The sequence below is a fragment of the Polaribacter litorisediminis genome (genome assembly GCF_019968605.1).
Taxonomy (GTDB): Bacteria; Bacteroidota; Bacteroidia; order Flavobacteriales; family Flavobacteriaceae; genus Polaribacter; species Polaribacter litorisediminis.
Map to the genome: position 1 here is coordinate 833,357 of NZ_CP082966.1, position 57,671 is coordinate 891,027.

Genomic DNA, 57,671 nt, shown 5'->3' on the forward strand with positions numbered 1-57,671 from the left:
AACGAATAACAAAGTTGGAGCTTATGTAGCCTATGCAGCTGGAGAAATTATTTTGGTTATTGTAGGAATTCTTATTGCTTTAGCAATTAACGAACACTCAAATAATGAAAAGAAATTAGAATTAAGGAATTCTTATATTAATCAATTAAATAATGAGGCAGATCGAAATCTTAAAAAGCTTAGTGTACTGAATAATGAGGCAAACCAAATGCTAAAAGATTTAAATACAATATTTAAATTACTATTAGATAAAGATTATGATAATCCTAAATTAGCAACAAAATCTTTTTTTCTAATTGTTTCAAAGAAATTTTTTCCAGTAACAATAACTTACGAAAATTTAAAATTTTCTGGTGATGTAAAACTTTTTGATGATTTAAATTTAAGGAATACAATTTCTGAAACTTACGAAACTTTTATTCCTATAGAAAAACTCGAAGCTTCAGAACAACAAGCAATAGAGGCCTATTATGAGAACTTTTTAATGCCTAAAGTTCAATTTAGAAACATGGGTATTACTTCAGAAAGTTATGGAAAAGATATTTATTTCGAAAATATGGTTTTAACCAGAATGACCACTATTGCTCAAAATAAAGAGGCATATACCAATGCTATCGAATCATTAAAGAAACTGAAAAATACGTTTGCTGAATTACAAAATATAAATTAAAACATGCTTGATTCTAGATTGGTTTATTGTTTAAATTTTGATTTGTATTTTACAAAAAAATAAAACAATCTAAAAATCAATCCTATTATGAAACAAAATAAAACAAAAAAGATGCTTAAAGTATTACTTATTCTTGCCAGTTTATTTTCATTGACTTTTGTTCCATGGACTTTAGTTAAAGCTTGGGGGAAACCATTACCAGATACAATTCAAGAACAATTAGACGAAGCTCTTAATTATGATTTTGAAGGAATGATTGTTTATATTGATAAAGCAGATCAAGAACCTCAAAGTTTTGCTTCAGGTTGGCATAATCGAGAATCTAAAATTCCTGCAAAAAGGGATGCTTTATATAAAATTGCTAGTATTAGTAAATTGTATGATGCAGTTGCTGTTACTAAATTAGTAAGTCAAGGTCGTCTTTCTCTTGATAAAACTTTAGCAGACTACTTACCAGAACTTAAAGGTCAAATAGAAAATGCAGATAAAATTACATTAAGACTAATGATTCAGCATAAAAGTGGTATTCCTAATTTTACAGATACTCCAAGATTTTGGGAAAATCCAGTAAGAACTTATGAAGAAAATCTTGCTTTAATTACAGGTAAATCTGCAAATTTTGAACCTGGTGAAGATTATGAATATTGCAATACAAATTATTTGTTGATTAATAAAATAATGGATAACGAATTAGGTTTTAACAATTTTCAATTCATAAAAAAAGAAGTTTTAAACCCATTGGGTTTAACAAACACATATAGTTCGCTTAAAGAAGTAAATATTGATAATGTAATGAGTGGCTATCACATTGGCTATCCTTATGATGTAAAAGAAAACGATTATGGAATGCACGCATCTGCAGAAGACGTTGGTGTTTTTCTTAGAGCATTAAACAATGGGGCTTTATTTAATGAAGGTGAGCAAGAAATATATTCCTCTATTTATGAATATGAACATTCTGGTTGGGTTCCTGGTTATCAAAGTTTTGCAAAATATTACAAAGATATTGATGCTGTAATTGTAACATTCTATAACACAACCGATCCTAAACTGTATAATTGGAATCTATCAGAAATTATAAATAAAAGAATTTATAAAATAGTAAAAAAACAAAAATAGCATGAAAACACAAATTCAAGAAAGATCCATAGAAAGAAATAAAACTTGGAAAACAATCTTTCTATTTCTTGCAATCGTTATTCTTCTTACTTCACCTTTTCATTATGCCATAGTTAATTTATATCCATCACGAATATATGTTGGAGCTATCATGTGGTGTCCTGCAATTGCTGCATTTATTACCCTAAAAATAAAAGGTCGTAATATTTCATCGCTACATTGGAATTGGGGAAATTGGAAATATATCCGATGGTCTTATATTGTTCCTGCCTTATATGGTATAATCACTTATGTGCTTATTTGGATTTTCGGTTTTGGAAATTTAGCCAATAGCGAAGCCATTACTGAATGGGGAAAAGAACTTGGCTTATTTGGCATAGGCACTTTAAACCCAACATCAATAACGATCATAGCTATTATGTTGTTAGCAACTATAGAGGTTATTAGAGCCTCTGCAACAACATTAGGGGAAGAAATTGGATGGCGAGGATTTTTTATCTATGAATTAAGAAAGGTTCTTTCATTTACTGGTGTATCAATTTTTAGCGGATTGATATGGTCTTTTTGGCATTGGCCATTGCTAGTTTACTATAGTAACAATGTCCTATTAGAATTTACAACGTTCACTATCGTAATTGTTTCTATGTCATTTATCATGACTTATTACACGTTTAAGTCTAAAAGTCTATGGCCAGCAGTAATTTTTCATGCAGTCAGTAATGTATACATTCAAAAAATAATGCCACCTCTAACTATAAAAGTTGAAGGAACAGAGCAATGGCTTGGCGAAAACGGAATTATGTTTGCAATTGTTACCTGCATTTTTGGAATTTACTTTTGGAAAAAAGGATTGAAGGAACAATTATAAATCAACTTACCTCTTAGGTTTTACGGCTTGGTAATTTTAATTTTCCAAAGTATTAACCTGTAAAAAAAACAAATATCACATTAAAAATACAAACAAATGAATCACTCTGAAAACACATCAAACAATGCACCCAAGGTTGTTAAACGTAAATCTCACCCATTTTGGCAATTTTTTTGGCTCACTTTTCTTGTTGTTTCGCTTTGGTATGCTTGGTATTCATTCTATGCGTCATCCAACGATATAACTTGGACAAATGACATTGAGTCCGCACAAAAGCTTGCTGTCAATTCAGACAAAAATATCATGATATTCTTTACAGGGACATGGTGCTCTCCTTGTAAAATAATGAAACGTCAAGTTTTTGCTGATGATGAAGTTAAGAAAGCTATGGATGAGAAAATTATATCTCTAGAAATTAATATTGATGATCCGAATTCTCAAGCGCTAGTAAAGCAATATAATATCGGTGCAACACCAACAACCATTTTTATTTATCCTTCAGGAAAAGTGATTGATTATGCTGTTGGAAAAGTGGATAAATCAAAATTCCTTGAAATGATTAAAAGTTTGAAATAATTTTTTAATTAATAAATGTATAAATAATAAAAAAAAATGGATCAAGTTTCCTAAACCTTAGAATGTAGAAATTCAATAATTAAAAAGACCATGAACTCTATAAAGCATTTTTTTTAATAAAGATCATATAGTTCTTTATCGGTTATTATTTCCTCAAAACACAAAATTCTTCAAAGCTAAGTTACATAATGCGCAGTTATAGTCCTCTTTCGTAAACTACAGGGTCTATAACGCCATTATGTAAAATAGCAGCTTTCCAACGCTCAAATAGTTATTATCAATATCATTTTAGCAGTTTAATAATTAGTGTTCTTGTTCAAAGAATATTAAATGTAAAGCCTTACTTTCATAGCTCAAATTCGTAAGTAAAATCTATTACTTATCTCATTCAAGCTGCACAAAACCATCGCTAAGTCCAAGTATTCCTTATCTCAAGTCTTTGTTTGTTTCATTTCACTAACCAATAGATTTTAGTCCACTTTCCCCACCACCCTTTCAAAGGTGTAGGTTCCAGCAATTAGTAATGTTTGCCATGTGTCTGCGGTAGTTTCACTCCATTCTATCAATTCACCTCAATGCTTCCTTTCATCCAGCAACTTCGGTTTCCTTTCTCTCATTCCATTCAACCACCTCAACACTGCGCATAAAAAAAGAACGTTTTGAAAAAAAAACGTTCTTTCTTTATTTTTCCAATACGACAACATCACTAATTACCTCTACCTACGCGCTTTTCCCCTGAAAGTTAGTTTGAATTATTCAATGCGTTGGTATCTAATTTCTAAAACAGTTTTGTAAGCTGTTTTCATTTCATTCGATAAAAAAGAAGTATTGATCAGTTGTATTGCTTTCAGTTTATTTTTTAATATACGTTTAAAAACGCCTTTAATTTGTTTGTCTGTTAAATCCAAGTCAATGCCTAATTGTTCAAAATGTTCTTTTTTTAGATTACTTTTTTTTCCTGCTAAGGTCAAAGCAAGTTCTTCTGTGTCCTCTGGCAATACAATAGTCACATTCAATAAATCATAGGCTGGGGCCAATGTCCAACCAGAAATTCCTTCAATCATAGAAAAATTCTTCAAATGCATATCATTATTACCTGTTAAAAAACTAAACAAGGCCAATTCAAAAAAGAAAATTTTATCCAATTGTGTATTACTCGAATACTGCCCAATGGCTTTACCTATTTTTTCCATAGAACTTTTATACTTGTCAAAAGCTTCTGTAATTTGAAAAAAATCAATCATATGTATTTTATCTCCTTCAAGGGTTCTATCAATACGTTTGGTGATATACGATAACTCTCCTGATGTCAATCGTATCAAACTAGAAGGCACTACGTTAATACCAAATGCTTCTGCAATACGCATGGTCAAATGCTCGTTTTCTGGCATTTCTTTAAATTCTAAGGAAGGTGGTTTAAAGATGTAATTACCTCCCAAAGCTCCAACTACAGTAAGTCTTGGTGTTTCTTTTGTAGTATTGTTGGTATCCAAAGACATCGATAGTTTCGGTTGCACTCCTGGTACAGCAATACTTCTAGAGATTACATCTTTAGCCAAAGCATCCATTTCTGTAATACCATATGGGAGTTCTGGTGGGGTAGTAGTCCCAAAGAATTCCAAAGCACATCTTTCATGAAAATCAATTTCATTTACTAAGGCTTCATAACAATACAAACAATGTTTTTTAGTTTTCATGAGGCTCTTTTATAGGTTCAACACTTACAGCGCCTATACAGTTTTGGCAACAAGCCAACAGTAAGCCCATTCTGTCATTTTGTTTAATCTTCCAGTTTTTAGTAGCTACGTTTAATAACCATCCTTCTGGGATCAATCCTTCAAAAAAAGCGAACAAGCGATTATTGATATAAGGTGCTGTTCTCACTGGCATACTAAAAGTAATAAATGCTTCTGGATGCTTTTCAACATAGACTGCACCATAAGCAAAAACATAATCTCCTTCGTCGGTTTCTGTAATCGTACCTGCCAAAATTTCTTTGTAATATACCTTACCTTGTCTCATCGTCTATATTTTTTCTTTCTACGGGTGCTAGTTCATGGCCAAACATAGCCAAAACCAAATTCACTTTTTCTAAGTTCAAATTGGTTTTACCTTGTTCTATTTTACGCACTACTGTTAAAGCAACTCCTGCGCGTTCTGCAAACTCTTCTTGGGTTAGGTTTACTTCTTTTCTGCGTTTTTTTACAAATTCTGACAATAACTTCATTATATGCTTTTAGATATAAATAATAGCAAATATACTAATTTATATGTTTTTAGATATAAATTAATAAAATAATATTATTTTATATGCTTTTAAATATAATGTAGGCTTAGAAAATCACCAATTTTATACGAACAAGAGTAATTTTTAATGAAAATTACCCTCGTTTTTAATATAAAGGTAAATACGACCCGTAAAGTATTCCTTTCAATTATAGGATAAAATAAAAAAAGATAGCAAATATAAGTGCCTTGCTCCATCCAACGCTAAAAGGCTATAAAGGTCAAGCCCTACGGGTTTTAAATAAAACTTTTTTTAATAGCCTTTTTCTTTTTAAATAAACATTTTTATAAAAAAAACTTTTATTCAAAAACCTTGACAGCCTTTCCAAAGGCACTTTTCATAGGCATATCTCTTTTTAGTTCCAAAAAAATTATGTGCGAAGCGTAGCGAAGCATAATTTTAAATTGGATACCTATGTCAACTTTTCAAATCAAGACCCACCAACCAGGGCGCATCTATCACAAACCTCATTTTTTTATATTGAACAAAGGACTAAATTCTGGAAAGCCATTTACGGCTCCAGTAAGAAATTCTTTTGTTGTATCTACAGAAAGCGTAGAACAAAAAGAGGCTCTATTTCATCTATCGTATATGCTTTTAGAGGCTAAATGCTATCGTTTCTATCTAAAAGGGTCTGTAATCCCTTTTATTTATATTGCAGATGTTAAAAATTTATTGATCAAAAATAGCAAGTATTTTGGTCAAAAAGATTTTGAAACCAAGCTAAAAGCACTTAAAAAAGTAGAAGAATTAGAGGTCGTTTTTCAAAACAAACTAAAAGCTATTCAAGAGCTCAAATCTGTTCTTCTAAGATATTGTAAATTAGAACATTAAGCACAAAAAAAGTCCGATCAGAAGATCGGACTTTTCAATCCAGTAAAGGTTACCAAATCAAAACTGGACTTATTTTTTACGCTTAGTAATTTTTTTTAAGGAATAGGAAACCATAAAACTAACAGTAGCTCCAATCACTGCTAAAATAATAGTTTTTAAAATATCTTGTGTAAATATTCCTGGACTAATACTTAACAGGGTACCAGATGCAGTTCCAACTTTTAAGTGAAGGTCTGTTCTCATGGTCCTTGATCCTTTTTAGTATTATTTTTTGATTCTATTTCTTCGGCAACTGTAACTTGACTCACAGCAGAAATGACACCTCCAGCAACCGCAACATATCCTGCAACAGTGATTACTGCAGCTGGCAATGTAATGGGGGCAGCCAAAAGACTTCCACTAACTGCTAATAAAGACAAACCAATGGTTCTTAAAACTCTAAAAAATTTAGGTGTGGGTGCTTTTGCACGTTCTTGAATGTTCATAATAAAATAGTTTAAATGAATAATTGACTTTTAAAATAGGATAGGGAAGAGGTAATTCGCAATTGCACGGGTGTATTTTTAGCAAGTACTGGTAATACCAAACTCGTTAATTTATGGAATGCTTTTCTTGACAAATTTCCTTTTCCAATCCCTGTATGATAAGATACAGGTGCAATACAGCCTTCTAATTCTTTGATGGCATCATTTGCTGGATGCAATAAAATCAAACTTCTACCAGGTACATCTTGTAAATGTATATGATGTTGAAATTTTTGACTGTAACGTTTCTGTAAATTGTACAATCCTTCAGGAACACAAGAAATATTTTGTTCATTTTGGATCCATGGTAGCTCAATCGTATAACAAATCAACTGCCCATTCCAAAGAAGTATTCCTTGTGTCCCTTCAGGAAAATAAGTTCTGTGTAAGACCAAAATCATTACACACCTCCATCAACTTTTACCAAAGAAAGCGCATTGTAAGCTCCATTTTTCAAAGGATACATTTGCCCATTTACTTCTTGATAAAATTCAATACCCAATGCTAAAAACAACGGATGTGTACTATTTGCAGTCACAGCATTACTTAAGTTGATGACAGCTGTAGCAGTAGCATCCCAAGGTAAAATGCCAGTTTCTGAAGTTGCCACCACAGAAGTTTCATTTTCAAAATCAATTTCTGCCCCTCCAGAAATGACTTTAAAATGAGTGGTTCCACCTGGAGCAGCAATCATATTACTTGGAATAAAAGTAGGGATATCAATATCCAAAGTTCCTGCGACACGATCTATAGTAGAGGTGAAGGCAGCAAACAAACTAGAACCTAGTTTCCCATTAATATTGAATTCAAATCCAGTCAATAATTCTGCTTCGCCATCAATAACATTTCTCAATCCACGAATACTTACAGTATCTGCTTGTATTACTTTCACCATAGATTGATGTAATCTACTTACCACTCTATTGTCAGATGCATTTAATAGAAGCAAACGCAATGCAACTCGCAACACTTTACCAGCTTTTCCTGCTCTTCCAAATTCAGAACCATTTTCTCGGGTTCTTTGAAACGCAGGATCATTTGCAATTCTTTGAGCGTCTACGCCTCCTTTTTCTCTGGCCAAATGACCATCTTTTGTTTTGTAAAAAGTAATATCTCCAATAGTACCTTTTAGTTTAATAATTCCTTTTTGTCTTGCCATAATTTCTAATTTTTAATGATTATACACTCAAATATTAGAGGTTTTGATCAATAAAAAAAGAAGGGGTTGTTCTAGATGTCACTCAATGGTACAAATGGCAAACAGCGTCATTAATAGTGGGAATAAGTTGGCTAAAAATCAGTATATTGATGGTGTAAGACAACACCATAGTAAAAGTATAGATAGTATATGAAAAAAGAGATGCAAAGAGTATGCATCTATCCAAAAGACGTTCAGATCATTACTGGTAAAAGTTATCGTCAAAGCGTTAGATTGGTGCATAAAATTAAAATAGAGCTCAATAAAACTACCAAAGAGTTCCTAACTATTGATGAGTTTTGTGAGTACACAGGCATAAAATATGAACAAGTTTCCCACTTGATTTTAGGCTAAAACACTAAAGAGGTAAACTTCACACAATTCATTTCAAAACTCAAACTAACATTTTTAAATACCAGTTCATTTATTAGTATAGTTTCTATAAAAATTACTTTGAAATAGTTTCAATTTTTGTTATCTTTATATTATACAATTTAGTGTTTTTTAGTAGGTAAAAATAGGGGTCTAAATCGGTGTCACTTTTCAAATAAAATTTGTAAATAACTGATTATCATATATAATATAAAGAGGTTCAACACCCTCTTTCTCCGCAAAACCCTTGTTAATCAAATGATTTTCAAGGGTTTATTTTTTGAGTTGACAGTGGAGTTGACAGTTGTGGGTTTTAAAATTCTCTTCATTTTTTTATTTTTCTTATAAATAATTTACTATTTCTTCTGTGATTTGAATGTATAAACTAATTAATTGTAATTTATTTTTCTAATTTTGGTTGATAAAAAGTAAAATTATAGAAAACTCTTTCGAAATTATAAATCAAAAATTAGAACGTATTGAGGCTTTATATGAAAATCTAAATTGAATTATTGGTAATAAAAATAGCATTGCGACATATCCAAAAATTATGGATGTAAAGGAATTGGTAGATTATTTAAAAGTATCTAAATCTTATATTTGTAAAATGACAAGTTCAAACAAGATTCCATACTCCCTTAAATCCGCAGACAGATTAGACCAACCTTAGTCAAATCCAGTAAGGGAGATATATCCCTTACTGTTTTGACATTAAAAAAATATCACGTATTTTTAAGATTCCTACATTTTAAAAAAATGTGAATATTGGTATGAAGGTAATAAAAAGCAACAAAACAATCACTCCTTTTGCAGGAATATCTTTTGTAAACGAATCTTTTAAAACATCTGGGATTGCCAATCTTATTGATTCAACCTTGGGTAAACGTGTAAAAACCGTTGGTTATCAGTATAGTGACATTTTCAAAAGTTTAACCAGCGTGTTTATGAGTGGCGGTGATGTTATAGAGGATTTAAATACAAGTTTTGGAAAACACCTAAAGGACATTCCTCACAACAATGTTCCTAGCCCTACAACTGTAATCCGCGGTATAACTAAATTGACCGTAGCAAATACGAAATTCACTTCAAAGAATGGCGTTACTTATAATTTCAATATCAATACTCAAATGAATCGGTTAAACCTGAAGAGTTTGCTGTTAACCCAACAGCTAAAAGCAGGAAAATCATACGATTTTGATTACGATAACCAAATTATTAAAAACTCAAATTACGATGCAAAAACAACCTATAAAAAGTGTAAAGGCTATCTGCCAGGTGTGGCAACCATAGGAGATAAAATTGTTTATATTGAAAATCGTGATGGTAATGCCAATGTAAAATTCGAACAAGCTCAGACTTTAGAACGTGCATACCAATTACTAGAATCTGAATCAATAAAGATACATCGTTCTCGCATGGATGCAGGCTCCTATTCCAAAGAAATAATTGATATTGTGGATAAAAACAGCCAGTTGTTTTACATAAGAGCAAATAAAAGCACCACTGTATTTGAGCAGATCATGGAGGTTGAAAATTGGCAAGAGATAGAGCTGAACTATAAAAAATACGAAGTAGCCTCGATACCATTCAAGCAATTTCATCAAGAACGTAATTATCGTCTAGTAATTATGAGAGAAAAATCAAACTCGACACAAATAGATTTGTTTACAAAAGACCATATGAAATACAGGACTATCTTAACAAATGACTGGGATTCTAGCGAGAAAGAGGTGATTGAATACTACAATCAACGAGGCAAAGTCGAAAAGGTGTTTGATGTAATGAATAATGATTTTGGATGGAAACGTTTACCCTTTTCCTTTTTGGATCAGAACGGTACTTTCATGATAATTACGGCAATGATTAAAAATTTCTATACGTATTTCATAAATATTGTGTCAGAGAAATTTGAGGATTTAAAGCCCACCTCTCGATTAAAACGTTTTGTTTTTAAATTTATAGCTGTAGCAGGTCAGTGGATTTATGAAGCAAGACAATACAAGCTTAGATTGTTCTCTGATAAACCCTATTTTGATTTAAAAATTTGATTTAAAAATGTAACCAACTGACTTTAAAGGGATAACTACATTTATTCCACAAACTTAAGTGACTTATAATCAGTGATTTAACTTAAACGCATTTTAGCCGTTTAGAAATATGTAATTTAACAGAAATAGCATGTTAAATAGTAATCTAGTTTTGATAAATCACCCCCTTCAATTATGCTATTTTTATGGAAAACACGGTAAAATTTAAATTTAAAAGAATAATAACTATAAAAAAAGTTCAATAATTAATCGTTTAATCTTGTTGTGGATTTGAGGACTCTAAAAAATCGTCACATCAAAGGTAGACACTCCAAGATGTGTACATGTATGATAGTTAGCAAAAACGCCTATTATCATTGGCTTAAAAACAAAGATTCAGGTCTTGCTGAAACTCCCAAGGAGTATCTAAAAAAACGGATTAAAGCTATTTTTGAAGGTAGTAGAGAAATATATGAAAGCCATCGCATTCAAAAAAAGCTAGAACGAGAAGGGCTTGCATATTGTAGATCTTATATAGGATTACTTATGAAAGAAATGGGATTAAAAAGTGTTTTAAAACGCAAATTTGTGGCAACAACAGCTTCAAACCACGCTTTTCTAATAGCAGAAAACGTCTTAAACAGAGACTTTGAAAGTTTACAAATTGGAGAGAAATGGATTTCAGATATTACTTATATTAGAGTGAATGACAACTGGAACTACCTAACCACTATCATAGATTTAGCAGATAGAAAAGTGGTAAGTTGGACTTTAAGCGAAGATAAGACAGCTCAGAGCACCATTGTTAATGCATGGTATTTAGCTAGAAATAAAAGACAGATTAAGGCAGGCTTCATTTTTCATTCAGATAGAGGCGTACAATATGCCTCTAATAAGATTACAAATCTATTTTCTTTCAATAATAAAATAACACAATCTATGAGTAGAAAGGATTTGAGATTAAGAATAAAAACGTAGTTTTTGATAAAAAAGGAACGTTGTGGCTGAAAGCTTTTTTAAGACCATTAAACACGAATGGCTGTACAGGTTCAAATTTACTTCTTACAATCAATTATATAAATCTATTGAAGACTATATTGATTGGTATAATACTGAAAGATTACACTCTTCTTTAGGGTATTTAACCCCTTTAGAAATGGAATTAAAATTAAAAGGAATTTTTAACAAAGCGGCCTAAGAAAATTATTCACAAAATTACTAGGAAGTCCAGAAAAGTACAAATTATCAAAACTTGCACTCATTCTGCTATTTTTTATACACGTTATTACCATTTCGTTTTTTTGTAGAGTTCGTTTTAAAAATCTATACTTACAGTTGCTTTAGACTATTCTTGTATTCACTTAATCTTCTATCAACATTTTTAGTTCCTAAATCAACTGCTTTTTGATAGTATTTCTTAGCGTTCTTTTTGTCATCCATTTGTTTATAAACATTTCCTAAGATATTATATGGTCTTGCTGCTTCAGGAAATTTATCGATATAATAACTCATTAGCATCATTGCCATTTTAGTATTGTTGTTTTTTAAATAAAACGTAGCAAACATACTTGCGTGATTATAATGTGTAATACTTAGCATATCTTTTGGTAAAAAATCTTTAATATAACGATTGAAAGCATCATAGTTTTCATCTGTCATAGCCGTGAAAACTATGCTTTTGCATGAGTATAGATAATCCGTTGTATTTCTTTCCTCTGAAAAATGATATTTAACTTTTCTTTTCTCATAATACGACTCTAAATACTGATTTTCTCCATTTGAAATATATTCTTCAGTTGTACTAAAACGCAATACAGGATAATATTCAAAATTGGATTCAATTCCTTTATGAATGGTTTTAAAGGCTGTTGTAGGATGAGTCTCTTCACTAAGTTTTTTGTAAGTCCATTGGAAGTTTTCTAGATGATTTTCATTTAGTAATTTGACTAAGTTATCTACTCCATATTGAGCAGGGTAGTCAGATTTTCCTGTAGTGAAAAATAGAGATGCATTTAATTTGTTATTTGATTTCAGTAAAGACTCTAATGCTTCATAACGATACTGATAGCTCTCGTTAAATGTTTTATCTAATGGAACTGGACTTGCAGCTAAATATCCAGTAAATAAATGGGGTGTTGCACCCAAAACATCAATTACAAATCCTCCAGAAGCTTCCCAGCCAAATAGTAAACGCTCATCAGCTGTCCTAAATTTTTTATTTATAGAAGGTATTAGTTCTTTTTCTAAAAACTGATTGAACTTTTTAGATTCTCTAGTGTACCATCCACGTTGATTTACAGCGTTTTCAATACCAACAATTATTAAATTTGGTGTCATTTTAAAACGAGAAAAATGTGTTTGAGAGGTAACTCCTTGAGAGAAAAACCATTTCCCATCTAATACATAAACTACCGGATACTTTTCTTTAGAATTAGTATAATCTTCGGGTAGACTAATTACTAATTTCACACTATCTTTTAATTGCTCAGATTCAACATATTGGTGAATATAATTAAAGTTCGAATTATTAGTTGTTTGACAATTCGCTTGAATATTTAGAAAAATCGATAATAATATTAATAAGCAAAATCTCTTCATGGTAATTTCTTGTTTTTTGAGTGAGTTCAATAATGAAGGCTAACGGTTTCGTATAACCGTCAGTTACGGGTTAACATGCATTAATTTTCGGTTTAGCACAAACTTTAGCAATTCCGAGTGGATTGGGACGTAGTCGAATCCACCGTAATTGCGGTTATACATTGTAGTAAAACGTTTTTAAATCACCAACCAAAAGCTGTAATTTGATTCTGTTCATTGAATTTTAGGTCAAAGCATGGAGTTAATTCTTCAATTACACCTTGTTTTGATTCTAATAGTATATCATAAGTATCGTCTTCATATTCTAATGTGTATACTAACTTGTAATCTGTAAATTCCTTTTGCATTGCATTAAAATAATCTCTAAAACGCGTGTGTTTACTAATATCAGGAATGTGAGTTTTCATAAAGATTTCTATGGTTTGCATAGTGTCTGTTTTCAATAAGACAGATAAAAATTTGTTAATAACAGCCATATTTTTATTAGGTTCTTCACCTGCACCATATTTAGTGCTGTTCATTTTAGGAACGATAGGTTCATAGTTTTCATCAAAGATTAATTTTTCTATTTCTCTACCAATCCTACGTGTATCATACCTAACAAGACTGGTCATGTAAATGATAACAGTATTTTTTTCCTCAGGGAGTCTGATGAAGTTGGAGTAATTAACCCCATTATAACCACTATGGGCAATTCTTTTTGTATTTCTATCGCTATTAAAAATAAACCACCCATATCCATAATACTCACCTTTATTTATCAATGAATGCGGTTCCGTCAAAAGTGTAGTCGATTCTTCGTTAATAAACTTATGCTCTTTTAAAGCAGTATACCATTTGTACATATCTAATGGAGTAGATAGAATTCCACCATTTCCTTTTTGATGATATGATATTTTATTTGAGTTTATTTTCCATTTCTCTAAATGTGTCCCTCTATCTTCTTCGCATTTGTAAGCACGTGAAATATTGTTTTTGTTCCAATTGGGCAGTATGTATCCTGTGTTTTCCATTCCTGCTTTTTTAAAGAAAACTTCATTTAAGTAAACCTCATAATCTTGTTGGGTTATTCGTTCAATGATTATCGTTAATAAAGTGTATCCAACATTTGAGTAGTTATATGAACTACCTGGAGTAAAATCTAAAGTTGAATGAAAAACTTTTGTTAAAAACTCTTCTTTTCCAATAGGGGTAAAATCACCACCGCCAGGAAGGTTTCCCAAAATTCCTGAAGCATGAGTAAGTAATTGGTGAATGGTAATTTTTTTCTTATCAACAGGAACATTATCAAAGAAACTTGGCAAAGAATCTTTTACAGACAATTTACCTTCTTCTTGTAACTTCAAAATTGCAGTAGCAGTAAACTGTTTTGTAATTGAGCCTATTGTGAAAACGGTTTCTTCGTTAGTTGGAGTTTTCTTTTTTCGGTCACTTATTCCTAGCCCTCCTGAGTAAAGTATTTCCTCTTCTTGAGCAACTAATATACTACCAGAAACTCCATTTTCTTCACATTCTCTTAGATAAGATTTAATTCTGTTTTTTAGAATATTTTCATCCTGATTGGTCTCTTTGCAAGAAGTGAATAAGCTAATAATTACAATTACAGGAAATAGTATTTTTTTCATTTTTCGATTTTGTTTTAAGATGGATGAAAACAATAGGACGAACATATCTGTAGTATATTACAGCATATATCAAGTGTTTTACAACGGTCTCGGCTATGAGTAGTTGCGTGGGTTAGCACTTAACTTTGCAATTACACACCAAACTGAAAATCCGCGAGGATTTTCAGAAGTAAGTAAGAACAAGCAATTACTTATAGCCATTGTGTGTGCAGTTAATTTTGCAAACTCTTTTTAAACTTTTTTATTTGATTTTCAGCATTTGAATTGGATGGATTTAATTTCAATGCAATTTCATAATTTTTTATTGCTTCAGAGTTCATTCCTAATAAAGCATAAGTTTCTGCTAAACTATCGAATGTGTTTCCACTTTCAGGGAAAAAATCAACATTCAATTTGAATATTTCTAGTGCTTTTTCAATTTTATTTATTGCAATCAATTTATAGCCCCAATTGTTTAAGTTAGCTTCGCTAAATTTTATTTCTTCCTTATTTTGTAGTTTTTCTGCAATCGAAATTGCTTTTTCGTATCCTTTCAATTCTAATTCCTTGCACAATATTTTAATTGAGGCAGGTAAACCAAAGCCATTTTCCACTTTCATCTCTGGAATATAAAAACCAGCTATTTCATCAATAAATTTTGAAGGAAGACCTCCCATTAAGTTAGTCAAGACAACAATTGATAAACTATCATTCGGGTAAACAAAAAATGCTGCTCGATTTCCTCCAGCAGGGGCAGCAGCCGGGTGTTCTGAACGATTAGCCACCGGCCACCCTAAAGCATAACCGTTTAATAAATCATTAAACCCTTGGGTTTTACCATTAGTTAGAGTTGCCGGAGTCCAAAGTACTTCAAGACTTAATTGTTGACTCAAGAGCCCGCCCGCTTGTAAAGCAATAACCCAATTGGCTATTTCTGTTGCTGTTGAACCCATTCCTGCAGTTGCTTGAAGTATTGTAGGGAAAATTGCCGGTTTAATATTTGAAATATTTGGACCATAATAATAAGTGTACCGTCTAGCCGAATGAGGAATTACATTATTGAGATTTGAAAAACCAGCTTCTTCCGTCCTTTTCATACCTACTTTTCGAAATTGATTTTCTATAATATAATCAGTAAAGGGCTCACCACTTACTTTATCTATAATCATTCCAATAAGTGCATAACCAAGTTGATTGTATTCAAATTTAGTGTTTGGCTCGAATGACATAGGAAGTGTTTTAGCCAATTCCCATGATGCTTCTATCCCTTGCTCAGAAATTAAACCTCCAACATCATCGCTCAAAATATGAGGCAGCCCAGAAGTATGAGTGAATAGTTGTTTTAATGTAAGGGATTTCCATGTATTGGGTAAATCAGATATATACGTACTGATTTCAGCATTTAAGTCAATTTTACCTTGTTCAACGAGTTGCATTACTGACACTCCAACAAAGGCTTTTGTAATTGAATTAATCGAAAATACTGTTTCATTATCTACAGCTATGGAGTCTTCTATATTAGCAAGCCCATAACTTTTTACTTTAACTAATTCATTGTTTTTTACAATGGCCAGCTGTAAGCCAGGTATTTTTCTCAAAGTCATTTGAGATTCTATAAAACTATCAATACTGTCATTCTGTGCGAAAGCATAGTTGATGCTAAGTAATATGATAATTATACTTATTTTGTTTTTCATAGTATTTTGGTTACGGTCTCGTATATGAAAAGTAGCGCTGAAAATAAGCTGTTACTTTTTGGATTAAACACAAAACCAGTATTAACTATAGCCATTGTTGTGTGCTTTTATTGAATTATTTTTTCAATTTTATCAATCATTTCATCAGCAGTTGTATTGTTTGGATTTAACTCCAAAGATATCTTGTAGTTTTTTAGAGCTAATTCATATTCCTTATTTATAAAATAAGCTTCTCCAAGACTATCGTAAGGATTCGGGAATTTTGGAAATTCGGAAACCAATAATGTAAATATTTTTATTGCTTCTTCTACTTTGTTTTTTGATAATAATTCATATCCAAGATTGTTCAATGCATTTTGATTTTCAAAATCATATGCATCTATATTATCTTTCTTTAGTTGATGATATAAAGCAATCCCTTCATCTACATTTTGCATTGTTTTAGCTCTAATTTCCTCTTCTATTGATTTTTTTCCATTCGGTTTTAAATCATTCGAAAGTCTCCTAGCGGCGCGATGAAGTAAGTCGCCTGTAACCTGTGTACTGGCGTTTGTGATGATAGATACAGCCATATTGTATGCGGGATAAACATAAAATACATTTTGCATACCCATTCCTCCTCCATGGTGGCTATAATGGATAGTTCCATCGTCATTATTTCCTATATTCCAATAATACCCTAATGAAAAATTTGAATGAACAGTAAAATTAAGCCTGTGTGATTCTACTGCAGCTGCGTTGGTTGTATCTAAGTGTAATTCCATATATTTAACAAGGTCAGCAGTTGTAGATTTTAGACCCCCGTCAGCTCCCCACGTTGAAACAGGCGAGTAAGGCATCCTATTTCCCTTCCCATCATAGCCGTTGGCTAATCGAATTTGTTCATCTTCAGATAGCCTCATCTTTGTACTGGTCATCCCATTTTTTTCGAATATGAACTCATTAAGTAATTCGTCGAATGATTTTTGATACACATTTTCAAGAACATGAGCCATTAAGTTAGGCGCTAAGTTGTTGTACTCGTAAATAACACCTGGAATGGTATCAAGCACAGCATTTTTCAATTGATCGAAAAACTTTTCCTTATTATAATTCTTCATAGCCTTCTCAACTTCTTGACCAAATTTAAGCCAATTGTTGCCTCCTTTTTTGAATGCATCTTCAAAACCTGGTATGTTAGCGGGCAAACGACTTGTATGCGTTACTAAGTCTTTAATCGTGATGACTTTATTTTTATACTGAAAATTTGGATAGTCATCCTTCAAATATTTTCGGATATCGTCATCTAAATTTAACTTTCCGTCCACTACAGCTTGTGCGACCAAGGTTCCTGTTATGGTTTTAGTTACCGATGCAATTTCATATATCGTTTCATCATTCGGAGTATTTCCTTTTCCGGAATCCAATTCGCCATAATGAGAAGTATATGCTATACCATCCTTTAAAATACCTATGGATACAGAAGTAATGGTTGAGTCACTTAACATAGATTGAGCGGTTTCATCCATAGAAGTTTGTACATCTATTGTTCTCATTTCAGACTTATTTTCTACGTTCTTTCCACAGGACATAAAAGTCAACGCAATTAGAAGCGATGGAATCAGTTGTTTTATTTTTTTTGATTTATTTTTTTTTGTTATTAATTGCAAATAATGTGACTTATTTTTAGACATTTAGATTATTTTGTTTTAATATTAATATTTTAAGTTTGTTATTAGACGATAGAGATCAAGAGAGGTTACAATGTTTTTTAAAATTAATGCCAACGTTGATGCGTATGGATAGTTGCGCGGTTAAGCGTTAAAGTTAGCAAACAAATCACAGATAGAAAATTCCAGCGGTATTTTCGTAAGTCGGCAGTGACCTAGCAATTAATTATACATGGTGTTAGCCTTTCGTTATTTTTTATTTAGAGCTTCAATCCTTTCTTTATAGTAATCTTTACCACTTAATTCAAAGGCCTTGTTTAAGTATTTTAAGGCATTCTTTTTGTCGTTTTGAGATTCATAATACTCAGCCATCGAATCATAGGCATTTGCACTTTTTGGATTTTTTTTGATGTTCATTTCAAAAAACATGAACGCCTTCTTAGGTTGTCCCATTTGCATATTCATGTAACCATAGCCATTTAACATTTCGTCTATCATTGGTGCAGTGGGTACACCAAAATGTTCGGTATAGATTTGTTCCTGTTCCTTCAATAGCGAAACCAATTCTTCTATAGGGGTTTCTGGATTATTATATTTTTGAGGAGATTTAAACTGATACCATTCAAAAAGAAAAATCAATCCATCTCTTATTGTTGGTAGCGGAACAGTACCATGTAAATCTTCATTATAAACCTTGTAACTATTCAGCCCAAACAGTAATAAAAGGATTTTTCAGAAAAGCATTTCGAATATTTTCAAGCACATTTTCCTTATTTTTCTTGAGTGTGGTTATGTATCCTCTAATGCAGGCAAAGTAACTTGCATGCGTTTGAGCTCTAAAACAACCAGACACTTTTTGCTTGACTTTAATCATCCTGAGATCTCTTTCGGCTTGATTATTATCAAAAGGAATTTCAGCTTTCTCGATAAATTTAAGAATTAGATATTTGTGTTTTTCTAAAGCAAAAGCTAATCGCTCTTGATCAGTTTTTGTATACTTTTTATCGTATTTTTTTATCACAGGTCTAATGATGTTGACATACTTTTTAAATATTTTGGAATAATAGGATGCTTTTAGATTTGGATTTTTCTCTTTCATTTTTTTAGCATCAAGAAGTAATTCTTTAATTTGTTTTGCCCAAGTGGCATTAAAGGCTTCTTCTACATAAATAAGATCTCTTAAAATATGGGCATTGCAAAGACTGTGTTCACAGCCATACCCAAAATAGCTACTAAATCGATCATGAATTAGGGTGCCTTTATAAAGTGCCAATAACCCAATTTCATCCATCGCCTGTCTGCCTCTGTTTAAATGATGTGCAAAATAACTGATACTTTTATTACTGATTACATGCATCCAAGATATTTTTCCGTTTAGACGAATACCTGTTTCATCGGCATTTAATATGGGGCTCTGTAATAATTGCTTTTTTATCTCTTGCTCATATCCCTCTAACCGAGTAACACAGACCTCTTGAAAATTAGACAAACTACCTGTAGACATGCTGTGACCTGTTAAATCTGCAATGAATTCTTTACAGCGTGCATACGGTAACATTTGATAATTTTGGAGATAGACACAGAGCGATTTTAGGTTGTTTCCATATTGAGTTTTTTGGGTAACTCCTTCTGGAAACTTTGCTGTATTTTGAGTACCACAAACCCTACAGGTTTTCTGTATTGCTCTATGTTCTGTGACTTGTATTTTTATAGGCGGCAAATCAAAAATTTGTCGGGCATCATAAATCTCGCTGCTCTTTGGTAAGTTATTTCCGCAGCAATTGCATTGGCTAATATCGTGAATTACGGTAGTATCTGGTGTAGCAACCATTTCTAATTTACTTCCCTGATGTCCTTTTTGACCGCCTTGAAGCTTATTGGATTTGGCTCGCAAACTTTTTGTTTTCCGATACGGATCTTGCGAAGGAGCAACACTACTATTACCACTATTTTTAGGGTTTTCGTATTTTGAGAGTTTGTTTTCTAATTCTACAATACGCAAACGTAGTGCAATATTCTCTTTTTTTAGAATCTCAAAATCTCTTAATAGTTGTTTTATAATCTCTTTATCGGTCAAAAATAGTTGTTTTATCTAAGGTCGGCAACTAAATAATAATGACCAAAAGTTAGCCAAAAATACAATCATTGACTTATCAACCAATGTGAATAAAACAGTGCTTTTTTACTAAACCTTAAGAATCTATTGAAAATCTAACTAAAATTGTTAATAATTAACAAACTTCCGCTGAATAGTTACAGAAATTGAGAAAAACGATTATAACCTCAATATTTCTAGATATGTAAGCACAGCAAAACCAGAACCTATAATAAATCTAAAGGAAGTAAATAATAAAATAGCAGAAGTAGAAACCAAATCAGCAGAAGCATTGGCAGAGCATAATGGCTATTTAAAAGAGTTAGGTTTAGATACGATATAAAGTAAATAAGGTATGCATTTATATTGTTTAGAATCGAAAGGTTTTTAAAGTGTTACCCTTTTATTGTTATAGAAATATAAAGTTGAATTAATGCCAAATAAAGATACAAAACCAAGAAAAAGAATAGCGCTTCGCGATAAAAATATTCGTGTTTCAAGAACAGGCGGTATAGCAGCAACAAAAACAGTTTCTAAAGATGGGTATAGTGCTACCATAAATACGAATCACGGTTTAAGGCTTCATAAGAGACTTTTTAAAGGTGCTAGAATGGGGTTTCAAAATGGTAATTTTCAATTTATTGGCAGATATAATAGTGGTCCTTTAAATTTTAATATTTCTAAAACAGGAGTTAGCACTTCTGTTAAAAATAAAAGAGGTGCTTATAATGTATTAAAACCCAATTATTCTAGTTTTAAATTGGCAGGTGTTCAGGTTCGTGGCAAAAACGCAGCGATGCTTCAAATCATTTATATTATTTTTACGATAACTATTAATATCGTTAAATTTATTTGGCACGCTACTATTTCAATACTATGGTTTGTGTTTTTAATCGTAAAGTGGTTTGTAGATTTTATGGTAGGTTTCTACAAAGGTTTTAAGAACAAAGACCTCCAATAAAAGTTGACAGACCTACAATTAAAAAGTAGCTATTAGTAGTTAAAAAAATAGACTAAATAGTATATGCCTTATGTGGTTTCAACAAAAAAAGAAATTAGTATCGTTGCTATTTTAGCCTCCAATAAGTTCGGAGTATTATTTTAGATAGTAATAGGCAAAATTCCGCAAGGAAATTTAGGAGGGTTATCAGGGAAAGTAGGTAAAGCAATTGGGTTAGTTGGAAAGGTATACAAACACGCTGTAAACCTATTGTTGTAGTGTGGTATAATATTTGGTTTATAGTTAATATATAATATTTTTGTACGCTACAGTGCCCACCCAATCTTTGCATTGGCGCTGCACTTTAAAATACTGAAAAAAAAAACCAGACTTGCTCTGGGTTTTTTTATTTTAGTAAAAGTAAATTAAGTTTTTAAGGTCAGTAGTTAGGAACATATAATTTTACTTTGATCTATTTTTTCAGCTTTCACCATTCTTATTATCAAATTATTAAAAATGTTCTTTTTGCTTTTTGAGCGATTTCTAAAATTATAGTTCTATAAAATAAGTGCTTTTTACAAAGCTGAGTTGGTTATTGAGATTCAATCCTCAATGCATTAATGAATAGATTTTTAAATGCTATTTTTTCTTACAAATAAAGAGTCCGATAAAGGTTAAGAATCCATTTAAAACGAGTACAAAAAAGCCAAAATCAAAATTATAAATTATAAAACTATAATAGCTGATTAAAAAAGTTAAGATAGGAGCTAGGATGCAAATTAGCGGAACAAGTTTATCTTTAACTTTTAATTTTGTAAACAACCCGAAGCCATATAAACCTAACAAAGGACCATAAGTGTAACCAGCAGCTTTAAAAATATTAGCAATGACACTTTCATCTGCAATAAAATATTTGAAGATTAAAATGGTCCCTATTAAGACCAAGGAAAATACTACATGAATTTGCTTTCTAATTTTTTCTTGATTTAGAACGTCTTTCTTTTTGTCTATTTCTAAAATATCAATACTAAAAGAGGTTGTTAAAGAGGTTAATGCAGAATCCGCACTCGAATAGGCAGCAGCAATTAAACCTAATAAAAAGAAAATGGCCGCTGTTAAGCCTAAAGTTCCCTTGCCAGCAATTTCTGGAAAGAGTTGATCCTTGTGTGCGTCAATTCCGTTTTTTTGAGCATAATCGGTTAATAAAACTCCTAAAGCCAAAAAGAAAAAATTTACAATAACCAAAACAATGGTAAACCAAAACATATTTTTTTGAGCGTCTTTTAAATTTTTACAGGTTAGGTTTTTTTGCATCATATCTTGGTCTAAACCCGTCATTACAATGGCTATAAAAGCACCTGCTAAAAAGCGTTTCCAAAAATAATTTCCTGTTTTCACATCCTCAAAAAAGAAGGTTTTAGAAAGTTTGCTGTCTGCAACATAAGAAAATATATTACTGATTTCCATCTCAGAAGAAATGGTGTAAATACAAACACCAACAGCAATCAGCATAAATAAGGTCTGCAAAGTATCTGTCCAAACAATCGTTTTTATACCACCTTTAAAAGTGTACAGCCAAATTAATAAAATAGTAATCGTTACGGTTGCCCAAAACGGAATTCCATAAGCATCAAATAATAATAATTGCAATACATTAGCCACTAAAAAGAGTCTAAAAGCGGCGCCAATAGTTCTTGATAATAAAAAGAAACTTGCTCCAGTTTTATAAGAATAGTTACCAAAACGGTCTTGTAAATAGGTGTATATAGAGGTTAAATTTAACCGATAATAAAGCGGTAATAACACCAAACCAATAACAGCATAGCCAACAATATAGCCAAAGACCATTTGCATATAACTCATACTTTGCGCTTCTACCCAACCAGGAACCGATATAAACGTAACGCCAGAGAGCGAGGCGCCAATCATACCAAATGCCACTAAATACCAGGGAGAAGAGTTATTTGCTTTAAAAAAAGTATTGTTATCAGCAGATTTTCCGGTGAGATAAGAAATAAACATTAACACTGAAAAATAACTGATAATTAATAATAAAATATGGATGGGTTGCATGAATTCTTTAAAGATTTTAAGCTACGAATATAGAATTTTTTAGGAGAATAAAATTGTAAATCACTTGTCAAAAATTGTACTTTTGTGCCCATGGATTTTTCATCAAAAATATTAGAAAACGCAGTAAATGAAATGTCACGATTACCCGGAATTGGTAAACGAACAGCGTTGCGTTTGGTGTTACATTTGTTAAAGCAACCAAAAGAGAATACAACGTTTTTATCTGAAGCGCTATTACACTTAAGAAATGATATAAAAACCTGTGAAAAATGTCATAATATTTCTGATACCATTTTGTGTGATATTTGCCAAAATCCTAGAAGAAATTCGGAAATTGTTTGTGTTGTAGAAGATATTAGAGATGTAATGGCCATTGAGAGTACTTCTCAATATAAAGGTCTGTATCATGTTTTGGGTGGTAAAATTTCTCCTATTGAAGGCATTGGACCTCAAAACCTGCAAATAGAATCTTTAATAAACAAAATTGAAAAAGGCGAAACAAAAGAACTTATTTTTGCGTTAAGTTCAACCATGGAAGGTGATACTACCAATTTTTATATTTACAAGCAAATAGAAAAATTTGAGATTACAACCTCTACCATTGCACGAGGAATTTCTGTAGGTGATGAATTAGAATATGCAGATGAAATTACTTTGGGTAGAAGTATTGTAAATCGAATTCCTTTTTCTCAATCTTTAAAAGCCTAAAAAAAAGCTCACTTAAAAAGTGAGCTTTTTGAAATTTTAATTTTTTTGATATGTTTCAACTTCATTAGTATCTATAGTAACACTAAACACTGTGTTGTTTTGTGAAAAAGTAATTCCATAAGTTTCGGTATTACCACCACCAAAATTAAAAGTGTAATTAGAGTTGCCATTGCTTACCCAAGTAAAAGTTCCAGATTCGCTTTCGCAAACATTGTCTTCTTCATAAAACCCTAAAACAGAAGCATTGCTGTTTTCTAAAAAAGTAAGTGTGTTTTTTCTTGTGCATTCAGTTGACGTTTCTACACCTGCTTCTTTGCTGGAAGTTAATTGCCAAGTTCCAATAAGACTATCTTTAGCAAGAGTAGTGTCATCATCATCACTTGATGAACAAGAAGATAGACCAATAATAATGGTAAGTAAATAGATAATTTTTTTCATTAAATTTATTTAAGGGTTAGTTCGCAAGATAGTTTTAAAAAAAAAATAGTGAACTATAATTATCTATTATTATTATTATTATTATTATTATTATTTAGTGTTGTCCGATTAAAATTAGCTAAAGTGTTTTAAAGTATTGATCGTATTGATTTTCAAGAGCCTTTAAAGTAGTATACCTTGCTTTTAAAACCGCTTTAGAATTTATGATGTATCGAAAAATTTAAAATCGTAATAATATTGTTTTTCAGTTAGTTAAAATCAAGTCTTTGTTCTTGATTCTAACAGCGAAAGCGGTCTTTTTATCTTTTATCGGACAACAATGATTATTATTATTATTATTATTATTATTATTGAAATTAGTGTAATTTATATATTTAAACTTTAAAATCATAATTAAAGCCCATTTAAAAAGCAGGCTTTCATCAATAACGAAAAATTATTTTTTGAGTTTTGAATATTTGGTTAAAATTTTAAACTTTAATAGTCAAAATTGGTTTTAACGCTTTTTTTTTTGATAAAGATTTAGTTACGCTTGAAGGAAATAAATATGATAATCCAGTCCTCTAATTGCAGGAGGAATTGCAGTTGGTGATGATTTAAAATATGCAGATGAAATTACTTTGGGTAGAAGTATTGTAAATAGAATTCCTTTTGAGCAGAGTATAAGAGGTTAAATAATTTTCACAAAAGTAAATATAATCACCTGGCCATTGGTGTCAGCTTCCGTAAGGGTAAATTTAGTATTGTTTTCAGAAAAAATAAATAGTAAATCTCTAACTGTACCCTTGGTGCTTTCCTCCCTATTATTGAGAATTTCCAGAGAAAAACCAATTACTCACTATTTGCGGACTAGCTTTGCAAGTAACGCCTATGTATTATAAAAAGTCTGTGTTAAAAACCCGGTTAGCTTTAAAGGAAAAAACAGTTTGTTTTGGCCAGTCGGTAGCTGTTTCTTGTCCTAAATCATCATACGTATTATAGGCGGATAAAAAAATAATGGTGAAAAGTAGTGTATATATTTTTTAAATAAAATGATGTTTTAAAACTCCAAGCATCCTAAATTTCAAATCTTAAACTTTTATCGTTAAAATAGGTTTTAAAGCGTGACTAGATAAGTTTTTTGTAACGCTTGCAGAAAATAAATGCGACAATCCACTTCTATTGTTTGTTCCTATGGCAATTAAATCTGCATTAATTTCTTCAGCGAAATGTAAAATACCTTTTTCAACAGATAAATCATTGTAAATATTAATTGAATGTTTTGGCAAGTCAAAGTCTGCAATGTAATTTTTTACTTTCTTTGTAGCTTCATGAGTGCTCTCAAAATTTAAAGTCGTGTTTATTTTTAATAAATGAATATTACTTTTAAAATGATTTGCAAAATCTAAGAACTTTTTAAAAACTTCTTTATCCTCCGTAATTTTAAAGTTAGAAGCAAAAACTAATTCTTTCATTTTTAATTTGTCGTTGTCCTTTTTAACAACAAGCACAGGTGTTTTAGAAGATCTAACAACTTTTTCTGTATTTGAGCCAATAAATATTTCTTCGAAAGTAGAGTGCCCTTTAGACCCCATCACAATCATATCTGCACCCATTTTATCAGCATACTTCAAGATGCCTTCATAAGGGTTTTGTAATTTTATTGCATAGTAAACTTCAAGGTTTTCATAAAAAAAGGTTTCTTTAAATTCTTGCATGCGCTGTCTTATTTTTCTTAAAAACAGCATACTTTCTGGAATGCTATAATTACCCACTTCGGCTCTGCCGGTAATTCCTGATGGTAATTCTATCAAGTGTATTAAGTAAATGGCGCTATCATATTTTTGAGCAATATCGTTTGCCATTTTAGCTGCAAATTCAGATTTTTCTGAAAAATCAACGGGGACTAAAATTTTTTTCATCTGCTTCGAATATTAAGCTTTATAAGGAATACAAATATAAGGAAATAATTGAATATATTTAAATTTGCTAAGTAATAAACATTTAGTATATTTGCACAGAATTTAAGAGTAAATTGATAATTGAGGGGACTTAAAGTCCCCTCTTTTTATACTCAAAAGCAATTTTTTTTGAGAATTTTGTAAGATTTTAAAATGGATCAAATTAAAGTAAAACAGTTAGTGAACGAGGCTTTAGCAGAAAATGAATCATTATTTTTAATTGATTTAGTGATCTCTGAAAACAACAAAGTTCAGATTACTGTAGATGGTGATCATGGAGTTCCCTTGAGTGAATGTATTCGGATAAGTAAAGCTGTTGATGCTAATCTTGATAGGGAGGAAGAAGATTTTTCACTAGAAGTTTCTACGCCAGATATTTCGCATCCTTTAAAATTGAAGAGACAGTATGTTAAAAATATCAACAGAATTCTAAAGGTTAAAATAGCGGAAGAGGAATTAGAAGGTACTTTAGTAGAGGCAGCTGAGGAAGAAATTGTATTAAGTTGGAAAGCTCGAGAACCAAAACCCATAGGCAAAGGGAAAGTTACTGTAGAGAAGACAGCGACAATATCATACAAAGATATTAAAGAAGCCAAAGTGAAGATTGTATTTTAAGTAAAAGATGTAATGGAAAATATAGCGTTAATTGATTCGTTTTCAGAATTTAAAGATAATAAAAGTATAGACAGAGTTACACTAATGTCTATTTTAGAGGAGGTTTTTAGAGCTACTTTAAAACGTAAATTTGGCTCTGATGATAATTTTGATATTATTATCAATCCAGATAAAGGAGATTTAGAGATTTGGAGAAATAGAGTGGTGGTGGCAGATGGTTTTTCTGAAGATGATAATGAAGAGATTGAGTTATCCGAAGCAAGATTAATTGAACCAGATTTTGAAATAGGTGAAGATGTATCTGAAGAAGTAAAATTAGTAGATCTAGGAAGAAGAGCTATTTTGGCATTGCGTCAAAACTTAATTTCTAAAATTTATGAGCACGATAGTACAAATATCTTTAAACATTTTAAAGATTTAGAAGGCGAATTATATACAGCAGAAGTGCACCATATACGTCATAATGCTATTATTTTATTAGATGATGATGGTAATGAAATTGTATTACCAAAGAGCGAACAAATTAGATCTGATTTCTTTAGAAAAGGAGATTCTGTAAGAGGTGTTATTAAAACTGTTGAGTTACGAGGAAATAAACCAGCAATTATTTTATCTAGAACTTCACCAACATTTTTAAATAAATTATTTGAACAAGAAATTCCAGAGGTTTTTGATGGTTTAATTACAGTAGAAGGGGTTGCAAGAATTCCTGGTGAAAAAGCTAAAGTAGCGGTAGATTCTTATGATGATAGAATAGATCCTGTTGGAGCTTGTGTTGGTGTTAAAGGTTCAAGAATTCATGGAATTGTTCGTGAATTAGGAAATGAGAATATAGACGTCATCAATTATACCAAAAACGAACAACTGTTTATAGCAAGAGCATTGAGCCCAGCTAAGGTAACCTCCATGGAAATAAAATTGTACGACGAAGAAAAAAATGGTAAAAAAGGACGTGTAAGCGTGTTATTAAAACCAGAAGAAGTTTCGAAAGCAATTGGTAGAGGTGGGGTTAACATCCGTTTGGCAAGTGAGTTAACGGGTTATGAAATAGACGTTCAAAGAGAAGGTTTAGAAGAAGAAGATGTAGAGTTAACCGAATTTATTGACGAAATTGAAGACTGGGTAATTGCAGAATTCAAAAAAATTGGTTTAGATACCGCCAGAAGTGTTCTAGAAACAAGTGTTGCAGAATTGGTAAAAAGAACTGATTTAGAAGAAGAAACAATTGTAGATGTTCAAAGAATTCTGAAAGAAGAATTTGAATAGTAATAATGCACAAAAGTGAAGTAAAAAGTATATTTTTACAATTATAAAGTTAAAAAGAATTTATGTCTGTAGGCAAAACAATGAGGCTTAATAAAGTATTAAGAGAGTTAAACATTTCTCTAGATAGAGCAGTAGAATATTTAGCAAAGAAAGGTCATGAAATAGAGGCAAGACCAACCACTAAAATTTCTGGTGATATCTATCAAGTTTTACAAGATGGCTTTGAAACAGATGCAAACAAGAAAGCTGCATCTAAAGAAGTTGGCGAAGAGAAACGAAAAGAGAAAGAAGCGATTCGTTTAGAAATTGAAGCTAAATTAGAGAAGAAAAGAGCGGAAGAAGAAGGTAAGAAAGAAGAAGTTCTTAAGGCTAAGGCAGATAAGTTAGAGTTTAAAACTGTTGGCAAAATAGATATTGACAACATTGGTAAAAAACCTGTTGATGTTGTAAAGGAAGTTAAAGAAGAACCAAAGCAAGAAGTTCAAGAGGTTTCAAAAGGATCTAAAGAAGTTGTTGTCGATGTACCTAAAGTTGAGGAAACTATAAAGGTTGAAGAGGCAAAAACGGAAGAAACTCCTAAAGTTGTAGAAACTAAAGTTTCCGAAACTAAGGTTGCCCAAGCAACTGCTCCAGTAGTGGAGGCTCCAAAAGTTAAAAAGACATTTTCAGAAATTGAAAAAGTAGCTTCTAGAGCAGTTTCCAAATCAGACTCTAAAAAGGATGATAAAAAAGTAGAAGCGAAATCAGAAGAGGTTACTGCAGAAAATGCAGAAGCGATTAAAACGCAATACAAAAAGCTAGAGGGCCCTAATTTTACTGGTAAAAAAATTGATTTAAAACAATTTGAAAGACCTAAAAAGAAAAAACCAGAAGTTAAAAAGACTACAAGCTCAGATGCTAAAAAGAAACGCAAGCGTATTAGTAAGCCTGGAGCAACTGGCGGAGTAGGAAGACCAACAGGAAATAGAGCTGCAGGAACAAGAAGCCCTGGAACAAGAACTCCAGGAACAAGAAGTCCTGGTTTTAGAGGAGCAAGAGGAAATACTAGAACTTCTCCAGTAAAAAAAGAAGAACCAACAGAAGCAGAAATCCAAAAACAAGTAAGAGAAACTCTTGAAAAACTTCAAGGAAAATCTTCTAGAGGAAAAGGTGCAAAATATCGTAGAAATAAAAGAGATGCTCGTAAGGAGCAAACAGAAGCAGAACAAGAAGCACAAGCATTAGATAGCAAAATTTTAAAGGTAACTGAATTTGTTACTGTAAGTGAAGTTGCTACGATGATGGATGTTCCTGTAACAAATATTATTTCGGCATGTATGTCATTAGGAATGATGGTTACCATGAATCAGCGTTTAGATGCTGAAACATTAGTTATTGTTGCCGAAGAATTTAATCATAAGGTAGAGTTTGTAGGTGCTGAGGTAGAAGAATCTATTGAAGAAGTTGAAGACAAACCAGAAGATTTAATTGTACGAGCGCCAATTATTACAGTAATGGGGCACGTAGATCATGGAAAAACTTCTCTTTTAGATTATATTAGAAAAGCAAATGTTATTGAAGGTGAAAGTGGAGGTATTACGCAACATATTGGAGCATATTCAGTAAAAGTTGGCGATCAAAAAATAGCATTTTTAGATACACCAGGTCACGAGGCTTTTACAGCGATGAGAGCTCGTGGGGCACAAGTAACAGATTTGGTAATTATTGTAGTTGCAGCAGATGATGATGTAATGCCACAAACAAAAGAGGCAATTTCTCATGCGCAGGCTGCGGGAGTTCCGATCATATTTGCAATTAATAAGATCGATAAACCAAATGCCAATCCAGATAATGTAAAAACACAATTATCTCAAATGAATTTGTTGATTGAAGAATGGGGTGGAAATATTCAATCTCAAGATATTTCGGCAAAAACAGGAGAAGGTGTTCCTGAGTTGCTAGAAAAAGTACTGTTAGAAGCAGAAGTTTTAGAATTAAAAGCAAACCCTAACAAAAATGCAGTGGGTGCTGTTGTAGAAGCTTTACTGGATAAAGGAAGAGGATATGTTTCTACAATATTAGTACAAGCAGGAACTTTAAAAATTGGAGATTACTTGTTAGCAGGTAAACACAGTGGTAAAGTAAGAGCGATGTTTGATGATCAAGGACATAACTTAAAAGAAGCCGGACCATCAACTCCGGTATCTATTTTAGGTTTAGATGGTGCTCCGCAAGCAGGAGACAAGTTTAATGTTTTTGATGATGAAAGAGAAGCAAAACAAATTGCATCTAAACGTTCTCAATTACAACGTGAGCAATCTGTAAGAACTCAAAAAACATTAACACTTGCAGAAATCGGAAGACGTATTGCACTTGGAGATTTCAAAGAGTTAAATATTATTTTAAAAGGAGATGTAGATGGTTCTGTAGAGGCATTAACAAATTCTTTCCAGAAATTATCAACAGAAGAAATTCAAGTAAATATTTTACATAAAGGTGTTGGAGCTATTACAGAAAGTGATGTCTTACTAGCAACAGCTTCAGATGCAATTATTGTTGGGTTTAATGTTCGTCCGCAAGGAAATGCTAGAACAATAGCAGACAAAGAAGAAGTTGATATTAGAACATATTCTATTATTTATGATGCAATTAATGACTTGAAAGACGCCATGGAAGGAATGCTATCTCCTGAAATGAAAGAAGAAGTTACCGGTAATGTAGAGATTAGAGAAGTGTATAAAATTTCTAAAGTTGGTAACATTGCAGGTTGTATGGTCATGTCTGGTAAAATATTTAGAGATTCTAAAATTAGAATTATTAGAGACGGAATTGTAGTTCATGACGGAGTTTTAACCTCATTAAAACGATTTAAAGATGATGTTAAAGAAGTTGCAAAAGGATATGATTGTGGACTTCAACTTAAGAATTACAATGACATTGAAGAAGGTGATGTTATTGAGGCGTATAAAGAAGTGGCAGTTAAAAAGAGGTTAAAGTAAAATTTAATTTTAGAAGCATAAAAAACTCCAAAACAATATATTGTTTTGGAGTTTTTATGTTTAGAAGTTAGCGCTATTTCAATGTAATTCCAAATTTGTTACTATAACATAACTTTCTCCTCTACTTTCAGTACTGTAAATTACAAAAGATCTCAAACGGTTTTAATTTTAAGAATTCAATTTAATCAATTAATTTTTTATTGCGGAAAGTATTGACAATCCGCCAAAATATCCTCCTGTTTTATGTTTAGAATTACCTTTCATACAGATTATAAATCTCTTTTCAATAACAATCTGTAAGACAGGTAGATAAATATAAAAGTCCAAAAACAAACTATTAAAATTGTTGTAAAATCGACAGCATAACTTTTTGTAAATATTTCACCCATTGTGTTGGCTGCAGATCTAACTGCACCTAGTCTAGAAATTGGTTCTTTAATTAAATTAGCCATCGCTTCTAAAGGTAAAAATTGCATGATGGAATCAACAGTTTCGCTTGTTTTTTCTGAATTTTGAAAATTCCAATATAAGAAACCTTTAAAGATACTTTCTAAAATCAACCAGACCAACATAGCACCGATTGCAAAAGCAGAACGCTTTACAAGAATTCCTAAAAATAAGCCAAAAGAAAAGAAACCAACTAATTTTATGAAGAATGCTAATAAATATTCTAAATCAGAAACTATGATTGCAAATTCATTATAATCAGAATAGACCAAACCTAAAACCAAAGAAACTATAAATACAAAAATGGTTGAAATAAAGGCAAAAGCGATTACTGTATAAAACTTAGAGAGTATAAATTCTTTTTTACTTAAACCATCAATTAAATTTTGTTTTAAAGTTTTGTAACTATATTCGTTAGACATCATAGAAACAATAACGAGCAATAAAAAGAATTTTAAAATGGAAGCTACATAGGTGTTAAAATGCCATATATAAGGAAAATTAAAGATTCCTGCATCTGCTAAATGTAGTTTAAAATCGCCAAATTCGAATTTTATAGAGGCTATTAGGGCGATGGAAGTGAGCAGGCCAAAATAGATAATAGTGAGTACTTTACTCGCTTTATTATATTTTAATTTATGAAATTCTATAGTAAGTAGTCTTAACATAACTTGCGGGTTTCGTTGATTATTTATTGTTGGTTAAATCTAAAAATTGTTGTTCTAAGCTAGGTTTACGTTTTATTAAATGTGATAAAACAATGCCATTTTCAAACAAATAAGTATTTATTTCTGTGGATGAAATTTCACGATTTAAAGTTGTAATAATAGTTTCATGATCTTTTGTGATTTTACCAATTGCAGGATGGTTTTCAAGAAGGGTAATCAACTCTTTTTCTTGTTTCTCTACTTTTAATTCTAATAAACCGTTAGAAGCCGTCATTTCATCTACGCGACCAGCATATAATTTAATTCCTTTTCTGATGACTACAACATGAGAGCACACTTTTTCAACTTCATCTAAAAGGTGAGAAGCTAATAAGATTGTTGTACCACTTTTAGCAATTTTTATAATGATTTGTCTTATTTCATGAATTCCTTGCGGATCTAAACCATTGGTGGGTTCATCTAAAATTAAAATTTCAGGGTCATTTAATAGTGCAGATGCAATAGCCAAACGTTGTTTCATTCCTAAAGAAAAAGTGCTGAACTTGCTATCTTTTCTATCAAATAGATTTACAGTTGCTAGTTTTTCATCAATTTTTTCTGTGGATATTTCCTTTATTTTACAAATTAAAGCTAAATTTTGCGAAGCAGTCATGTAAGGATAAAAGTTGGGGCGCTCTATAATAGCACCAACTTTCTTTAAAGCTTCATGTGTAGATAGGTTGCCATTAAACCAATAGAACTCACCTGAAGTTCTATTTACAACATTTAAAATAATACCTAAAGTAGTCGATTTTCCAGAGCCATTTGGACCTAAAATTCCATAAACATTTCCTTTTTGAATATCAAAAGAAAGATTATTTACAGCATGGACAGCTCCGTATTTTTTATCGAGATTTTTAAGAGATAAGATAGTTTCCAAAGAAATTGATTTAGTCGGTTATAATAAATAAGACGTCTAAAATACAATTTTGTTACTTAAAATTTTTCATTTAATAGAGAAGCAGTGAAATAAAACAAGTTTAAGCAATTCAATTAATATTCATTGTAATTAAAATCATCAAAATGACCAAATTCGTCATCAATATCACCTTCATCACCGAAATCATCATTTAACTCGTCGGCAACGAATTCTTTTTCAGGTGCTTCGGCAGGAATATCTCCAACAACTAAAATGGTTTGTGGTAAATCGTCTCTTTTTTCTGGTAATATTTCTATCACATCTACATAAAAAGTCCACATTTTTAAAAAATCATATACGTAAATAAGTTTATTGTTTATTTCAGGTAGTGTATCTGCTAGCATGCAAGACTGCATAGAAATGTCCTCACCAGCTTCAGCCATGTTAAACAAAGGTATTTCTTCACCTTGATTCCATTCATCATCTGTTCTATAAAAAGAAGCCATTTCTTGCCCTTCAAAACCAAATGAAGATGCAATTGCCACATGTAAACTTTCTAAATTAATATGATCATCAACTAAAACAGTTCTAATTACATCTTCTTTAGAATCTAAAATAACGCGTATTTTGTACATAAAATCATTAGATTTAAGATGACAAAAATACAATAAATTATGCGTATTTTTACCCTTTAAACGTTACTTTGATGGATAAACAAAAAACCCTAATTGCCTTAAATAGTTTAAATAAAAATACACTCATGGAAACTTTAGAGATAGAGTTTGTTGATGTAGGTGAAAATTTTGTAACTGCAAAAATGCCAGTAAACTCAAAGGTTTATCAACCTTACGGAATTTTACATGGAGGCGCAACGGCTGCTTTAGCAGAAACTGTTGGTAGCTGTGCATCTGCTCTTTTTGTAGATACAAAAACAAAAATTATTAAAGGAATTGAGTTGAGCATTAATCATTTAAAAAGTAAAAAAGAGGGGATTGTTTTCGGAATTGCGAAACCAATTCATAAAGGAAGAACAACACATTTATGGGAAATTAGAATTGTGGATGAAGATGATCAACTAATTTCCATTTGTAAATTGACGAATATCGTTTTAGACAAAAAATAGATTGAAAATTTTTAATAAAATAACAACACATTATCATAAAGAATTACCTTTTGTAGTGTATCGAAAACCGAATAAAAACACGATTAATGGTTTTTTTATGCAGGATGATGAACTTTTTTTTATTGATGATTTCTCTGAATCAGGGTTTGTTTTTGCGCCGTTTGATGCCAATGAAAAAGCAATTTTATTTCCTTTAAAAAAGGCAGCATTTATAGCGGAACCAATTGCTCTACAATCCATTATTTCTAATAAAAAGAAATTTTTAGTGGATGAAGTTTCAAAAGATTATCATATTCAATTAGTGAAAAAAGTAATCGATGAGATCAATACAACCGATTTAAAAAAGGTAGTGATTTCTAGAAAAGAAGAAATTCATATTTCTGATTTTAATATTTTGGAAGTGTATCAAAAATTATTAGAAAATTATAAAAATGCTTTTGTATATGCCTGGTTTCATCCAAAAGTTGGTCTATGGTTGGGCGCAACACCAGAAACACTTTTACATATAGAGAATTCCGTTTTTAAAACAATGTCTTTGGCAGGAACACAAGTGTATCAGGGAGACTCTGAATTAAAATCTTCACAAATAAAAAATGTGGTTTGGAAAAATAAGGAGCTAGATGAACAGCAGTTGGTTACCGATTTTATAAAAGAGCAGGTAAAAGATATTTCTACAAATTTAAAAATAGACAAAACGAAAACCGTACAAGCCGGTAATTTGTTGCACTTAAAAACATTAGTCAGGGGGAGTTTAGATAAAAAATCAACCTTAAAAGAATTAATTAGGGCTCTGCATCCAACACCAGCAGTTTGTGGTTTGCCAAGAAATAACGCTAAAAAATTCATTTTAGAAAACGAAAATTACAATCGCAGTTTTTATACAGGCTTTTTGGGGGAAGTACAGATGTATCATCAAAATATACAGCTTAAAAACTCTTCGCTATTTGTGAATTTACGCTGTATGGAAATTCAAAATAATAGAGCTTTTGTGTATGTTGGTGGCGGAATTACAAAAGATAGTGATGCTGCGAGAGAGTGGGAGGAAACTGTTTCTAAAAGTAAAATAATGAAAAAAGTTTTATAATACCATTTTAGACAAATAATGCCGCAATAAATCGTTTCTTTTCCGCTTACTTTTTATTGAAAAAAATGACCTTAACGAAAACTGTGCTAATTATTTTTTAATTTTAATGAATCAAAAAATAATTCAATTTATTTACATGGCATCATAAACCTAAATTTGTGTAAAATATAAAAACCGTAAACAGAAGTTTACGGTTTTCAAGTAAATGTAAATTGAATTAATCGCATTTAAAAAGTCTTTTATCTGCATCCAAACTAGTCATAAAAGATTTTTTCATTGCGCAAACAAGCAACTAATGAGAAAATATTCTTAGGCTTTTAAATGTCGTCAAAAGAAACATCAGTAAAACTTTGTGCCGACTTTATTTCTCCAGAGTTTTCTTCTTTTTTAAAATCTTTTTGATGACGTTCGCTAATTACTTCGTCTCCTTTTTCAGTAACTATATAATCCGTAGCTTTTTGCAACATTTCATGAAAATCTGCAAAATCTTCCTTGTATAAATATATCTTGTGTTTTTGATAATGGAATGTGCCATCATCATGTGTAAACTTTTTACTTTCTGTAACCGTTAAATAGTAATCATCTGCTTTTGTAGCTCTTACATCAAAAAAATAAGTTCTTCTTCCTGCTCTTAATACTTGTGAAAAAATTTCTTCTTGTTCAATTCTCTCTGCCATAATCTTTTTGAATAATTGTTTATTTTTATACTTACAAATCTAATAAAATATTTTATGTAGCAACGATAAAGATTAATTTTCTTTTTCTAAAAGTTGCTGTTCATATAAGTTTTTATAATATCCTTCTTGGGTTATAAGTTGATTGTGAGTTCCTTGTTGTATAATTTTACCATCATCTAAAACAATAATTTTATCCGCATTTTTTGCTGATGAAACTCTGTGACTAATAATAAATGTAGTTTTGTCTTTAGATACTTTTTCTAAATTTGCCAGTATTTTTTCTTCTGTTTCTGTATCTACGGCAGACAAGCAATCATCAAAAATTAAAATTTTAGGATTTTTAATTATAGCTCTGGCAATAGAAACTCGTTGTTTTTGTCCACCAGAAAGTGTTACGCCACGCTCGCCAAGAATCGTTTTATAGCCGTTTTTAAAGGCAACGATATTGTCATGTACCACCGCATTTTTTGCCGCGTTTATAATTTCTTCTTCGGTAGCTTCTTCTTTTCCGAATTTAATGTTGTTCCCAATGCTATCAGAAAATAAGAACGGATCTTGAGGAACAAAACCAATTTGACTTCTTACATCATTTAAATTTGCTTCCTGAATAGGAGTGTCATCTAAAAAAATTGTGCCTTTTGTTGTGTCATATAATCTAGAAATTAGTTCAATAATAGTTGATTTTCCTGAACCCGTATTTCCTAAAATAGCCAAAGTTTCGCCCTGTTTTACAGAGAAATTAATATTCTTTAAAGCTGTAATATTGGTATCATCATAAGTAAATGTTACATTTTTAAAAGTAACATTACCTTGTATTTTGGTGGTCGATAAATTTTTGTTTTTAATTTCTGGAACCTGATTTAAAAATTCATTTATTCTTGCTTGTGATGCTTCTGCCTGTTGTACCATAGAAGTTACCCAGCCCACTACGGCTACTGGCCAAGTTAAAATATTTACATATAGTATAAATTCTATGATAACACCAGCTTTAATTTCTCCGTTTATATATTGATTTCCACCGACATAAATAACAATTAAGTTACTGATTCCTATTAATAAAAGCATCAAAGGGAAAAAAAGTGCATTTGCTTTTTGTAAATCAATGTTTTTTTTCATGCTTTCATCAGAAATAACATCAAAATCTTTAATAATTAAGTTCTCAATTCCGTAGGATTTAACAACATTTATCCCTGAAAAAAACTCTTGATTAAAGGTGGTTAATTTTGATAAATATTCTTGCACAATGGTACTTCTTTTATGAATAACCTTGCTTAAAGTAAAAATAGAAATAGATAAAAGCGGAAAAGGAATTAGGGTATATAAAGTTAATTTTAAATCTACTCTGGCCATTTGAGAGAATCCTACCACAAAAAGTACAATCATGTTCATGGTATACATAATGGCAGGCCCCACATACATTCTTACTTTAGAAACATCTTCACTAATTCTATTCATTAAATCACCCGTTCTATTCTTTTTATAAAAATTGAGTGATAATTTTTGGTATTGTTGATAAATTTCATTCTTTAAATCGAACTCAATTAATCTTGAAGTAACAATAATGGTTTGACGCATTAAAAAAGTAAGAAACCCGCCCAATAAAGCAACACCAATAATAATGAGTACATTTATCAAAAGCTCATGTTTTACTTGTGCTAAATCGGTTACTTTATTATTTATATAATCTTCGACAATGTTAAAAGATTCTCCAATAATTTTAGGAACTTGTAACGCTAATAGTTTGGATAAAATTGTTATGAACAAACCTATTAAAATTCGCCATTTGTATTTAGAGAAATATTTGTTTAAATATTGTAATGCTTTCAAAGAAAAGTGAGATTAAAAATAAGCTACGAATATACGGGTTTCAGAAAGATATTTTTTCTTAAAAAAGAATTAAAAAAGTAATGATGAGAAACTAAATTAATACTATTTTTGCCGAGCAATTAAAAGTAAATTTTATAAGTTCTTATTATGATTAACAGAAGACATATTCGAGTTAAAGTAATGCAATCTGTATATGCCATGCAGCAATCTCATAATGATGACATTATTAGAGAAGAGAAATTTTTGAAACATAGCATCTTAAAAATGTTCGATTTATATGTTTTAAATATTAGACTACTCGTTGAAGTACAAAAACTAGCCGCAAAAAAAATAGCACTTTCCAAAAAGAAAATTCTTGCTACTCAAGAAGAATTAAAGCCCAATACAAAATTTATTGATAACAAATTAATCAATGCAATTGCAGAAAGTATTAGTTTAGAAAGTTATTTAGAAATGAATAATTTAAAAAACTGGGAACAAGAAAAAGAATATGTAAGAATTATCTTTGAAGAACTTCAAAAAAGTGATTTGTATAAAAAATACCTAAATACTTCAGAAGATTCCTTTAAAGTCGATAAAGCTTTTGTGATTGATTTTTTCAAAGAAATTATTGCGCCAAATGAAAAGCTAGCAGATTATTATGAGGATATTATGATTTCTTGGGTTGATGATATTCCGTTTGTAAATACATGGGTTGTAAGATCGTTAAATAAACAAAAGAATAACACAACTTTTACACTAGGTGTATTATATAAGGACACTGATGATGAGCAATTTGTGTCTGATCTTTTTAGAAAAACGATTTTAAAAGAGAAAAGCTATGAGCAAGATATTACCGATAAAACGCCTAATTGGGAAACCGATAGAATTGCAGATATCGATATGATTCTCATAAAAATGGCCATGACTGAATTCATTAATTTTCCGTCAATACCAACCAGAGTAACTATTAATGAATATATAGAAATTTCTAAAGATTACTCGACAACCAAGAGTAGTTATTTTATAAACGGGGTTTTAGATAAAATTTCTAAAGAATTTACAAAAGAAAAAAGAATTGTTAAAATAGGTAGAGGTTTATTGTAACGATATTGTTAGACTACGATTTATTTGTTATTTTTGCACAAATTTAATACCATGAAAAAAACAATAATATTATTTGCCTTTGTAATTTCTTCAAGCTTATTTATTGCTTGCGGAAACGGGACAGGTAACGCCACTTCAAAAATTAACAAAGAAAATTTAGAAACGGCAAAATCTAGAGATGTGGAAATTAAAAATGGTGCAGCCTCTATTTCTTTTGAAAGTACAGAATATAATTTTGGAACAGTAAATGAGGGCGATATCGTTGAAACTACTTTTAAATTAACCAACTCTGGTAAAACCGATTTAGTCATTACAGATGCTAAAGTAACATGTGGTTGTACAGTGCCGGTTTGGCCTAAAAAACCTATTAAACCAGGTCAAACTGAAGACATTAAAGTAAAGTTTAACACTAATGGGAAACAGAATAGACAGCAAAAAAATATCACTTTAATCACAAATACAGCAACTGGAAGAGAAATTTTAACTCTGAAAGGTATGGTAACGCCAAAAGCAAAATAACAATATGTTTTTAACAATAGTATTACAGGCCGATACAGGTGCCGGAAGTTTAATGTCATTTTTACCCTTTATAGCAATGATTGCGGTTTTATATTTCTTTATGATAAGACCACAAATGAACCGTCAGAAAAAAGAAAAAGTATTTCAAAAGGAAATTAAAAAAGGAGGAAAAGTGGTTACCTCTAGCGGTATTCACGGAAAAATTGTAGAAATTAATACAAATGATAATACCGTAACGATAGAAACAGGCGCCGGAAAAATTAAGTTTGAACGTTCGGCTATTTCAATGGAGTTGAGTAAGAAGTATTTAACCCCCGAAGTAAAGTAATTATTTTTATTAGAAAATAAATAAGTGAGCTTTTTCTTTTTTAAGACAAAGCTCATTTTTTTGTTTATTAGCTTTTCAGTAGCTTGCACTAAAATTTATCTTCTTGAAAACAAAATCTAAGAAAATACCAAAAACATTTATAAGTTTTTTAATCATCTCTTTTTTAATTTGGTTTTTGATTACATTTTCTAAAGAATATGTTACTGTGGTTACTTATCCTGTAAGTTATGAAAATATACCTCAAAATAAACTTTTACAAGAAACACCCATATCAGCAATAGATATTTCTATAAAAGCATCAGGATTTAAAATTTTAAGAACTAAATTTAAGAATAAAGTTATACAGTTAGAAGCTTCTGAATTGCAAAAAAAGAAGGCTGAAAATTTTTATCTTTTACCAAGAAATCAGACTAATAAAATTCAAAAACAACTATTATCTGGCGTTGTTTTACAAGAGATTATTCAAGATACTATTTATTTAAATTTAGGAGTATTAAGTTCTAAAAAAGTAGCCATAAAACCAAACTTAGAAATTAATTTTCATATTGGTTACGATCTTTTAGACGAAATATCTGTAAAGCCAGACTCTATTGTTATTTCTGGTCCGGAAGCTAAACTTCAAAAAATTAATTACCTTAATTTAAAAAAATTATCTTTAAAGGATGTAAAAACTGATTTTAGTAAGCAGGTTGCAATCATAAACCCAGAAGCACAAAATAGTTTACATATTAACAAATTAAAAGTTACAATTGCTGGCAAAGTAGATAAATTTACAGAAGGAGTTTTGCAAATTCCGTTTACAATTAAAAATTTACCAGAGAACACGAGTTTAACTATTCTTACAGAAAAGGTAGAGATCGTTTATATTGTTGCATTATCTAATTTTGCCAAAGTTTCTGAGGCTTCTTTTAAAGTGGAATGCGATTTTGCTATTTCTGAAAAGAATAATTTAGGATATTTAATACCTAAAGTGATTGCAAAACCGAATTTTATCAAAAGTTTTAAAATTGTACCAGCTAAAATAGATTTTTTAATTCAAAAATAAATGATGATTGTTGGTTTAACAGGGGGTATCGGAAGTGGTAAAACTACGGTTGCTAAACTCTTTTCTGAGTTTGATAATGTAGCTATTTATATTGCTGATTATGAGGCTAAAAAATTAATGAACTCATCAAAAACTATAAAAGACAAATTAATCAAAGAATTTGGTGAATTGGCTTTTATAAATGATGCTTTAAATAGAAAATATATAGCAGAAATAGTTTTTAGAGACAAAGAAAAATTGGCAAAACTAAATGCGATTATACATCCAGAGGTTAAGAAACATTTTGAAAAATTCGTGAAAATTAATAATAAAAAGAATTATATTATTTACGAGAATGCCATTTTATTTGAAACTAAAAGTAATCTAATATGCGATGTTATAATTACCGTTTATGCGGATGTAAATACTAAAATTCAAAGAGTTATTGCTAGAGATTCATCAACAAAAAAAGAGGTTTTAAATAGAATGAAAAATCAATGGCAAGACTGTAAAAAAATACTGCAATCTAACTATATAATTTATAATGAAAACCTTGATGAAACCCGAAAGCGGGTTCGTGAAATTCATAATATTTTAACAGGAAAAGCTTCGATATTTTAAATATACTTAAGATTTTTGTTAAATTACTCTTAAATTTATTCCTTTTTTGTTAATCTACGTTAAAAACAAGAATTCCAATTTTTTATTAACTTAACTTTGATATATGGGCAAAAAAATGTTTGTTCTTATTGTTGGTTTAATGAGTATTTCCTTGATAGGAATTATCTCTGTACAACTCTATTGGATTAATAATGCAGTAGAGAGTAAAAAAGAACAATTTAAGAATGATGTACAAAAATCTTTGGGGAGGGTTATTGAAAGAATCAATGAAAATAAAGATCAACAAATTGAAAATGTAATTCAAGATATTTTATCAAGAGAAACATTGGCAGATAATGCGGAACTTAAAAATTATTTGTTTCAACAAATTGATACCACGAACAATAGAAAAATTACTTATGGAACTACAATTTTAGAAGAAAATTTTGAAATTCCTTTAGACTTTTTGGATAATGAAACTGTTATTTTTAAAAGAGTTTCTGGTAAAAAAGATTTTTTTCAAACTAGTTTTATCAAAGATGAAGATCATATTTTTAATTCTGGTGATGAAAAACGCTACTCTTTTGTAGGAAGAATGAAAAAGTATGAAGATTTTCAATTTTCTGAATTCAGAAAAGAATGGCAAAGAAAAATCCCTTTAAATCAAAGAATTAGCAACAGAGAATTAAATGAAACGATAAAAGATGAATTAGAAAAAAGGAATATATTTTTAGATTTTAAATATGGTGTGTATGGTATTGATGGCTTAGCAACAAAACTAAAATCAGGTTATTATACAGTGAGTCAGAAAGATAGTTATACCTATCCCTTATCTTTTAATGACAATGACAATCCTGATTATATCTTGCATATAGAGTTTCCAACAAAAAACAAGCATATTTTATCAGGTATTTCTAACATATTACTGCTTTCATTATTTTTTATTTTTATTATTATCGTAGCCTTTTCAAGTTCATTATACCAGTTAATAAAACAGAAAAAAATATCAGAAATAAAAACAGATTTTATTAATAATATGACACACGAGTTTAAAACCCCAATTGCTACGATCAATTTAGCTTTAGACTCCATTAGAAATCCAAAAATTATAAATGATAACGAAAAAGTTTTGCGCTATGTAAATATGATTCGTGATGAAAATAAAAGAATGCATACGCAGGTAGAAAATGTATTACGAATTTCTAGATTAGAAAAAAATCAGTTAGATATTGCGAAAGAAACTGTAGATGTTCATGATATCATAGAAGATGCCATTACACATGTTAGTTTATTGGTAAATGATAAAAAAGGAACAATAGAGAAGCATTTTCATGCAATTACAACTGAAATTTCTGGAAATGAATTTCATCTTACCAATGTTGTAGTTAACATATTAGAGAATGCAATAAAATACTCTGTAGCGCCTCCAAAAATTAATGTTTACACAGAGAGTATGAATAAGTTTTTTATTATTAAAATAAAAGACGAAGGAATTGGAATGAGTAAAAGTGTTCAGAAAAGTGTTTTTGATAAATTTTATAGGGAGCAAAAAGGAAACATTCATGATGTAAAAGGTCATGGTCTAGGATTAGCTTATGTAAAAGAAATTGTTGAAAAACACCACGGAACAGTGTTCGTAGAAAGTGAAAAAGGAAAAGGAAGCATATTTACAGTAAAATTACCTTTAATTTAAAAAGTTTATAAAATGGGAAGTAAGAAAATTTTGTTAGTAGAAGACGATCCAAATTTTGGAACCGTTTTAAAAGATTATTTAGCGCTAAATGATTATAATGTTACGCATGCTAAAGACGGAATAGAAGGTTTAATTATGTTTAAGAACAGCGATTACGATTTGTGTATTTTAGATGTAATGATGCCTCGTAAGGATGGCTTTTCATTAGCACAAGATATTAGAGTAACCAATAAAGAAGTGCCAATTATTTTTTTAACAGCCAAAACATTAAAAGAAGATGTTTTAAAAGGTTATTCAGTTGGTGCAGATGATTATTTAAATAAACCTTTTGATTCTGAAGTTTTGTTGCATAAAATAAAAGCTATTTTACAGCGCAAAGGCGCTGATAAATCAACAGAATCAGAGCAGTTCGAATTTAATATTGGTTCATTTTTCTTTAACTCTAAGCTACGTCATTTATCGGTGGGCAAAGATGGCGTGCCAAGTAAATTATCGCCTAAAGAAAGTAAGTTATTACGAATGTTGGCAATTCATAAAAATGATTTAATGCCAAGAGAGTTAGCTCTTACAAAGATCTGGAGAGATGATAATTACTTTACCTCAAGAAGTATGGATGTTTATATCGCAAAGTTGCGTAAATATTTAAAAGAGGATGATGCTGTAGAAATTTTAAATATTCATGGCGAAGGTTTTAGATTGGTAGATAAAACCTAAAAAAGATTCAATTCCCTAAAAATAAGTAAATAAATATCAATTGTGTTTTTAATTTTTGGTAAAACACAATTGTTATTCTTTAAAATTAATATTTATTATATTTTTATGTTATGGCAGAGTTTATTAAAATATATCCGGAAAACCCTAACCCTAAAGAAATTGACAGGGTTGTAAAAGTGCTACGAAATGGTGGCTTAATTATTTATCCTACAGATACTGTTTACGGTTTGGGTTGTGATATTACGAATACAAAAGCACTAGAAAAAATTGCGAGAATAAAAGGGGTGAAGCTTGAAAAGGCAAACTTTTCTTTTGTTTGTTCAGATTTAAGTAATTTATCAGATTACGTAAAGCAAATAGACTCACCAACTTTTAAAATTTTAAAAAGGGCCTTACCAGGGCCTTATACCTTTATTTTACCGGGTAGTAATAGTTTACCAAAATCTTTTAAAAAAAGGAAAACAGTAGGAATTCGTATTCCAGATAATAACATTGCAAGGTCAATTGTGAAAGCTTTGGGAAACCCAATTGTTTCTACTTCTATAAGAGATGATGATGATATTTTAGAATATACAACAGATCCTGAATTAATTTTCGAAAAATGGAAAAACTTTGTAGATATCGTTATTGATGGAGGTTTTGGTGATAATTATGCTTCTACAATTATCGATTTAACAGATGATGAGCCTCAAGTGATCAGAGAAGGAAAAGGTAGTTTAGAGATACTTTAAAAACTCCTTTTTTCCTTCAGATATTGCTCGGAAATTAAAAGGTTACTAATCAAATACTTGTAAAACTTTTGTTATAAAAGTAGTTGTTTTAGGAAGCATTTAAAGCAAAATTCTGATAACCTTTTATTTTTGGGCTTTCATACCTTTGTCATGTAAAGTTTCGGAAATAAAATGCATTTTTCCATTTGTATATCAACTAAGAAAGAAGCAGTATAGCTCTTTTTACTGTCATTTTTTTAATAAAAAGTAAGCGAAAAAAAATAACGATGTATAGTGGTATTATGTAATTACATTGGCATTACTCTAAATCTTTAAATTTCTTTCTGCCCAGCACAAAATATTGCCAAACAATGCTTGTATGTGCATGGTAATTTTGACTTTTAAATAGTGCTTTTCGCTTTTCTAAGAATTTAAAAAAGTTTTTGTAGAAACTAAAGTGAGCTCTTAAAATTGCCCAAACATGTTTTAGTTTTAATTCCAATAAAAACTTTAAAGCAGAAATTCCGTCTAAAATTAAACGTGAAAAAATGACAAATAAAAACCATTTTTTAGGTACATTTTTCACGATGCTAAACAAACTATTTCTAAAATTTAAAAATGTTTTCTGCGGATTGGTTTCTTGTAAAGTTGCTCCACCAAGGTGAAAAACAGTTGAAGTTCCAACATATTTTACTTTATAACCGATGTTTTTAGTTCGCCAGCATAAATCAATTTCTTCTTGGTGCGCAAAATAATCTTCATCAAAACCATGCAATTTATGATACACTTTAGAGCGTATACAGAAACATGCTCCTGAGGCCCAAAAAATTTCTTTAATATCATTAAATTGTCCTTCGTCAGTTTCTAAATCTTTAAAAATACGTCCTCTGCAATAAGGATATCCATATAAATCGATAAATCCACCCGCAGCCCCTGCATATTCAAATTTCTTTTTATTCTTAAAATCTAATATTTTTGGTTGAATAATTGCAGTTTGATCATCATTTTTAAAAATTTCTAAAATGGGAGACAACCAGTTTTTGGTAACCTCAATATCAGAGTTTAGCAAGCAATAAATATCGGCATCTATAAATTGAAGTGCATCATTATAACCTTTTGCATAGCCACCATTTGTGGTATTTTCTATAATTTTAATCGAAGGAAAAAATGTTTTAATGTATTGAATAGAGGTGTCTGTAGATGCATTATCTGCCACATAGATAGTAGCTTCTTGCGAACTATACTTTACGATAGACGGCAAAAACTGCTCTAATAATCTTTGTCCGTTCCAATTTAATATAACAATGGCTGTTTTCAAAGTTGCGAAATTACATTTTATAAATTAATATCATTTTAATTTTATCGAAAGAAACCTGTTTAGACCAATTAAATTTAATCGTTATGATCATTGCTACTCCTTTAACAATCTAAGTGAATAATTTGTTTTTTTCTGATACTTTAGCACTAAATGTGTTATAGTAGCTCAAAAGTTACCTATAACTAGGAATCTCTTTCAAAAAAACATAGGTTTCTTTTTCAAAGTCCATTTTGCAATAAAAATGTTCTAATCCATTCGTTACAATTAAATAATTAGCTTTTAATTTTAAATTATAACGAGCAATTTGATCAAAAGTATCTTGTTTAATTTTAATGGAGGGTGCTTTACATTCAACAATAATTTCATGGTTTCCATCAGAATTAAACACTAAAATATCGGTTCTTTTTTTACGATGATTAATTGTTAACTGTTTTTCTACTGCGATTAAAGAAATTGGATATTTTTTTTCATCAATCAAAAACTGAACAAAATGCTGACGAACCCATTCTTCTGGCGTTAAAACCAAATACTTTTTTCTCAATTTATCAAAAATAAGCATCTTATTTTCGCTACTTTTGAGTTTGAAATTATAAAAAGGTAGATTGAGTTTTTGCATGCGATAAAAGTATAAAAATTACTTTTAGAAAAATGTATATTTATCTAAAGTAATCATTAAAATAGAAATCCATAAGAGTTTCCTTTTCTATAGAAAGGATAAATGATATGCCTATGAATGAAATAAGAACCATTCTTTCAGATATTAAAAAAGGAAATATAAAACCCATTTATTTTTTAATGGGTGAGGAGCCTTATTATATTGATATTATTTCTGATTATATTGAGAAAAATGTTTTAGAAGAATCAGAAAAGGGTTTCAACCAACAGGTGATGTATGGTAGAGATACCGAAATTGAAGATATTATATCTACTGCTAAACGGTACCCAATGATGGCAGAAAGGCAGGTTTTAATTATTAAAGAAGCACAAGATTTAAGCAGGCATATAGACAAATTAGTGGGGTATGCAGAAAATCCGCAGCCAACTACGGTTTTAGTATTGAACTACAAATACAAGAAATTAGACAAGCGTAAAAAATTACATAAGGCAATTGCTAAATCTGGTTTGGTCTATGAAAGTAAAAAATTATATGATAATCAGGTTGGAGATTGGATTCTCCGTGTTTTAAGCGTTAAAAAATATAAAATTGAGCCAAAAGCTTCTCAAATGTTAGTAGAATTTTTAGGCACAGATTTAAGTAAAATAGCGAATGAATTAGAGAAATTAATGTTGATTCTGCCCAAAGGAAGCATCATTAGTGATAAAGATATTGAGGATAATATCGGCATTTCTAAGGATTTTAATAATTTCGAACTTAAAAAAGCAGTAGGCGAAAAGAACATTTTAAAGGTAAATAGAATTATCAATTACTTTGCAGAAAACCCTAAAAAGAATCCCTTAGTAATGACGATTTCTTTGTTGAATAATTATTTTACCCAGTTGTTATTACTGCATGGATTAAAGGATAAATCTAAAAGTTCAGTCGCCAAAAACTTGGGTGTAAATCCTTATTTTGTTGATGAATACTTTTCGGCAGCAAAAAATTACCCGATGCGAAAAGTAGCACAAGTAATCGCCTTTCTAAGAGATGCAGATGTAAAGAGTAAGGGGGTTGGAGCAAGCCAATCTCACCGAGATCTTTTGAAGGAGTTACTGTTTAAAATATTGCATTAAAAAACACCTCATTTTATTTAAATACCTCAAAATGGAATAGTTTACTGACTAAAAAAGTAAACGAAGAATTGGTGAAATTGCATTTTTGAAAGTTTTCAATTTATTGACTGTTTTTTATTTGATTTTTAAAGCTCCAATACCATGGTTCCAAAGTAAGCGGTTATATGCCGGAATGTCGATATTGATAAGTTCTTCAGATCTGTTTTTTAATAAGGTCCATTGTTTGTTGAGCTCTTTGAGTCGGTCTTTGGAAGCCTGATTTACTTTTGGCAAATCACTGTCATTTTGGTTCATAAGAAAGATGTATTCTGCAGTAAATTTATTCGGAAAATTCTCTACATCATCATAAGCTTTTGATTTACGTTGTACCATCTCTTCATCCCAAGTTTTTAATTTTTGGAGAATTACATTTCCTTTAGATTTTACTTCGTTATATTTTTTGTGTTCGGCTAAATCCTTTAATATAAATGCAATTTGATCTTGAACTTTCTTTAAGTTGTTCACTCTCATGTGCATTTCTGTTAAGTTTGCTTCCGTTTTGGTTTTAAATTCATGCGTTTCTTGATACTCTTCGGCAGTTACATCGTACAATGGGTTTTGCAATATTTTAAAAGACACTTCAGCGGTTTGTTCTTCTTGTTTTAGAATCGCGGTATATTTGTTTGGCATGGCTTTATGACCTCTAAAAGATCCTTCAATATAAGCGGTTGGTGCACCAGGTAAACTGTTATATCTCATGTCCCACACAAAACGATTAAGTCCTGCTTTATTAGATAATAGGGGCTCAGGAGATGGGCCTCCAGGATATTCTACATATTTAACATCGGCTTTAGAGCTAAGGGTTCTCACCAAATTCCCGTCTTTATCGTTAATCTCTAAAGTTAATTCTGCATCCTTAAATACAGTTGGTAAATTGTAATAAAAAACAACACCATTCGCAGGGTTTACTCCTTCAGAATCATCTGTGCCATCAAAGTTTGTAGAGTTACCATTTAATTGACTAGACCAATTTCCGATAATAGCATCTGCTGGTTGAAGCAATGAAAAAGAGTTATCAGTACCGTCAAACTGTCGTAATAATTCCAAATCATCTAAAATCCAAAATGATCTTCCCATGGTAGCAACATTCAGATTGTCATGGCTTATTTTTAAATCAGTAATCGGGGTTGTAGGCAAGTTTAATTGAAACGACTGCCATTTTTTTCCACCATTCCATGAAATATACATGCCTAATTCTGTGCCAGCAAAAAGCAAATCTTTTCGCTCGGTATCTTCTCGAATTACCCTTGTGTAAGCTCCCATTGGAATACCAGCACTAATATTCTTCCATGATGTACCATAGTTTGTCGTTTTATAAAGTGCAGGGGTATAGTCATTAAATTTGAATCGTGTTGTTGCGATATAGGCTGTTGCTTTGTCGTGTGGAGACACTTCAATAGAATTAATCAAAGTTTCGGGTAGATTTTTTGGTGTTACATTAGACCAAGTTTTTCCACCATTTTTGGTTAATTGCAAAACGCCATCATCTGTCGCAGCCCAGAGAACTCCTTTCTCAAATGGAGACTCTACAACATAAGATAATGTGCCATAGTTTTCGGCGCCCACCGCTTCGTTTGTATAAGGTCCGCCACCTTTTCCTTGTTTTTCCTTTTCATTGTTGGATAAATCTGGTGAAACTTCCGCCCAATTAGTTCCCTTATCGCTAGTTTTCAATAACATTTGAGCTCCATGATAATACGTATCTGGTTCGTGTTGAGACCAAATAATGGGAGCATTCCAATTGTATCTGTATTTCATATCTTTAGAATCTCTGCCCAGATATTGAATAGGAGCAGCCATAATTTGAGTACTAGCTTTTGCTTTTGTATCCAGTATTTCAATAGTTCCTAAATAACTTCCACCCATTACATATCTCGGATTGTTAGGATTAAAAGCTAAAAAAGCACTTTCTCCTCCTGCTGAGGCCGACCAATTCTTTCCACTAATTCCGCCGCTACCTAAAGATAAACTACTAATTTTTACAGAAGAATTGTCTTGTTGACCACCATAGATATTATAAGGAAACATATTATCCGTATTTATTCTATAAAATTGTGCTGTTGGCATCCTGTTTTGAGGAGACCAAGATTTGGCATAATTATAAGAAACTGCGGCTCCACCATCATTAGCAATCACCATATTTTTGCTGTTGTTTGGGTTGATCCATAGATCATGGTAATCTCCGTGTGTACCTGATATTCTAGACCAATTTTTACCGCCATCAATAGAGCGTTGCGCACTTGCGTTTAAAACATAAACAATTTCTTCATTATTAGGATCGATAAATAATTCAATATAATACCAAGCTCTTTGAACAAGGCTATGATCTGAAGAGATTTTAGACCATTTTTTGCCTCCATTATCAGAAACAAATAATCCTCCTAATTCTTTATCAGAATCACTTTCAATCAAAGCATAAATTTTTTCAGAATTTGAGCGACTCACAGCGATTGCCATTTTGCCTTTTTCCTTTGGCAAGCCTTCATGTATTGTATTCCAAGTTTCTCCTCCATCTGTAGTTTTGTAAAGGCCACTTCCAACGCCTCCGCTAATTACTTTCCAAGGCTTGCGCTGATGTTCCCACATGGCGGCATACATCACTAAAGGATTGTTAAAGTCCATTGATAATTCAGAGGCTCCTGTTAAATCATTTACAAAAAGTACATTCGTCCAAGTATCACCACCGTCAGTGGATTTAAAAATACCTCTTTCTTTGTTAGGACCATATAATGCTCCCTGTGCAGCCACAAAAAGAATGTCTGCATTTTTAGGATGTATCACAATTCTAGAAATATGTTGCGTAGCTTCTAAACCTAAATGTTTCCATGTTTTGCCAGCATCTGTAGATTTATAAACACCATCTCCATAAGAAGTCATGACGGCTCTAGGTGCGTGTTCGCCCATTCCTACGTATACAATGTTTGGGTCGCTTTCAGAAACTGCAATGGCTCCAACAGAACTTGTTTTAAAAAATCCGTCTGAAATATTATTCCAAAGCTGCCCACCATCTTCTGTTTTCCAAAGTCCACCGCCCGTATTTCCCATGTAATAGGTTAAAGGATCTCCTACGACACCGGATGCTGCAACGGATCTACCACCTCTAAAAGGGCCAATATTTCTGTATTTTACAGATTGAAAAATTGAATCTATGGATTGAGCGAAAGTTGCTGTACCCAAAAAGAATATTAGTAAATAGAATGTGATTTTTTTCATTGTCTTCATATTAGATGTAGTAAATTTTGTTTTAAATAAAATCAAATTAAAGCTGAACAAAAATCAATTAGATCTTATTTAAGCCAAATTATATTTGAGTGAATTTTGCGGAAACCTAAAATTGTTTTCATATTTTATATTGATAAATAGCTAAGATATAGGGAAATAAATTCAGAAAAAAACAAATTATAACTCCAACAATTTTTTAGCCGCTTTAAAAGGAGTAGTTTTTAAATTTTCTAAATTTTGTATTTCTTCCTGTAATGCTAGTTTTATAATCGGGTTTTGATAAAAATTATCTTTTAATTGTTGATTAATTGTAGATAACAACCAATATTTATTCTGTTCATTTCTTTTTTTATCAAAATAAGAATTCTCTTTTGTCAAAGCAATATAACGAGCAATCATGGTTTCAATTTTATCAATACCTATGTTTTTTAACGCACTTGCTGTTAAAACTTTAGGTTGCCATTTGCTTTCTTTTAAAGGATATAAATGCAAAGCTCTATTAAATTCTACTTTGGCAATTTTAGCATTTTTTTCATTTTCTCCATCTGCTTTGTTAATGACGATAGCATCAGCCATTTCTATAATTCCGCGTTTAATTCCTTGCAATTCATCACCGGCGCCTGCCAATTTTAATAACAAAAAGAAATCGACCATAGAATGCACCACAGTTTCAGATTGCCCAACGCCAACGGTTTCAATAATAATGGTATCAAAACCAGCAGCTTCGCACAAAATAATACTTTCGCGTGTTTTTTGAGCAACCCCACCTAAAGAAGTACCGGAAGGGGAAGGCCTGATAAATGCGTTTTTATCAGTAACTAATTGCTCCATCCTTGTTTTATCACCTAAAATAGAGCCTTTGTTCACAGAACTACTTGGGTCTACTGCCAAGACGGCAACTTTTTTTCCTTGAGAAGTTAAATGTTTACCGAAAGCTTCAATAAATGTACTTTTTCCAACACCCGGAACTCCAGTAATTCCGATTCTTACAGAATTATTTGCATACGGCAAGCAGCGTTCTAAAATTTCATTTGCTTTTTTTTGATGATTACTATTTGTACTTTCTACCAAGGTAATGGCTTTGCTTAAAAAAGTAATATTTCCGTCTAAAATTTTAGAAACAAATTCATCTACAGTATGTTGTTTTGCTCTACTGCGTTTTATTTTTTCTGCACTAAAAAAACTGGTTGTTGCTGGTTTAGAAACGCCATCGTTTTCATGCAAAGCAGATTGTTTTTTATCCATTGTAAAAGTTAATTTGTAAATTTAAAGATAAATAATCGAATCTTTTTGCAACATCGCTAAAAATGTATCGTCTTTAGCATAAGAATGATTGAATGAAACCGACCAAACAATTACATCAAACGATTATTGACCAGTGCAAAAATAATAGTGCAAAGGCGCAAATGCAATTGTATAATTTATATGCAAAAGGGATGTTTTTAGTTGCATTTAGGTATGTAAAAGATAAGTTTTTAGCCGAAGATATCATGCAAGACGCATTTATAAAAGCCTTTAAAAATATTGATTCCTATAAAAATGAAGTGGCTTTTGGTGCTTGGTTAAAAAGAATTGTTGTGAATCAAAGCATAGATCAATTAAAGAAAAATAAACTAGAAATAGTTTCTATAAATGAGGAGATTACGATGACAATAGAAAATGATCATTGGCCAATAGAAAGTACTTTTTCTACGGAGAAAATTGTACGTGTAATTAATGATTTAAAAGAAAAGTATCGATTGGTTTTAACGCTGTATTTACTAGAAGGATATGATCATCAAGAAATATCAGAGATTTTAAATATTACAGAAAATACATCCAGAACTCATTTGTTACGAGGAAAAAAATTATTGAAAGAACAATTAAAAGACACGAGTTATGCAGCAAGATATTAGAGAAAAATTAAAAGATTATAAAGAAGAAAACATAGAATTATCTTCTAATCATAACAAGAAGTTCGAAAAATTATTGATGCAAAAAATGCATCAAGAAAAGCCAAAAAAGAGCAATTTTAAATGGTTATCTATTGCTGCTTCTGTTGTGTTACTCGTTAGTTTGGCAATACAGTTGTATCCATCTAAAGATAGAGAATATACAAATGAGTTAAAAGATACTGAAACAAGTTCAGCACAAAAAGAAATTAGTTTAGGAAGCATTTCACCAGAATTTAACACCATAGAAACTTATTATACAAACAGTATAAATCTAGCAATTAGTGAGTTAGAAGTAACGGAAAACAATAAAGAAGTTTTAGAAGGTTACTTAAACAAAATTGCAGAATTAACACAAGAATACAAATTATTAACCAAAGAGCTCAATACAAAAGGGGTTAATGATGACACTATAGATGCATTGATGAGTAATTTACAATTACGCTTACAGCTGTTACAACGTTTGAAAAAACAATTAAAACAACTTAATAATTTAAACAAAAAACACCATGAGACACAAGTTTTATAAAAATGTAATTACTGCCATTGCTTTCTGTTTTTTAGGAACAATAGAGGCGCAAAAAGTTGAAAAGAAATTCACAGAAAATTTTAAAGTAAACAAAGATGTAGAAGTGGCTATTAATGCTACGAATACAGAAATTAATGTAATTACTTGGAACAAGAATGAAGTACAAATAGATGCTTTTATTGAAATAGAAGGAATGGCAAAAGAAGATGCAGAAAAGTATATAAAAAATTGGAATTTTGAAGCTTTAGGTAATAAAAAAAAGGTGCAAATTACCTCTAAAGGAAATAACGCTTTTGGTCTAAAAAATGATGTTGTTTTTTTTAATAATATGGATTTTAATTTTGAGATACCAGAAATTCAAATACCAAATTTCGATTCTATTGTAATACCAGATATGAATTTTGACTTCGATTTTGATTTCGATTTCGATTTTGAGACCTTAGAGGAGTTAGAAGAAAATATGGAAAAAAAAGGTGAATACTCTTTTGAATTCCATAATGGAGATGACCATATTGTTATTAAAACAAAAGAAGAATGGGAGAAATTTAAAAAAAGTAAGAAATATGATGAGCTCAAAGAAACATTTAAAAATACAGGTTCTAAATTAAAAATAGCTTTACAAAACTCAAAAAAAGAGATGAAAGCATTAAATAAAGAACAGTTAAAAGCATCTATAAATCAAGCAAAACTTCAAATTAAAAACATAGATGTAAAAGAACTTCAAAAAAGTTTACAAAAAGCCCAAGAAACGCTAAAAAATATGAGCTTTAACTTTAGTGGAAAATCTAATGACTTAACCATTGATGGAAAAAAAATAAAAATTAAAAAAAGGCTTGAAATTAAAGTTCCAAAATCGGCAACATTCGATTTAAACACGCGTCATTGTAAAGTAAAATTACCAAATACAGTGGCTTTTGGTAACGTAAATTATGGCACTTTTGATGCAAATAATTTAAACGGAGGTAAATTAACTATTAATTATTCTCAGGTTACGATTAACGATTTAAATGCCTGTACCTTATTTTTAAACAACGTAACTGATGCTAAAATAGCATCAGTTACCAATTCAACTATGAATAATAATTCCTCTGGAGTAAATATTGTTCAAATAAATGAAAATACAGTTATTTCAGATAAATTTGGCAAATTAAATATTGAAAATATAATTACTAATTATAATGAATTTATTCTTGATTTAGATTATTCTGAAGCTACTATCAATTTGTCTAATATTATTAATAAACTTACTTTTTCAGCTACTACAATGGAATTACCTGTAAAAGATATTGATGGTCAAAGAAAAACGGTGTTTAGTGGATTTATTAATGCAAGTGATAAAAATAGTACTATAAAAATAGAAGGGAAAAACAGTGAAATAACAACAATTAAAAGAAATTTGTAATAAAAAAGCTGCTTTTTAAAATTACCAAACTTCTCACAAATTCCATTTCTTTATTCTTCTTAAAGTGCCTATCTTTATGCCCTATAAATAGTCACTTATTTAATGGAACTTTATAAAAATAATCAACTTAAAATATACAATTCTCTCAGTAAACAAAAAGAGGATTTTAAACCCATCACAGAAGGGTATGTAGGCATGTATGTTTGCGGTCCAACTGTGTATAGCAACGCACATTTAGGAAACGTAAGAACTTTTATGTTTTTTGATGTGATGTATAGATACCTTTTACATTTAGGTTATAAAGTGCGCTATGTGCGTAATATTACCGATGCCGGTCATTTAGAAAACGATGCAGAAGAAGGCGAAGACAAAATTGCCATCAAAGCTCGTTTAGAACAAATTGAACCGATGGAGGTTGTGCAGCGTTACACTTTAGACTTTCATAATGTATTAAAAAATTACAATTTTTTACCACCAAGTATAGAGCCAACGGCAACAGGTCATATAGTTGAACAGATTGAAATGATTAAAGAAATCATAGAAAAAGGTTTTGCGTATGAGGTCAATGGTTCTGTTTATTTTGATGTTTTAGAATACAATAAAAAAGGCAATTACGGAATTCTTTCTGGCAGAAAAGTAGAAGATCTAATTCATAATACAAGAACCTTAGACGGCCAGTCTGATAAGAAAAATCCACAAGATTTTGCACTTTGGAAAAAAGCAGACGAGCGCCATATTATGCGTTGGCCATCTCCTTGGTCTGATGGTTTTCCGGGTTGGCATTTAGAGTGTTCTGTGATGAGCACTAAGTATTTGGGAGAACAGTTTGATATTCATGGAGGCGGAATGGATTTAAAATTCCCACATCATGAATGTGAAATTGCACAATCTCAAACCTGTAGTGGTGTAAAGCCTGTAAACTATTGGATGCACACAAATATGTTGCTATTAAATAGTCAGAAAATGGCAAAGTCTAGTGGTAATTTTATTTTACCAAATGAAATTTTATCTGGGGAAAATGACATTTTACCAAAAGCATTTTCGGCTTCTGTTGTTCGTTTTTTTAATATGCAAGCCAATTACAGAAGTATTCTAGATTTTTCAGGTGAAGCGCTAGAAGCATCAGAAAAAGGGCATTCTAAATTGATGGAAGCTGTTGCTTACATGGATAAAATTCAAGCAGGTACAATATCTACTTTCGATGTTCAAAAATGGAAGTCTGATTGTTATGCAGCGATGAATGATGACTTTAATACACCAATTTTAATAGCACACTTATTTGAGGCTGTAAAACTAATCAATCAAATAAAAGAGAAAAAAGCAAATTTGTCAGCACAAGATTTAGCAGAATTTAAGGGAACTATGAATGCTTTTGTTTTTGATGTTTTAGGTTTGATGAATGAAACTGCTCAAGGAAATTCAGAAAAAATAAAAGGAGTAGTAGAGCTTCTGATTAAATTAAGAAAAGAAGCAAGAGAAAATAAAGAATGGGCATTATCAGATCAAATAAGAGATGAATTAATTGAACTCGGAATTCAGTTAAAAGACGGAAAGGAAGGAACCACTTTTTCAATAAATTAAGAGATTATTATGAAATGTGAATTATGAATTAGAAGTCCGTTACTTTTTGTAATTTCGGTTTTTTGCCCAATTTGTATCGAGAACTTTTTAAAGTAAATAATTTAATTTGAAAAAAATACTTTCATATCCGTTCATTATACTCGTTCGGTTTTATCAAGTAGCGATATCGCCATATACACCAGCAACTTGCAGATACAGTCCAACCTGTTCTCATTATACCATAGAAGCATTGCAAAAACATGGTTTATTTTCTGGTGGTTGGTTGGCCTTAAAAAGAATATTTAGCTGTCATCCTTGGGGAGGAAGTGGTTATGACCCTGTTCCGGAAAAAAAGAAATAATTAAAAATGTCATTACGAGGAAGAATGACGAGGTAATTTAGTCTTTAATTCTAGTTTACTTTATTACTTTCGCAGTGACAAAAACAGAATAGAAATATATGAATTTTTTAGCAATAGAGTGGGAACCTTCCTTAGGAATCGATTTAGGGTTTTTTGTAGTTCGTTGGTATAGTTTGATGTTTGTAGCCGCGTTTTTGTTGGGCTTACATTTGATGAAAAAAATATATATTAAAGACGAAATTCCAATAGAAAAACTCGACGTCCTTTTTATGTATACTTTTATTTCTATGCTAGTAGGAATGCGCTTAGGAGATGTTTTCTTTTATAGTTGGGATTATTATCAAAACCATTTATTAGAAATAATTATTCCTTTTAAACAAGTAAATGGAACGTGGAAATTTACAGGTTTTACAGGGTTTGCCAGTCATGGAGCTGCCATTGGTATTATTTTAACCATGTACTTTTATGCTAAAAAACATTTACATAAACCTTGGTTATTTATTTTAGATAGGTTGGCAATTATGGTGGCTTTGGCTGGATTTTTTATCAGAACAGGAAATTTTATGAATTCAGAAATCTACGGAAAGGCTACAGGAAGTAATTTTGGTGTTATTTTTAAAAATAATGGTGAAGATTTCCCCAGACATCCAACCCAATTATATGAAGCTTTTAGTTACCTAATTTTATTTTTTGTGATGTGGTATCTATACTGGAAAACAGATAAAAAACAGCAAGTAGGTTTCTTATTTGGCTTGTTTATGGCAGTTTTATGGTCGCTACGTTTTTTTATAGAATTTCTGAAAGAAGCTCAGGTTGATGGGAGAGAAGATTGGGTTTTTAATGCATTAAACACCGGACAAGTTTTAAGTATTCCATTAGTTTTAATCGGTTTATGGCTCATGTTTAGAAAAACAAAAAGCACAGAGAACGTAACATCATGAATAAATTAAAAGAACGTTGGGGTATCGAAAGTAATTGGGCAGTTGTTGCAATTTTTGTAGTTTTTGCCATTAATGGTTCTTTTGCTGCTTGGGTTGCAAAACCTATCACGGCTTTTTTAGGATTATCACCAGACACAATTTCCGTTTGGTTCTATTATCCTCT

Annotated in this window: 55 protein-coding genes and 2 pseudogenes (2 of these 57 running past the window's edge); 32 read left to right on the forward strand and 25 right to left on the reverse strand. The window is 30.9% G+C overall.

Going from position 1 to position 57,671, the window contains the following annotated elements; genetic code table 11:
- The 4 genes from K8354_RS03590 to K8354_RS03605 form a co-directional block, all read left to right on the forward strand.
- On the forward strand, positions 1-670 hold the 3' portion of the coding sequence (locus tag K8354_RS03590; RefSeq protein ID WP_053975134.1) for a DUF6090 family protein. 38 nt of this gene lie to the left of the window's left edge; only the last 670 of its 708 coding nucleotides appear in the window; the start codon falls outside the window, past its left edge; the stop codon is at positions 668-670.
- An 87-nt stretch (positions 671-757) separates the two neighbouring features.
- Complete coding sequence (locus K8354_RS03595; RefSeq protein ID WP_053975133.1) at positions 758-1,789, forward strand: serine hydrolase domain-containing protein; 1,032 nt, start codon at positions 758-760, stop codon at positions 1,787-1,789.
- Between the two features lies 1 nt (position 1,790).
- Complete coding sequence (locus tag K8354_RS03600; RefSeq protein ID WP_053975132.1) at positions 1,791-2,657, forward strand: CPBP family intramembrane glutamic endopeptidase; 867 nt, start codon at positions 1,791-1,793, stop codon at positions 2,655-2,657.
- Between the two features lie 96 nt (positions 2,658-2,753).
- The gene (locus tag K8354_RS03605; protein WP_053975131.1) at positions 2,754-3,233 is read left to right on the forward strand and encodes a thioredoxin family protein; all 480 of its coding nucleotides are present in this window, start codon (positions 2,754-2,756) and stop codon (positions 3,231-3,233) included.
- Positions 3,234-3,985: 752 nt separating this feature from the next.
- Here the strand turns inward: K8354_RS03605 and K8354_RS03610 are convergent.
- From K8354_RS03610 to K8354_RS03620, 3 genes are read right to left on the reverse strand one after another with little or no spacing between them, the layout of a single operon-like run.
- A complete protein-coding gene (locus K8354_RS03610; RefSeq protein WP_053975130.1) occupies positions 3,986-4,930 on the reverse strand; it encodes a HipA domain-containing protein in 945 nt (314 codons plus the stop codon).
- The gene (locus K8354_RS03615; RefSeq protein WP_053975129.1) at positions 4,920-5,255 is read right to left on the reverse strand and encodes a HipA N-terminal domain-containing protein; all 336 of its coding nucleotides are present in this window, start codon (positions 5,253-5,255) and stop codon (positions 4,920-4,922) included. Before K8354_RS03615 ends, K8354_RS03610 begins: the two co-directional genes overlap by 11 nt.
- Positions 5,242-5,460 (reverse strand): helix-turn-helix domain-containing protein, encoded by a 219-nt coding sequence (locus tag K8354_RS03620; RefSeq protein WP_053975128.1) that lies wholly within the window; start codon positions 5,458-5,460, stop codon positions 5,242-5,244. Before K8354_RS03620 ends, K8354_RS03615 begins: the two co-directional genes overlap by 14 nt.
- Before the next feature lie 474 nt (positions 5,461-5,934).
- Here K8354_RS03620 and K8354_RS03625 point away from each other — a divergent pair, with 474 nt between their 5' ends.
- A complete protein-coding gene (locus K8354_RS03625) occupies positions 5,935-6,354 on the forward strand; it encodes a DUF6943 family protein (protein WP_053975127.1) in 420 nt (139 codons plus the stop codon).
- A 69-nt stretch (positions 6,355-6,423) separates the two neighbouring features.
- Here the strand turns inward: K8354_RS03625 and K8354_RS03630 are convergent, their stop codons facing one another.
- The 4 genes from K8354_RS03630 to K8354_RS03645 are packed head-to-tail and all read right to left on the reverse strand — an operon-like array spanning position 6,424 to position 8,037.
- Positions 6,424-6,597 carry a hypothetical protein gene (locus K8354_RS03630; protein ID WP_176966505.1) on the reverse strand — a complete coding sequence of 58 codons (174 nt, stop codon included), beginning with the start codon at positions 6,595-6,597 and terminating at the stop codon, positions 6,424-6,426.
- Entirely contained in the window at positions 6,594-6,839 is a 246-nt protein-coding gene (locus K8354_RS03635) for a hypothetical protein (RefSeq protein WP_053975126.1), read from the reverse strand. The genes K8354_RS03630 and K8354_RS03635 overlap by 4 nt, the downstream gene beginning before the upstream one ends.
- A gap of 11 nt (positions 6,840-6,850) precedes the next feature.
- Positions 6,851-7,279, reverse strand: a complete 429-nt coding sequence (locus K8354_RS03640) for a DUF5675 family protein (RefSeq protein ID WP_053975125.1) — start codon at positions 7,277-7,279, stop codon at positions 6,851-6,853.
- Positions 7,279-8,037 (reverse strand): hypothetical protein, encoded by a 759-nt coding sequence (locus K8354_RS03645; RefSeq protein ID WP_053975124.1) that lies wholly within the window; start codon positions 8,035-8,037, stop codon positions 7,279-7,281. The genes K8354_RS03640 and K8354_RS03645 overlap by 1 nt, the downstream gene beginning before the upstream one ends.
- Positions 8,038-8,238: 201 nt before the next feature.
- Between K8354_RS03645 and K8354_RS03650 the strand changes: the two genes are divergently transcribed.
- From K8354_RS03650 to K8354_RS03660, 3 genes and pseudogenes are all read left to right on the forward strand, one after another.
- Positions 8,239-8,430 (forward strand): hypothetical protein, encoded by a 192-nt coding sequence (locus K8354_RS03650; RefSeq protein ID WP_223445438.1) that lies wholly within the window; start codon positions 8,239-8,241, stop codon positions 8,428-8,430.
- Between the two features lie 788 nt (positions 8,431-9,218).
- Entirely contained in the window at positions 9,219-10,496 is a 1,278-nt protein-coding gene (locus tag K8354_RS03655) for an IS1380 family transposase (RefSeq protein ID WP_223445440.1), read from the forward strand.
- A gap of 312 nt (positions 10,497-10,808) precedes the next feature.
- A pseudogene (locus tag K8354_RS03660) lies at positions 10,809-11,673 on the forward strand (IS3 family transposase); the annotation flags it as partial.
- Positions 11,674-11,804: 131 nt separating this feature from the next.
- Here K8354_RS03660 and K8354_RS03665 read toward each other — a convergent pair.
- The 6 genes from K8354_RS03665 to tnpC all read right to left on the reverse strand — a co-directional run bounded on the left by K8354_RS03665 (position 11,805) and on the right by tnpC (position 20,100).
- Positions 11,805-13,073: an alpha/beta hydrolase-fold protein gene (locus K8354_RS03665; protein WP_223445442.1), complete on the reverse strand. Its 1,269-nt coding sequence runs from the start codon at positions 13,071-13,073 to the stop codon at positions 11,805-11,807.
- A gap of 182 nt (positions 13,074-13,255) precedes the next feature.
- Positions 13,256-14,698 carry a serine hydrolase domain-containing protein gene (locus tag K8354_RS03670; RefSeq protein WP_223445444.1) on the reverse strand — a complete coding sequence of 481 codons (1,443 nt, stop codon included), beginning with the start codon at positions 14,696-14,698 and terminating at the stop codon, positions 13,256-13,258.
- 212 nt (positions 14,699-14,910) lie between these two features.
- The gene (locus K8354_RS03675; protein ID WP_223445446.1) at positions 14,911-16,374 is read right to left on the reverse strand and encodes a serine hydrolase domain-containing protein; all 1,464 of its coding nucleotides are present in this window, start codon (positions 16,372-16,374) and stop codon (positions 14,911-14,913) included.
- 107 nt (positions 16,375-16,481) lie between these two features.
- The gene (locus K8354_RS03680; RefSeq protein ID WP_223445448.1) at positions 16,482-17,909 is read right to left on the reverse strand and encodes a serine hydrolase; all 1,428 of its coding nucleotides are present in this window, start codon (positions 17,907-17,909) and stop codon (positions 16,482-16,484) included.
- 363 nt (positions 17,910-18,272) lie between these two features.
- The gene (locus K8354_RS03685) at positions 18,273-18,662 is read right to left on the reverse strand and encodes a tetratricopeptide repeat protein (RefSeq protein ID WP_223445450.1); all 390 of its coding nucleotides are present in this window, start codon (positions 18,660-18,662) and stop codon (positions 18,273-18,275) included.
- 61 nt (positions 18,663-18,723) lie between these two features.
- Positions 18,724-20,100 (reverse strand): IS66 family transposase, encoded by a 1,377-nt coding sequence (gene tnpC, locus K8354_RS03690; RefSeq protein WP_223445452.1) that lies wholly within the window; start codon positions 20,098-20,100, stop codon positions 18,724-18,726.
- Between the two features lie 451 nt (positions 20,101-20,551).
- On the opposite strand from tnpC, the gene K8354_RS03695 reads away from it, so the two are divergent.
- A complete protein-coding gene (locus K8354_RS03695) occupies positions 20,552-21,079 on the forward strand; it encodes a hypothetical protein (protein WP_223445454.1) in 528 nt (175 codons plus the stop codon).
- Between the two features lie 618 nt (positions 21,080-21,697).
- Here the strand turns inward: K8354_RS03695 and K8354_RS03705 are convergent.
- A complete protein-coding gene (locus tag K8354_RS03705; RefSeq protein WP_223445456.1) occupies positions 21,698-23,131 on the reverse strand; it encodes a sodium:solute symporter in 1,434 nt (477 codons plus the stop codon).
- A gap of 90 nt (positions 23,132-23,221) precedes the next feature.
- Here K8354_RS03705 and recR point away from each other — a divergent pair, with 90 nt between their 5' ends.
- Positions 23,222-23,839 carry a recombination mediator RecR gene (gene recR / locus K8354_RS03710; protein WP_223445458.1) on the forward strand — a complete coding sequence of 206 codons (618 nt, stop codon included), beginning with the start codon at positions 23,222-23,224 and terminating at the stop codon, positions 23,837-23,839.
- 36 nt (positions 23,840-23,875) lie between these two features.
- On the opposite strand, the gene K8354_RS03715 is transcribed toward recR, so the two are convergent.
- Entirely contained in the window at positions 23,876-24,277 is a 402-nt protein-coding gene (locus K8354_RS03715) for a lipocalin family protein (RefSeq protein ID WP_223445460.1), read from the reverse strand.
- Positions 24,278-24,843: 566 nt separating this feature from the next.
- Between K8354_RS03715 and K8354_RS03720 the strand changes: the two are divergent.
- A pseudogene (locus K8354_RS03720) lies at positions 24,844-24,951 on the forward strand (recombination mediator RecR); the annotation flags it as partial.
- Positions 24,952-25,347: 396 nt separating this feature from the next.
- Here K8354_RS03720 and K8354_RS03725 read toward each other — a convergent pair.
- On the reverse strand, positions 25,348-26,178 hold the full coding sequence (locus K8354_RS03725; RefSeq protein WP_223445462.1) for a universal stress protein: 831 nt from the start codon (positions 26,176-26,178) through the stop codon (positions 25,348-25,350).
- A gap of 192 nt (positions 26,179-26,370) precedes the next feature.
- Between K8354_RS03725 and rimP the strand changes: the two genes are divergently transcribed.
- The 3 genes from rimP (at position 26,371) to infB (ending at position 31,076) form a co-directional block, all read left to right on the forward strand.
- On the forward strand, positions 26,371-26,832 hold the full coding sequence (rimP, locus tag K8354_RS03730; RefSeq protein WP_223445464.1) for a ribosome assembly cofactor RimP: 462 nt from the start codon (positions 26,371-26,373) through the stop codon (positions 26,830-26,832).
- Between the two features lie 12 nt (positions 26,833-26,844).
- Positions 26,845-28,098, forward strand: coding sequence for a transcription termination factor NusA (gene nusA, locus K8354_RS03735; protein ID WP_223445465.1), 1,254 nt, complete (start codon positions 26,845-26,847; stop codon positions 28,096-28,098).
- A gap of 62 nt (positions 28,099-28,160) precedes the next feature.
- Positions 28,161-31,076, forward strand: a complete 2,916-nt coding sequence (gene infB / locus K8354_RS03740) for a translation initiation factor IF-2 (protein WP_223445466.1) — start codon at positions 28,161-28,163, stop codon at positions 31,074-31,076.
- Between the two features lie 269 nt (positions 31,077-31,345).
- Here the strand turns inward: infB and K8354_RS03745 are convergent, their stop codons facing one another.
- The 3 genes from K8354_RS03745 to K8354_RS03755 form a co-directional block, all read right to left on the reverse strand.
- Positions 31,346-32,191, reverse strand: a complete 846-nt coding sequence (locus K8354_RS03745) for an ABC transporter permease (RefSeq protein ID WP_223445467.1) — start codon at positions 32,189-32,191, stop codon at positions 31,346-31,348.
- Between the two features lie 19 nt (positions 32,192-32,210).
- Positions 32,211-33,110 carry an ABC transporter ATP-binding protein gene (locus K8354_RS03750; RefSeq protein WP_223445468.1) on the reverse strand — a complete coding sequence of 300 codons (900 nt, stop codon included), beginning with the start codon at positions 33,108-33,110 and terminating at the stop codon, positions 32,211-32,213.
- 113 nt (positions 33,111-33,223) lie between these two features.
- Positions 33,224-33,724 carry an IS1096 element passenger TnpR family protein gene (locus K8354_RS03755; RefSeq protein ID WP_223445469.1) on the reverse strand — a complete coding sequence of 167 codons (501 nt, stop codon included), beginning with the start codon at positions 33,722-33,724 and terminating at the stop codon, positions 33,224-33,226.
- Between the two features lie 71 nt (positions 33,725-33,795).
- On the opposite strand from K8354_RS03755, the gene K8354_RS03760 reads away from it, so the two are divergent.
- Together K8354_RS03760 and K8354_RS03765 are read left to right on the forward strand one after the other, a co-directional pair.
- Positions 33,796-34,212, forward strand: a complete 417-nt coding sequence (locus K8354_RS03760) for a PaaI family thioesterase (protein ID WP_223445470.1) — start codon at positions 33,796-33,798, stop codon at positions 34,210-34,212.
- Position 34,213: 1 nt separating this feature from the next.
- A complete protein-coding gene (locus K8354_RS03765; protein ID WP_223445471.1) occupies positions 34,214-35,296 on the forward strand; it encodes a chorismate-binding protein in 1,083 nt (360 codons plus the stop codon).
- Between the two features lie 317 nt (positions 35,297-35,613).
- Here K8354_RS03765 and K8354_RS03770 read toward each other — a convergent pair whose 3' ends face one another.
- Together K8354_RS03770 and K8354_RS03775 are read right to left on the reverse strand one after the other, a co-directional pair.
- Entirely contained in the window at positions 35,614-35,973 is a 360-nt protein-coding gene (locus tag K8354_RS03770; RefSeq protein ID WP_223445473.1) for a PUR family DNA/RNA-binding protein, read from the reverse strand.
- 72 nt (positions 35,974-36,045) lie between these two features.
- Positions 36,046-37,800 carry an ABC transporter ATP-binding protein gene (locus K8354_RS03775; protein WP_223445475.1) on the reverse strand — a complete coding sequence of 585 codons (1,755 nt, stop codon included), beginning with the start codon at positions 37,798-37,800 and terminating at the stop codon, positions 36,046-36,048.
- A gap of 147 nt (positions 37,801-37,947) precedes the next feature.
- On the opposite strand from K8354_RS03775, the gene nusB reads away from it, so the two are divergent.
- The 8 genes from nusB (at position 37,948) to K8354_RS03815 (ending at position 44,495) form a co-directional block, all read left to right on the forward strand.
- The gene (gene nusB / locus K8354_RS03780; protein WP_223445477.1) at positions 37,948-38,886 is read left to right on the forward strand and encodes a transcription antitermination factor NusB; all 939 of its coding nucleotides are present in this window, start codon (positions 37,948-37,950) and stop codon (positions 38,884-38,886) included.
- 51 nt (positions 38,887-38,937) lie between these two features.
- The gene (locus tag K8354_RS03785; RefSeq protein WP_223445479.1) at positions 38,938-39,405 is read left to right on the forward strand and encodes a DUF1573 domain-containing protein; all 468 of its coding nucleotides are present in this window, start codon (positions 38,938-38,940) and stop codon (positions 39,403-39,405) included.
- Between the two features lie 4 nt (positions 39,406-39,409).
- Complete coding sequence (gene yajC, locus K8354_RS03790; protein WP_223445481.1) at positions 39,410-39,733, forward strand: preprotein translocase subunit YajC; 324 nt, start codon at positions 39,410-39,412, stop codon at positions 39,731-39,733.
- A gap of 103 nt (positions 39,734-39,836) precedes the next feature.
- Positions 39,837-40,778, forward strand: coding sequence for a CdaR family protein (locus K8354_RS03795; protein WP_223445484.1), 942 nt, complete (start codon positions 39,837-39,839; stop codon positions 40,776-40,778).
- Entirely contained in the window at positions 40,779-41,378 is a 600-nt protein-coding gene (gene coaE, locus K8354_RS03800; protein ID WP_223445486.1) for a dephospho-CoA kinase, read from the forward strand.
- A gap of 115 nt (positions 41,379-41,493) precedes the next feature.
- The gene (locus tag K8354_RS03805; RefSeq protein ID WP_223445488.1) at positions 41,494-43,050 is read left to right on the forward strand and encodes a sensor histidine kinase; all 1,557 of its coding nucleotides are present in this window, start codon (positions 41,494-41,496) and stop codon (positions 43,048-43,050) included.
- Positions 43,051-43,062: 12 nt separating this feature from the next.
- Positions 43,063-43,764, forward strand: a complete 702-nt coding sequence (locus K8354_RS03810; protein WP_223445490.1) for a response regulator transcription factor — start codon at positions 43,063-43,065, stop codon at positions 43,762-43,764.
- Between the two features lie 110 nt (positions 43,765-43,874).
- Positions 43,875-44,495: an L-threonylcarbamoyladenylate synthase gene (locus K8354_RS03815; RefSeq protein WP_223445492.1), complete on the forward strand. Its 621-nt coding sequence runs from the start codon at positions 43,875-43,877 to the stop codon at positions 44,493-44,495.
- A 298-nt stretch (positions 44,496-44,793) separates the two neighbouring features.
- On the opposite strand, the gene K8354_RS03820 is transcribed toward K8354_RS03815, so the two are convergent.
- Together K8354_RS03820 and K8354_RS03825 are read right to left on the reverse strand one after the other, a co-directional pair.
- Complete coding sequence (locus K8354_RS03820; RefSeq protein ID WP_223445494.1) at positions 44,794-45,792, reverse strand: glycosyltransferase family 2 protein; 999 nt, start codon at positions 45,790-45,792, stop codon at positions 44,794-44,796.
- A 172-nt stretch (positions 45,793-45,964) separates the two neighbouring features.
- The gene (locus K8354_RS03825; RefSeq protein ID WP_223445496.1) at positions 45,965-46,408 is read right to left on the reverse strand and encodes a type I restriction enzyme HsdR N-terminal domain-containing protein; all 444 of its coding nucleotides are present in this window, start codon (positions 46,406-46,408) and stop codon (positions 45,965-45,967) included.
- A gap of 113 nt (positions 46,409-46,521) precedes the next feature.
- On the opposite strand from K8354_RS03825, the gene holA reads away from it, so the two are divergent.
- Positions 46,522-47,523 carry a DNA polymerase III subunit delta gene (holA, locus tag K8354_RS03830; RefSeq protein ID WP_223445498.1) on the forward strand — a complete coding sequence of 334 codons (1,002 nt, stop codon included), beginning with the start codon at positions 46,522-46,524 and terminating at the stop codon, positions 47,521-47,523.
- Between the two features lie 114 nt (positions 47,524-47,637).
- Here the strand turns inward: holA and K8354_RS03835 are convergent, their stop codons facing one another.
- Both K8354_RS03835 and meaB read right to left on the reverse strand, forming a co-directional pair.
- The gene (locus K8354_RS03835) at positions 47,638-50,775 is read right to left on the reverse strand and encodes a VPS10 domain-containing protein (RefSeq protein WP_223445501.1); all 3,138 of its coding nucleotides are present in this window, start codon (positions 50,773-50,775) and stop codon (positions 47,638-47,640) included.
- A gap of 186 nt (positions 50,776-50,961) precedes the next feature.
- A complete protein-coding gene (gene meaB / locus K8354_RS03840; RefSeq protein WP_223445503.1) occupies positions 50,962-52,029 on the reverse strand; it encodes a methylmalonyl Co-A mutase-associated GTPase MeaB in 1,068 nt (355 codons plus the stop codon).
- A gap of 92 nt (positions 52,030-52,121) precedes the next feature.
- Here meaB and K8354_RS03845 point away from each other — a divergent pair, with 92 nt between their 5' ends.
- The 7 genes from K8354_RS03845 to K8354_RS03875 all read left to right on the forward strand — a co-directional run.
- Positions 52,122-52,679, forward strand: a complete 558-nt coding sequence (locus K8354_RS03845) for an RNA polymerase sigma factor (protein ID WP_223445505.1) — start codon at positions 52,122-52,124, stop codon at positions 52,677-52,679.
- Positions 52,663-53,244: a hypothetical protein gene (locus K8354_RS03850; protein ID WP_223445507.1), complete on the forward strand. Its 582-nt coding sequence runs from the start codon at positions 52,663-52,665 to the stop codon at positions 53,242-53,244. The genes K8354_RS03845 and K8354_RS03850 overlap by 17 nt, the downstream gene beginning before the upstream one ends.
- Positions 53,225-54,646 (forward strand): hypothetical protein, encoded by a 1,422-nt coding sequence (locus K8354_RS03855; RefSeq protein ID WP_223445509.1) that lies wholly within the window; start codon positions 53,225-53,227, stop codon positions 54,644-54,646. The genes K8354_RS03850 and K8354_RS03855 overlap by 20 nt, the downstream gene beginning before the upstream one ends.
- A 102-nt stretch (positions 54,647-54,748) precedes the next feature.
- Positions 54,749-56,227 (forward strand): cysteine--tRNA ligase, encoded by a 1,479-nt coding sequence (gene cysS / locus K8354_RS03860; RefSeq protein WP_223445510.1) that lies wholly within the window; start codon positions 54,749-54,751, stop codon positions 56,225-56,227.
- A gap of 106 nt (positions 56,228-56,333) precedes the next feature.
- On the forward strand, positions 56,334-56,567 hold the full coding sequence (yidD, locus tag K8354_RS03865; RefSeq protein ID WP_223445511.1) for a membrane protein insertion efficiency factor YidD: 234 nt from the start codon (positions 56,334-56,336) through the stop codon (positions 56,565-56,567).
- A gap of 98 nt (positions 56,568-56,665) precedes the next feature.
- Positions 56,666-57,508 (forward strand): prolipoprotein diacylglyceryl transferase, encoded by an 843-nt coding sequence (gene lgt / locus K8354_RS03870; protein WP_223445512.1) that lies wholly within the window; start codon positions 56,666-56,668, stop codon positions 57,506-57,508.
- Positions 57,505-57,671: the 5' portion of a DUF6787 family protein gene (locus K8354_RS03875; protein ID WP_223445513.1), read on the forward strand. 145 nt of this gene lie beyond the right edge of the window; only the first 167 of its 312 coding nucleotides appear in the window; it begins with the start codon at positions 57,505-57,507; its stop codon lies beyond the right edge, outside the window. The genes lgt and K8354_RS03875 overlap by 4 nt, the downstream gene beginning before the upstream one ends.

What these genes read in the sequence shown, in the direction of transcription:
- K8354_RS03595 (WP_053975133.1), top strand. Translation starts at nt 758, where the DNA reads ATGAAACAAAATAAAACAAAAAAGATGCTTAAAGTATTACTTATTCTT.
- K8354_RS03600 (WP_053975132.1), top strand. Translation starts at nt 1,791, where the DNA reads ATGAAAACACAAATTCAAGAAAGATCCATAGAAAGAAATAAAACTTGG.
- K8354_RS03605 (WP_053975131.1), top strand. Translation starts at nt 2,754, where the DNA reads ATGAATCACTCTGAAAACACATCAAACAATGCACCCAAGGTTGTTAAA.
- K8354_RS03610 (WP_053975130.1), bottom strand. Translation starts at nt 4,930, where the DNA reads ATGAAAACTAAAAAACATTGTTTGTATTGTTATGAAGCCTTAGTAAAT.
- K8354_RS03615 (WP_053975129.1), bottom strand. Translation starts at nt 5,255, where the DNA reads ATGAGACAAGGTAAGGTATATTACAAAGAAATTTTGGCAGGTACGATT.
- K8354_RS03620 (WP_053975128.1), bottom strand. Translation starts at nt 5,460, where the DNA reads ATGAAGTTATTGTCAGAATTTGTAAAAAAACGCAGAAAAGAAGTAAAC.
- K8354_RS03625 (WP_053975127.1), top strand. Translation starts at nt 5,935, where the DNA reads ATGTCAACTTTTCAAATCAAGACCCACCAACCAGGGCGCATCTATCAC.
- K8354_RS03630 (WP_176966505.1), bottom strand. Translation starts at nt 6,597, where the DNA reads ATGAGAACAGACCTTCACTTAAAAGTTGGAACTGCATCTGGTACCCTG.
- K8354_RS03635 (WP_053975126.1), bottom strand. Translation starts at nt 6,839, where the DNA reads ATGAACATTCAAGAACGTGCAAAAGCACCCACACCTAAATTTTTTAGA.
- K8354_RS03640 (WP_053975125.1), bottom strand. Translation starts at nt 7,279, where the DNA reads ATGATTTTGGTCTTACACAGAACTTATTTTCCTGAAGGGACACAAGGA.
- K8354_RS03645 (WP_053975124.1), bottom strand. Translation starts at nt 8,037, where the DNA reads ATGGCAAGACAAAAAGGAATTATTAAACTAAAAGGTACTATTGGAGAT.
- K8354_RS03650 (WP_223445438.1), top strand. Translation starts at nt 8,239, where the DNA reads ATGCAAAGAGTATGCATCTATCCAAAAGACGTTCAGATCATTACTGGT.
- K8354_RS03655 (WP_223445440.1), top strand. Translation starts at nt 9,219, where the DNA reads ATGAAGGTAATAAAAAGCAACAAAACAATCACTCCTTTTGCAGGAATA.
- K8354_RS03665 (WP_223445442.1), bottom strand. Translation starts at nt 13,073, where the DNA reads ATGAAGAGATTTTGCTTATTAATATTATTATCGATTTTTCTAAATATT.
- K8354_RS03670 (WP_223445444.1), bottom strand. Translation starts at nt 14,698, where the DNA reads ATGAAAAAAATACTATTTCCTGTAATTGTAATTATTAGCTTATTCACT.
- K8354_RS03675 (WP_223445446.1), bottom strand. Translation starts at nt 16,374, where the DNA reads ATGAAAAACAAAATAAGTATAATTATCATATTACTTAGCATCAACTAT.
- K8354_RS03680 (WP_223445448.1), bottom strand. Translation starts at nt 17,909, where the DNA reads ATGAGAACAATAGATGTACAAACTTCTATGGATGAAACCGCTCAATCT.
- K8354_RS03695 (WP_223445454.1), top strand. Translation starts at nt 20,552, where the DNA reads ATGCCAAATAAAGATACAAAACCAAGAAAAAGAATAGCGCTTCGCGAT.
- K8354_RS03705 (WP_223445456.1), bottom strand. Translation starts at nt 23,131, where the DNA reads ATGCAACCCATCCATATTTTATTATTAATTATCAGTTATTTTTCAGTG.
- recR (WP_223445458.1), top strand. Translation starts at nt 23,222, where the DNA reads ATGGATTTTTCATCAAAAATATTAGAAAACGCAGTAAATGAAATGTCA.
- K8354_RS03715 (WP_223445460.1), bottom strand. Translation starts at nt 24,277, where the DNA reads ATGAAAAAAATTATCTATTTACTTACCATTATTATTGGTCTATCTTCT.
- K8354_RS03725 (WP_223445462.1), bottom strand. Translation starts at nt 26,178, where the DNA reads ATGAAAAAAATTTTAGTCCCCGTTGATTTTTCAGAAAAATCTGAATTT.
- rimP (WP_223445464.1), top strand. Translation starts at nt 26,371, where the DNA reads ATGGATCAAATTAAAGTAAAACAGTTAGTGAACGAGGCTTTAGCAGAA.
- nusA (WP_223445465.1), top strand. Translation starts at nt 26,845, where the DNA reads ATGGAAAATATAGCGTTAATTGATTCGTTTTCAGAATTTAAAGATAAT.
- infB (WP_223445466.1), top strand. Translation starts at nt 28,161, where the DNA reads ATGTCTGTAGGCAAAACAATGAGGCTTAATAAAGTATTAAGAGAGTTA.
- K8354_RS03745 (WP_223445467.1), bottom strand. Translation starts at nt 32,191, where the DNA reads ATGTTAAGACTACTTACTATAGAATTTCATAAATTAAAATATAATAAA.
- K8354_RS03755 (WP_223445469.1), bottom strand. Translation starts at nt 33,724, where the DNA reads ATGTACAAAATACGCGTTATTTTAGATTCTAAAGAAGATGTAATTAGA.
- K8354_RS03760 (WP_223445470.1), top strand. Translation starts at nt 33,796, where the DNA reads ATGGATAAACAAAAAACCCTAATTGCCTTAAATAGTTTAAATAAAAAT.
- K8354_RS03770 (WP_223445473.1), bottom strand. Translation starts at nt 35,973, where the DNA reads ATGGCAGAGAGAATTGAACAAGAAGAAATTTTTTCACAAGTATTAAGA.
- nusB (WP_223445477.1), top strand. Translation starts at nt 37,948, where the DNA reads ATGATTAACAGAAGACATATTCGAGTTAAAGTAATGCAATCTGTATAT.
- K8354_RS03785 (WP_223445479.1), top strand. Translation starts at nt 38,938, where the DNA reads ATGAAAAAAACAATAATATTATTTGCCTTTGTAATTTCTTCAAGCTTA.
- yajC (WP_223445481.1), top strand. Translation starts at nt 39,410, where the DNA reads ATGTTTTTAACAATAGTATTACAGGCCGATACAGGTGCCGGAAGTTTA.
- coaE (WP_223445486.1), top strand. Translation starts at nt 40,779, where the DNA reads ATGATGATTGTTGGTTTAACAGGGGGTATCGGAAGTGGTAAAACTACG.
- K8354_RS03805 (WP_223445488.1), top strand. Translation starts at nt 41,494, where the DNA reads ATGTTTGTTCTTATTGTTGGTTTAATGAGTATTTCCTTGATAGGAATT.
- K8354_RS03810 (WP_223445490.1), top strand. Translation starts at nt 43,063, where the DNA reads ATGGGAAGTAAGAAAATTTTGTTAGTAGAAGACGATCCAAATTTTGGA.
- K8354_RS03815 (WP_223445492.1), top strand. Translation starts at nt 43,875, where the DNA reads ATGGCAGAGTTTATTAAAATATATCCGGAAAACCCTAACCCTAAAGAA.
- K8354_RS03825 (WP_223445496.1), bottom strand. Translation starts at nt 46,408, where the DNA reads ATGCAAAAACTCAATCTACCTTTTTATAATTTCAAACTCAAAAGTAGC.
- holA (WP_223445498.1), top strand. Translation starts at nt 46,522, where the DNA reads ATGAATGAAATAAGAACCATTCTTTCAGATATTAAAAAAGGAAATATA.
- K8354_RS03835 (WP_223445501.1), bottom strand. Translation starts at nt 50,775, where the DNA reads ATGAAAAAAATCACATTCTATTTACTAATATTCTTTTTGGGTACAGCA.
- meaB (WP_223445503.1), bottom strand. Translation starts at nt 52,029, where the DNA reads ATGGATAAAAAACAATCTGCTTTGCATGAAAACGATGGCGTTTCTAAA.
- K8354_RS03845 (WP_223445505.1), top strand. Translation starts at nt 52,122, where the DNA reads ATGAAACCGACCAAACAATTACATCAAACGATTATTGACCAGTGCAAA.
- K8354_RS03850 (WP_223445507.1), top strand. Translation starts at nt 52,663, where the DNA reads ATGCAGCAAGATATTAGAGAAAAATTAAAAGATTATAAAGAAGAAAAC.
- K8354_RS03855 (WP_223445509.1), top strand. Translation starts at nt 53,225, where the DNA reads ATGAGACACAAGTTTTATAAAAATGTAATTACTGCCATTGCTTTCTGT.
- cysS (WP_223445510.1), top strand. Translation starts at nt 54,749, where the DNA reads ATGGAACTTTATAAAAATAATCAACTTAAAATATACAATTCTCTCAGT.
- lgt (WP_223445512.1), top strand. Translation starts at nt 56,666, where the DNA reads ATGAATTTTTTAGCAATAGAGTGGGAACCTTCCTTAGGAATCGATTTA.